General features: G+C 69.2%; 55 protein-coding genes and 3 pseudogenes (2 of these 58 cut by a window edge). 27 read left to right on the top strand and 31 right to left on the bottom strand.

All coding sequences use genetic code 11. The features are described from left to right. Positions 1 to 405: pseudogene (locus tag AC068D_RS18445) on the bottom strand (class II glutamine amidotransferase) (its annotated part extends 198 nt beyond the left edge of the window); the annotation flags it as partial. Between the two features lie 346 nt (positions 406 to 751). Between AC068D_RS18445 and AC068D_RS18440 the strand changes: the two are divergent. Continuing rightward, the gene (locus AC068D_RS18440) at positions 752 to 1855 is read left to right on the top strand and encodes a glutamate--cysteine ligase 2 (protein ID WP_478824069.1); all 1104 of its coding nucleotides are present in this window, start codon (positions 752 to 754) and stop codon (positions 1853 to 1855) included. A 276-nt stretch (positions 1856 to 2131) separates the two neighbouring features. Here the strand turns inward: AC068D_RS18440 and AC068D_RS18435 are convergent, their stop codons facing one another. The 4 genes from AC068D_RS18435 to AC068D_RS18420 form a co-directional block, all read right to left on the bottom strand. Beyond that, the gene (locus tag AC068D_RS18435; protein ID WP_478824068.1) at positions 2132 to 2404 is read right to left on the bottom strand and encodes a DUF4190 domain-containing protein; all 273 of its coding nucleotides are present in this window, start codon (positions 2402 to 2404) and stop codon (positions 2132 to 2134) included. Between the two features lie 3 nt (positions 2405 to 2407). Next, complete coding sequence (locus AC068D_RS18430) at positions 2408 to 2572, bottom strand: hypothetical protein (RefSeq protein ID WP_478824067.1); 165 nt, start codon at positions 2570 to 2572, stop codon at positions 2408 to 2410. Positions 2573 to 2793: 221 nt separating this feature from the next. Continuing rightward, positions 2794 to 3927, bottom strand: a complete 1134-nt coding sequence (locus AC068D_RS18425; protein ID WP_478824066.1) for an ABC transporter substrate-binding protein — start codon at positions 3925 to 3927, stop codon at positions 2794 to 2796. 283 nt (positions 3928 to 4210) lie between these two features. Continuing rightward, positions 4211 to 7036 (bottom strand): SpoIIE family protein phosphatase, encoded by a 2826-nt coding sequence (locus AC068D_RS18420; protein ID WP_478824065.1) that lies wholly within the window; start codon positions 7034 to 7036, stop codon positions 4211 to 4213. Positions 7037 to 7761: 725 nt separating this feature from the next. On the opposite strand from AC068D_RS18420, the gene AC068D_RS18415 reads away from it, so the two are divergent. Together AC068D_RS18415 and AC068D_RS18410 are read left to right on the top strand one after the other, a co-directional pair. Continuing rightward, positions 7762 to 8874: a PI-PLC domain-containing protein gene (locus tag AC068D_RS18415; protein WP_478824064.1), complete on the top strand. Its 1113-nt coding sequence runs from the start codon at positions 7762 to 7764 to the stop codon at positions 8872 to 8874. Between the two features lie 17 nt (positions 8875 to 8891). Continuing rightward, positions 8892 to 9074 (top strand): hypothetical protein, encoded by a 183-nt coding sequence (locus AC068D_RS18410; RefSeq protein ID WP_478824063.1) that lies wholly within the window; start codon positions 8892 to 8894, stop codon positions 9072 to 9074. A gap of 89 nt (positions 9075 to 9163) precedes the next feature. On the opposite strand, the gene AC068D_RS18405 is transcribed toward AC068D_RS18410, so the two are convergent. After that, positions 9164 to 10147 carry an SAM-dependent methyltransferase gene (locus AC068D_RS18405; RefSeq protein ID WP_478824062.1) on the bottom strand — a complete coding sequence of 328 codons (984 nt, stop codon included), beginning with the start codon at positions 10145 to 10147 and terminating at the stop codon, positions 9164 to 9166. 564 nt (positions 10148 to 10711) lie between these two features. On the opposite strand from AC068D_RS18405, the gene AC068D_RS18400 reads away from it, so the two are divergent. From AC068D_RS18400 to AC068D_RS18385, 4 genes are all read left to right on the top strand, one after another. Beyond that, entirely contained in the window at positions 10712 to 11554 is an 843-nt protein-coding gene (locus AC068D_RS18400; protein WP_478824061.1) for a hypothetical protein, read from the top strand. Then, positions 11554 to 13920, top strand: a complete 2367-nt coding sequence (locus AC068D_RS18395) for a bifunctional serine/threonine-protein kinase/ABC transporter substrate-binding protein (RefSeq protein ID WP_478824060.1) — start codon at positions 11554 to 11556, stop codon at positions 13918 to 13920. Before AC068D_RS18400 ends, AC068D_RS18395 begins: the two co-directional genes overlap by 1 nt. Positions 13921 to 13930: 10 nt before the next feature. Continuing rightward, a complete protein-coding gene (locus AC068D_RS18390) occupies positions 13931 to 16159 on the top strand; it encodes a bifunctional serine/threonine-protein kinase/ABC transporter substrate-binding protein (RefSeq protein ID WP_478824059.1) in 2229 nt (742 codons plus the stop codon). Between the two features lie 435 nt (positions 16160 to 16594). Then, entirely contained in the window at positions 16595 to 17302 is a 708-nt protein-coding gene (locus AC068D_RS18385) for a PepSY domain-containing protein (RefSeq protein ID WP_478824058.1), read from the top strand. 283 nt (positions 17303 to 17585) lie between these two features. Here the strand turns inward: AC068D_RS18385 and AC068D_RS18380 are convergent, their stop codons facing one another. Beyond that, positions 17586 to 18017: a ribosomal maturation YjgA family protein gene (locus AC068D_RS18380; RefSeq protein ID WP_478824223.1), complete on the bottom strand. Its 432-nt coding sequence runs from the start codon at positions 18015 to 18017 to the stop codon at positions 17586 to 17588. A 405-nt stretch (positions 18018 to 18422) separates the two neighbouring features. Continuing rightward, entirely contained in the window at positions 18423 to 18791 is a 369-nt protein-coding gene (locus AC068D_RS18375) for a PRC-barrel domain-containing protein (protein WP_478824057.1), read from the bottom strand. A 585-nt stretch (positions 18792 to 19376) separates the two neighbouring features. Between AC068D_RS18375 and AC068D_RS18370 the strand changes: the two genes are divergently transcribed. Together AC068D_RS18370 and AC068D_RS18365 are read left to right on the top strand one after the other, a co-directional pair. Continuing rightward, positions 19377 to 19739, top strand: coding sequence for a DUF427 domain-containing protein (locus AC068D_RS18370; protein ID WP_478824056.1), 363 nt, complete (start codon positions 19377 to 19379; stop codon positions 19737 to 19739). Continuing rightward, positions 19736 to 20380 (top strand): class I SAM-dependent methyltransferase, encoded by a 645-nt coding sequence (locus tag AC068D_RS18365; protein WP_478824055.1) that lies wholly within the window; start codon positions 19736 to 19738, stop codon positions 20378 to 20380. The genes AC068D_RS18370 and AC068D_RS18365 overlap by 4 nt, the downstream gene beginning before the upstream one ends. A 244-nt stretch (positions 20381 to 20624) precedes the next feature. On the opposite strand, the gene AC068D_RS18360 is transcribed toward AC068D_RS18365, so the two are convergent. Then, positions 20625 to 21080 (bottom strand): Lrp/AsnC family transcriptional regulator, encoded by a 456-nt coding sequence (locus AC068D_RS18360; protein ID WP_478824054.1) that lies wholly within the window; start codon positions 21078 to 21080, stop codon positions 20625 to 20627. 205 nt (positions 21081 to 21285) lie between these two features. On the opposite strand from AC068D_RS18360, the gene AC068D_RS18355 reads away from it, so the two are divergent. Continuing rightward, entirely contained in the window at positions 21286 to 22311 is a 1026-nt protein-coding gene (locus AC068D_RS18355; protein WP_478824222.1) for an asparaginase, read from the top strand. 109 nt (positions 22312 to 22420) lie between these two features. Next, complete coding sequence (aspA, locus tag AC068D_RS18350; protein WP_478824053.1) at positions 22421 to 23866, top strand: aspartate ammonia-lyase; 1446 nt, start codon at positions 22421 to 22423, stop codon at positions 23864 to 23866. Between the two features lie 184 nt (positions 23867 to 24050). Here aspA and rox read toward each other — a convergent pair whose 3' ends face one another. Both rox and AC068D_RS18340 read right to left on the bottom strand, forming a co-directional pair. Then, positions 24051 to 25475, bottom strand: coding sequence for a rifampin monooxygenase (gene rox, locus AC068D_RS18345; protein ID WP_478824052.1), 1425 nt, complete (start codon positions 25473 to 25475; stop codon positions 24051 to 24053). 445 nt (positions 25476 to 25920) lie between these two features. Continuing rightward, on the bottom strand, positions 25921 to 26925 hold the full coding sequence (locus tag AC068D_RS18340) for a glutathione S-transferase family protein (RefSeq protein WP_478824051.1): 1005 nt from the start codon (positions 26923 to 26925) through the stop codon (positions 25921 to 25923). A gap of 1033 nt (positions 26926 to 27958) precedes the next feature. On the opposite strand from AC068D_RS18340, the gene AC068D_RS18335 reads away from it, so the two are divergent. After that, complete coding sequence (locus tag AC068D_RS18335; RefSeq protein WP_478824050.1) at positions 27959 to 28138, top strand: hypothetical protein; 180 nt, start codon at positions 27959 to 27961, stop codon at positions 28136 to 28138. 36 nt (positions 28139 to 28174) lie between these two features. Then, positions 28175 to 28588: an SRPBCC family protein gene (locus AC068D_RS18330; protein ID WP_478824049.1), complete on the top strand. Its 414-nt coding sequence runs from the start codon at positions 28175 to 28177 to the stop codon at positions 28586 to 28588. A 358-nt stretch (positions 28589 to 28946) separates the two neighbouring features. On the opposite strand, the pseudogene AC068D_RS18325 reads toward AC068D_RS18330, so the two are convergent. After that, a pseudogene (locus AC068D_RS18325) lies at positions 28947 to 29350 on the bottom strand (CBS domain-containing protein). Positions 29351 to 29640: 290 nt separating this feature from the next. Here AC068D_RS18325 and AC068D_RS18320 point away from each other — a divergent pair. The 4 genes from AC068D_RS18320 to AC068D_RS18305 all read left to right on the top strand — a co-directional run bounded on the left by AC068D_RS18320 (position 29641) and on the right by AC068D_RS18305 (position 31700). Continuing rightward, entirely contained in the window at positions 29641 to 30063 is a 423-nt protein-coding gene (locus AC068D_RS18320; protein WP_478824048.1) for a phage holin family protein, read from the top strand. Beyond that, positions 30060 to 30407, top strand: coding sequence for a DUF3618 domain-containing protein (locus AC068D_RS18315; RefSeq protein WP_478824047.1), 348 nt, complete (start codon positions 30060 to 30062; stop codon positions 30405 to 30407). The genes AC068D_RS18320 and AC068D_RS18315 overlap by 4 nt, the downstream gene beginning before the upstream one ends. 5 nt (positions 30408 to 30412) lie before the next feature. Continuing rightward, positions 30413 to 30679: a DUF4235 domain-containing protein gene (locus AC068D_RS18310; protein WP_478824046.1), complete on the top strand. Its 267-nt coding sequence runs from the start codon at positions 30413 to 30415 to the stop codon at positions 30677 to 30679. Positions 30680 to 31082: 403 nt separating this feature from the next. Then, a complete protein-coding gene (locus AC068D_RS18305; RefSeq protein ID WP_478824045.1) occupies positions 31083 to 31700 on the top strand; it encodes a TOPRIM nucleotidyl transferase/hydrolase domain-containing protein in 618 nt (205 codons plus the stop codon). A 39-nt stretch (positions 31701 to 31739) separates the two neighbouring features. Here AC068D_RS18305 and mihF read toward each other — a convergent pair whose 3' ends face one another. Further along, positions 31740 to 32054, bottom strand: a complete 315-nt coding sequence (gene mihF, locus AC068D_RS18300) for an integration host factor, actinobacterial type (RefSeq protein ID WP_478824044.1) — start codon at positions 32052 to 32054, stop codon at positions 31740 to 31742. Between the two features lie 608 nt (positions 32055 to 32662). Between mihF and AC068D_RS18295 the strand changes: the two genes are divergently transcribed. The 3 genes from AC068D_RS18295 to AC068D_RS18285 all read left to right on the top strand — a co-directional run bounded on the left by AC068D_RS18295 (position 32663) and on the right by AC068D_RS18285 (position 36369). Further along, complete coding sequence (locus AC068D_RS18295; protein WP_478824043.1) at positions 32663 to 33844, top strand: FAD-dependent monooxygenase; 1182 nt, start codon at positions 32663 to 32665, stop codon at positions 33842 to 33844. Further along, the gene (locus AC068D_RS18290; RefSeq protein ID WP_478824042.1) at positions 33844 to 35382 is read left to right on the top strand and encodes a hypothetical protein; all 1539 of its coding nucleotides are present in this window, start codon (positions 33844 to 33846) and stop codon (positions 35380 to 35382) included. The genes AC068D_RS18295 and AC068D_RS18290 overlap by 1 nt, the downstream gene beginning before the upstream one ends. A 789-nt stretch (positions 35383 to 36171) precedes the next feature. Further along, complete coding sequence (locus AC068D_RS18285) at positions 36172 to 36369, top strand: hypothetical protein (RefSeq protein ID WP_478824041.1); 198 nt, start codon at positions 36172 to 36174, stop codon at positions 36367 to 36369. Between the two features lie 58 nt (positions 36370 to 36427). Here AC068D_RS18285 and AC068D_RS18280 read toward each other — a convergent pair whose 3' ends face one another. The 3 genes from AC068D_RS18280 to gvpJ form a co-directional block, all read right to left on the bottom strand. Then, positions 36428 to 36919, bottom strand: coding sequence for a hypothetical protein (locus AC068D_RS18280; protein ID WP_478824040.1), 492 nt, complete (start codon positions 36917 to 36919; stop codon positions 36428 to 36430). A gap of 64 nt (positions 36920 to 36983) precedes the next feature. Next, positions 36984 to 37367 (bottom strand): gas vesicle protein K, encoded by a 384-nt coding sequence (locus tag AC068D_RS18275; protein WP_478824039.1) that lies wholly within the window; start codon positions 37365 to 37367, stop codon positions 36984 to 36986. Positions 37368 to 37445: 78 nt separating this feature from the next. After that, positions 37446 to 37553 carry a gas vesicle protein GvpJ gene (gene gvpJ / locus AC068D_RS18270; protein ID WP_478824221.1) on the bottom strand — a complete coding sequence of 36 codons (108 nt, stop codon included), beginning with the start codon at positions 37551 to 37553 and terminating at the stop codon, positions 37446 to 37448. Between gvpJ and AC068D_RS18265 the strand changes: the two genes are divergently transcribed. Then, entirely contained in the window at positions 37503 to 37631 is a 129-nt protein-coding gene (locus tag AC068D_RS18265) for a hypothetical protein (RefSeq protein WP_478824236.1), read from the top strand. The two genes, gvpJ and AC068D_RS18265, sit on opposite strands and share 51 nt — an antisense overlap. A gap of 50 nt (positions 37632 to 37681) precedes the next feature. Here the strand turns inward: AC068D_RS18265 and AC068D_RS18260 are convergent, their stop codons facing one another. From AC068D_RS18260 to AC068D_RS18210, 11 genes and pseudogenes are all read right to left on the bottom strand, one after another. Continuing rightward, positions 37682 to 38503, bottom strand: a complete 822-nt coding sequence (locus AC068D_RS18260; protein ID WP_478824038.1) for a GvpL/GvpF family gas vesicle protein — start codon at positions 38501 to 38503, stop codon at positions 37682 to 37684. Continuing rightward, positions 38500 to 38925 carry a gas vesicle protein gene (locus AC068D_RS18255; protein WP_478824037.1) on the bottom strand — a complete coding sequence of 142 codons (426 nt, stop codon included), beginning with the start codon at positions 38923 to 38925 and terminating at the stop codon, positions 38500 to 38502. The genes AC068D_RS18260 and AC068D_RS18255 overlap by 4 nt, the downstream gene beginning before the upstream one ends. Before the next feature lie 35 nt (positions 38926 to 38960). After that, positions 38961 to 40067: an SRPBCC family protein gene (locus tag AC068D_RS18250; RefSeq protein ID WP_478824036.1), complete on the bottom strand. Its 1107-nt coding sequence runs from the start codon at positions 40065 to 40067 to the stop codon at positions 38961 to 38963. Continuing rightward, positions 40060 to 40638: a hypothetical protein gene (locus tag AC068D_RS18245; protein ID WP_478824035.1), complete on the bottom strand. Its 579-nt coding sequence runs from the start codon at positions 40636 to 40638 to the stop codon at positions 40060 to 40062. The genes AC068D_RS18250 and AC068D_RS18245 overlap by 8 nt, the downstream gene beginning before the upstream one ends. A gap of 47 nt (positions 40639 to 40685) precedes the next feature. Next, a complete protein-coding gene (locus AC068D_RS18240; protein ID WP_478824034.1) occupies positions 40686 to 40937 on the bottom strand; it encodes a gas vesicle protein GvpG in 252 nt (83 codons plus the stop codon). 30 nt (positions 40938 to 40967) lie between these two features. Continuing rightward, the gene (locus tag AC068D_RS18235) at positions 40968 to 41681 is read right to left on the bottom strand and encodes a GvpL/GvpF family gas vesicle protein (RefSeq protein ID WP_478824033.1); all 714 of its coding nucleotides are present in this window, start codon (positions 41679 to 41681) and stop codon (positions 40968 to 40970) included. Between the two features lie 3 nt (positions 41682 to 41684). Then, entirely contained in the window at positions 41685 to 42122 is a 438-nt protein-coding gene (locus tag AC068D_RS18230; RefSeq protein ID WP_478824032.1) for a gas vesicle structural protein GvpA, read from the bottom strand. A gap of 71 nt (positions 42123 to 42193) precedes the next feature. Next, the gene (locus AC068D_RS18225) at positions 42194 to 42493 is read right to left on the bottom strand and encodes a gas vesicle protein GvpO (protein WP_478824031.1); all 300 of its coding nucleotides are present in this window, start codon (positions 42491 to 42493) and stop codon (positions 42194 to 42196) included. Between the two features lie 686 nt (positions 42494 to 43179). Further along, positions 43180 to 43530, bottom strand: coding sequence for a CinA family protein (locus AC068D_RS18220; RefSeq protein ID WP_478824030.1), 351 nt, complete (start codon positions 43528 to 43530; stop codon positions 43180 to 43182). 49 nt (positions 43531 to 43579) lie between these two features. After that, positions 43580 to 43690, bottom strand: a pseudogene (locus AC068D_RS18215) (hypothetical protein); the annotation flags it as partial. A 184-nt stretch (positions 43691 to 43874) separates the two neighbouring features. Continuing rightward, on the bottom strand, positions 43875 to 45407 hold the full coding sequence (locus AC068D_RS18210; RefSeq protein WP_478824029.1) for an FAD-dependent oxidoreductase: 1533 nt from the start codon (positions 45405 to 45407) through the stop codon (positions 43875 to 43877). A gap of 261 nt (positions 45408 to 45668) precedes the next feature. Here AC068D_RS18210 and AC068D_RS18205 point away from each other — a divergent pair, with 261 nt between their 5' ends. Then, positions 45669 to 46451 carry an Fpg/Nei family DNA glycosylase gene (locus AC068D_RS18205; protein ID WP_478824028.1) on the top strand — a complete coding sequence of 261 codons (783 nt, stop codon included), beginning with the start codon at positions 45669 to 45671 and terminating at the stop codon, positions 46449 to 46451. A gap of 223 nt (positions 46452 to 46674) precedes the next feature. Next, entirely contained in the window at positions 46675 to 46905 is a 231-nt protein-coding gene (locus AC068D_RS18200) for a DUF6480 family protein (RefSeq protein ID WP_478824027.1), read from the top strand. Between the two features lie 44 nt (positions 46906 to 46949). Here AC068D_RS18200 and AC068D_RS18195 read toward each other — a convergent pair whose 3' ends face one another. Continuing rightward, positions 46950 to 48251, bottom strand: a complete 1302-nt coding sequence (locus tag AC068D_RS18195; RefSeq protein ID WP_478824026.1) for a preATP grasp domain-containing protein — start codon at positions 48249 to 48251, stop codon at positions 46950 to 46952. A 114-nt stretch (positions 48252 to 48365) separates the two neighbouring features. Then, the gene (locus AC068D_RS18190) at positions 48366 to 49079 is read right to left on the bottom strand and encodes a UdgX family uracil-DNA binding protein (protein WP_478824025.1); all 714 of its coding nucleotides are present in this window, start codon (positions 49077 to 49079) and stop codon (positions 48366 to 48368) included. Positions 49080 to 49889: 810 nt separating this feature from the next. Between AC068D_RS18190 and AC068D_RS18185 the strand changes: the two genes are divergently transcribed. Both AC068D_RS18185 and AC068D_RS18180 read left to right on the top strand, forming a co-directional pair. Further along, positions 49890 to 50078: a hypothetical protein gene (locus AC068D_RS18185; RefSeq protein ID WP_478824024.1), complete on the top strand. Its 189-nt coding sequence runs from the start codon at positions 49890 to 49892 to the stop codon at positions 50076 to 50078. Positions 50079 to 50332: 254 nt separating this feature from the next. Then, positions 50333 to 51436 carry an abortive infection protein gene (locus AC068D_RS18180; RefSeq protein WP_478824023.1) on the top strand — a complete coding sequence of 368 codons (1104 nt, stop codon included), beginning with the start codon at positions 50333 to 50335 and terminating at the stop codon, positions 51434 to 51436. A 347-nt stretch (positions 51437 to 51783) separates the two neighbouring features. On the opposite strand, the gene AC068D_RS18175 is transcribed toward AC068D_RS18180, so the two are convergent. Next, positions 51784 to 52110 (bottom strand): plasmid stabilization protein, encoded by a 327-nt coding sequence (locus AC068D_RS18175; RefSeq protein ID WP_478824022.1) that lies wholly within the window; start codon positions 52108 to 52110, stop codon positions 51784 to 51786. A 36-nt stretch (positions 52111 to 52146) separates the two neighbouring features. Next, positions 52147 to 53331: a zinc-dependent alcohol dehydrogenase gene (locus tag AC068D_RS18170; protein WP_478824021.1), complete on the bottom strand. Its 1185-nt coding sequence runs from the start codon at positions 53329 to 53331 to the stop codon at positions 52147 to 52149. Between the two features lie 348 nt (positions 53332 to 53679). Here AC068D_RS18170 and AC068D_RS18165 point away from each other — a divergent pair, with 348 nt between their 5' ends. After that, positions 53680 to 54699 carry an iron-containing redox enzyme family protein gene (locus AC068D_RS18165; protein ID WP_478824020.1) on the top strand — a complete coding sequence of 340 codons (1020 nt, stop codon included), beginning with the start codon at positions 53680 to 53682 and terminating at the stop codon, positions 54697 to 54699. A gap of 71 nt (positions 54700 to 54770) precedes the next feature. Then, on the top strand, positions 54771 to 55235 hold the 5' portion of the coding sequence (locus AC068D_RS18160) for a HemK2/MTQ2 family protein methyltransferase (protein WP_478824019.1). 219 nt of this gene lie beyond the right edge of the window; only the first 465 of its 684 coding nucleotides appear in the window; its start codon is at positions 54771 to 54773; the stop codon falls past the right edge of the window.

Genomic DNA, 55235 nt, shown 5'->3' with positions numbered 1-55235 from the left:
GAAGAGCACCGGGTCGACGGCCATGGCGAGATCCCGCCGCAATCGGTGGAAGTCGGTGATCGCACCGTTGTGCATCCACATCCAGCGGCCGTGACGGAACGGGTGACAGTTGGTCTGCTGTACCGCCGAACCGGTGGAGGCCCGGACGTGGGCGAAGAACAGGGGGGAGCGGACATGGGCGGCGATCTCCCGAAGATTGCGGTTGTTCCACGCAGGGCCCGTGTCGCGGACCACGGCCGGGGTGTCCGTGTCCTCGGTGTACCAGCCGACGCCGAAGCCGTCACCGTTCGTCGTCTCCACCCCGAGCCGGGAGTGCAGGCTCTGGTCGATCAGGGAGTGCTCCGGCCGGTACAGAACGGTCTCGAGCCGGATGGGCGTACCCGAGTAAGCGAGCCACCGGCACATGAGAGTCGCCCCTTTCCACTGTTGGAGCGTGCACCGTCTCTTACACCCGAAACCGTTCGGTACACGCTGTTCTCCGCGTCCCGCAGCGGCACCGCGTTCTCCCTGCGAGGTGCCCGTCGACGGTCCCCCTATCCCTCGCACCAGCAGGACAAACGGATGAGCACGCGCAATGATCATGTCTTTGGATGGCGTGACCCGGTCCTGGCGCCGGGCCCCGCTCTCCGTCCCGCAGACCGCCCAGAGGTGTCATGGCCCGTTCCGCGGGCATCCGATCGCCAGCCGGCTCACGTGGGACAGCGCTGGTGGCAACCAAGAACGGCGGCCCGGCCGCGGAGAGGCAGTTGTCGTGCGCAGTGTGGGTGTCGAGGAAGAGCTGCTGTTGGTGGACGCGGAGAGCGGCGAGCCTCGAGCCCTGTCGACGGCTGTCCTGGCCGCCGCTTCCCGGGACGCCGTCGGCAAGCACACGGACGAGGTCTTCGAAGCGGAGCTGCAGCGTGAGCAGCTGGAGTTCGCCACACGGCCGCAGTTCGCCATGGCCAGTCTCTCGGACGAGATCCGGCGGTGGCGGGCCGAGGCCGCCCGCCAGGCGGAGAAGTTGGGCGGAGCGGTCGCAGCGTTGGCCACGTCCCCGCTGCCCGTCAGCCCGTCGCTGGGCTTCGGCGAGCGACACAGGTGGATGGGCGAGAAGTTCGGGCTGACGGCACAGGAGCAGCTCACCGGTGGCTGCCATGTACATGTCTCGGTCGGCTCGGACGAGGAGGGCGTCGCGGTGCTCGACCGCATCCGGCCATGGCTGGCTGTACTGCTGGCGATGAGCGCGAACTCCCCCTTCTGGCAGGGCCAGGACAGCCGCTACGGCAGCTACCGCAGTCAGGTCTGGGGCCGCTGGCCCTCCGCCGGTCCCGTGGAGGTCTTCGGATCCGCGGACCGCTATCACGACCGGAAACGGGACCTGCTCGCCACCGGCGTGCTACGGGACGAGGGCATGATCTACTTCGACGCGCGACTGTCCCACCGCTACCCCACCGTCGAGATCCGGGTGGCGGACGTGTGCCTGGACCCGTCGACGCCGGTGCTGCTCGCCACATTGGCCCGTGGCCTCGTGGAAACGGCGTCCAGGCAGTGGCAGAGGGGTGAGCCGCCCGCCCGACAAGGGGTTGATCTGCTGCGGATGGCCGCCTGGCAGGCCGGCCGCTACGGCCTGGACCACGAGCTGATCCATCCCCTCACGATGCGGCCCGCACCCGCAGAACTGGTGGTGCACACACTGTTCGACCACGTCCGAAACGCCCTCGCCGACACGGGCGATCTTGCGGCCGCCCGGGAAGCGATCACCACCCTGCTGACCACGGGCAATGGAGCGCGGATACAGCGTGAAGTCCTTGCGAGGACCGGTAACCTCCGCGACGTCGTCACAGAGTGCGTGAGCCGCACCCAAGGAGGACCGTAGAGTTGTCACGCCCGAACGGGCCTGCCGGCTGTGACAGCGCTGGGCGGCAGCGCCCGAGGTCCCTGGGCCGGCCGACCAGGTGGTACGCGGCCGGCCGACACAAGAACCGGCAACCGCTCGGGATGTTCGAGCGTGGGTCAGGTCGTGGGCGGAGAGCCGCCGTTGACACGGCCCCCTTGACGATCGGGGCCGTGTCGGTGTCGCCCGCCGGCTCCGACCGCCCAGCGCGGCGCAGTCAGGCCGTTCCTCCCTGGCGGCGCGTCGGAGCCTGCGCAATCAACTGACGACGGTCCAGGGCGCCATGCCGTTCAGGGCCATCAGAACGCCGATGACCACCAGATCTGCGATACCGAGGCACAGGCCGAGCCATGCCCGGAAGCGGCGAGGCGTGCCCCGGCGCAGGGAGATCAGTGCGAGCACGATGGCGGCGGGGCCGAGGACAAGGTTGAGCACAACAAGCCCCACGAGGCCGAGCACGAAGGAGGCAACGGCCATGCCGTCGGTGTCCTGTCGGCCGGTGTTCTCCCGTGGCGGTGCGGTCAGTCGCATGGATCAGACCCTCCTTGCCCGGTTGCGGCGGCGTCGTTCCTTGACACCGAAGACGGCGAGCCACAGGGTGACCACCGCAGCGACCATCACCGTTGCGGGCCAGGGCGCGTAAGCGGCGGTGCCCAGGAGAATGGCCAGCACGAGGAGAGCCACGACCAGAAAGAGCACTTGCTGCCTCCGTTCGGTACGTATGGACGGCGGTGACACGCCCCGGACGGGGACGCGTCCATTCCCTGGTTACCGGCGAGGAACAACTCATCCCTTCCACCCCAGGCCCGAACGAGCATTGGCCGAGATGCACCCTTTCCGGGCCGAGGTGGTGCGCGCTGAGCACCTGCTGTGCGTCGGGTACTTCGACTGTTCCGGCGGGAACACCGGACGCGGCGTGCTCAGCCCCCCACGGCCTTCGCCCAGCCCCGGTCGACCGTCACCCTCGCCTTCTCCAGTTGCTCGTCCGTGGGGAACCGGGGCTCCCCCTCAACCGTCGGCAGCATCGCGGCGGCAGCCTCGTCGAGAGTGCCGTCCTTGCGCATCACCTCCATGAGCACGGGGCGGGCGTAGCCCTTGAGCCGGAGGTTCTGACCCGCCGCGCTGAAGAGATATTCCTGCCACAAGCGGGCCGCGGCGGGGTGCGGGGCGTTCTTGTTGACGGCCAGGGCGTAGTACTGGGCGAAGCTGCCGTCGAAGGGGATCGCGACCCGCCAGTCCACGCCCTTGCCGCGGAACCGGTCCGCGTAGTCGAGGTTGACGTAGTCCCAGTCGATGCTGATGGGGGTCCTGCCGGTCTCGACCGCGGTCGAGGTCGACTCGACAGGGTTGAAGTTGCCCCGGTCATGGAGCTCGGCGAAGAAGTCGAGGCCGGGGCGGATGTCGTCGAACGAACCCCCGTTCGCGAGGGCGGCCGCGTAGACGCCTGCGAAGGCGGTGTTGGAACGGGTGGGATCGCCGTCGAGCGACACCTTCCCCTTGTACTGGGGGTCCAGCAGATCGTCGAAGGTCCGGGGGCAGGGCTTGACGCGGTTGGCGTCGCAGCCGATGGAGATGTAGCCGCCGTAGTTGTTGGACCAGCGGGCCCCGCCGTCCTTCTGATTGTCCGGGATCGAGTCGTACGCGGCGACGCTGTACGGCGCGAGCAGGTTCTGCCGGGCCGCGGTCCGGGCGAACGTGTCCCCCACGTCGATGACGTCCGGGGCGTCGGCGCGCTTCCCGCTCTTCTTGATGGCGTCGATCTCGTCCTGGCTCGAGGCCTGGGGATCGTTGACGGTGACCTTGATCCCGTACCTCTTCTCGAAGCCGTCGATCAGACCGCCGTAGTTGGCCCAGTCGCGCGGAAGCGCAATCGCATGGAGAGCGCCCTCGTCCTTCGCCGCGGCGATCAGCTTGTCCATGCCCCCCGCCTGTTCTGCGGAGGTGGCCACCGACGGCTGCACGGGGGTGGACTTCGGCGTCTCGGTGCAGCCGCTCAGGGTCATGAGGGCGAGGCAGCCTACGGCCGCCGCTGTCCGGACATGAGGTGCAGTCACGATTGCTCCAGGACGCAGGGATCAGGAACGAGCGGGGTGGGGAACGAGCGGATGTCGTCGGCTGAGGTCCGGCCTACGCGGGATGCGACGCGTCCTCGGAGTCATGAGCGGTGGCACCGAGCGGTCCTGCGACGAGAGGCGAAGGGCATCCGCGGCGGGGCGCCACGTCGAGGCCCGCCCCAGAGCGGTCGGTTGAGGGATGCGCGGTAAGTCGGTCCGCTCCCCTGCGCTCCGGCCGGGGGCGTGGCGGGCGAGCGGTCGTACGGCGGCTTCGCGATACCCCTCACCGTGCCGCGCCGTTCTGCTCCCGGCCTTCGCCGGAAGGCGGTTCCTCCTCGTCGGGCAGGACCTCGGCGAGTCCTTCCACGGACGGGCCGGCGCCGCCGTGGAGCGACAGTTCGGCCCAGATGACCTTGCCCGTGGGCGTGTAGCGGGTGCCCCAGCGTTCGGCGAACCGGGCCACCAGGAAGAGTCCGCGGCCGCCCTCATCGGTGACTTTCGCTTTCCGCAGTCGCGGCGAGGTGCTGCTGCCGTCGGAGACCTCGCAGATCAGGGTTCGGTCGCGGAGGAGTCGGACGATGATGGGCTCGGTGCCGTAGTGGATGGCGTTGGTGATCAGTTCGCTGAGGACGAGTTCGGCGGCGAAGTCGATCTGCCCCAGGCCCCATTCCTGGAGCCGCCGGACGCAGGCAGCGCGGACCCGGGCGACCGCCGCGGGGTCGCGGGGCACCTGCCATTCGGCGATCCGGGTGGGGTCGAGCCGGTTCGCGCGGGCGACCAGCAGCGCGATGTCGTCCCGGGGCCGGTCGGGCATCATGGCGTCGACGACCGCGGCGCAGGTGTCCTCCGGGGAGCGGTCGGGCCCGGCCAATGCGTCGCGCAGGGCCGCCAGTCCGACGTCCAGGTCGCGGTCCCGGTCCTCGATCAGCCCGTCGGTGTAGAGCACGAGCCGGGACCCCTCGGGCACGGTCAGCTCGGTGCTCTCGCCTGGCAGTCCGGCCCCGAGGCCCAGGGGTGGGGAGATCGGCAGCGGGGGGAAGTCCACGGCTCCGTCGGGGTGGACCACCGCCGGTCCCGGATGGCCGGCGGTTGCGACACCCAACTGCCCGGATGCGGGATCGTATACGGCATACAGGCAGGTCGCGCCGGTGATCCCCTGGACTTCCCCGTCGCCGGTGGCCTCGTCGCTGTCGATCTGGGCCACCAGCTCGTCGACGCGGCCCAGCAGTTCCTCCGGCGGGACGTCCAGAACGGAGAAGTTGTGCACGGCGGTGCGCAGGCGGCCCATGGTCGCCGCCGCGTGCAGGCCGTGGCCCACGACATCGCCGACGACCAGTGCGACCCGCGCACCGGACAGCGGGATGATGTCGAACCAGTCCCCACCCACCCCGTCCCGGGCAGGCATGTAGCGGTAGGCCACCTCCAGGGCCGTCTGCTCCGGCACCCGGCTGGGCAGAAGGCTGCGCTGCAGCGTGACGGCCATGGTGTGCTCGCGGGTGTAGCGGCGGGCGTTGTCGATGCACACCGCTGCCCGGGCGGCAAGCTCCTCGGCGAAGGACACGTCCTCCTCCTCGAAGGGAGGGGAGGCATTCGCCCGCCAGTAGTGGGCTGTTCCGAGCACCACCCCCCGGGCACGCAACGGGACCACGATCAGGGAGTGGATACCGTGGTCCAGGACCCGGTGGGCGCGTTCGGGGTCCCGGGCCCGCCAGCCCTCGGAAGCGCTCAGGTCCTGCACCAGGACCGCTCGGCCGTCGCCCACGCCCGCGGCCACGGGGTGGGAGGCGACGAAGCGGATCAGCCGGCCGGCCGGGTAGAGCAGATGGTCCCCCTCCAGCCCGACGACAGCGGTGCGGCGCATCTCGGTGCCTGCGCCGGAGGGCTCCGCTCCGTGCAGGACCGGGTCCAGGAGCTCGACGGTGACAACGTCGGCGAAGCGGGGGACGGCGACCTCGGCGAGTTCCTCGGCGGTGCGCGTGACGTCAAGGGTGGTCCCGATCCGTACCCCGGCGTCGTAGAGCAGCTCCAGCCGTTGGCGCGCAGTCTCGGCCCTGCCGGCGAGAGCCTGCAGTTCGGTGGTGTCCCGCAGCGTCACCACCCTGCTCGCCGGACCCTGGGCAGCGGTGAAGCGCTTGTTCACCGCGAGGAGCCGGTCGGCAGCCAGGTGCACCTCGTCGGTGGCCGGTCGATCGGACGTGAGCAGCTCGGCGAGGTCGGCGTTCAGCCCCAGCGCGCTGACGTGGCGACGTTCCGCATCCTCCGGCAGGTCCAGCAGGCGGCGGGCCTCGTCGTTGGCCAGCAGCAACCGGTCGTTTCCCCCGACGATCAGCACTCCTTCCCGTACGGCGTGGAGGACCGCGTCGTGGTGCTCGTACATCCGGGTCATCTCGGCCGGGCCCAGGCCATGGGTCTGACGCTGGAGGCGACGGCTCACCAGTGCCGACCCGCCTGCGGCAAGGGCGAGTGACCCTGCCGCGACGCCGAACAGGACCGGCAGTTGCTGGTTCACCCGGTCCTGCACGTTCCCCACGGTGACGACGGAGGAGACGATGGCGACGACCGAGTTGCCGGTGTCCTTGACGGGGACGGCCGAGATCACGGAGAGCCCCAGGGCCCCCTGGAAGGTCCTGGTGAACGACGTTCCTGTCGCCGCTTCCGCGTAGGGGCCGATGACGTGCTTCCCGATCTGGTCCGGGTCGCTGTGGGTGAGGGTGATCCCGTCCGGCCGGTAGACGATGACGGCGTCGACACCGGCCGCCCTGCGAACCGCATCGGCGCTGGGCTGCAGCACCGCCGTGGGATCGGAACTCTCCAATGCCGTGAGGAGCCCTGGTGAGTTCGCGAAGGTCTCGGCCGCGGTGAGCGTCCGGTACCGGGCATCCGCCATGCTGTCGCGGCGCGCCTGCAGCACGAGGGCCACCAGCGCGGCAACGACGACGAGCGCCACTACCGCCAGTTGCAGGAGGAACACCTGGCCGGCGAGGCTGCGCACGTTCAGAAGGGAACGCACGCGCCGCAGCAGCCGCTGCGCGCTCCACCGGCCGGGCGCTTGATCACTCCCGGGCGACTTCGGCGATCCACGCCCGATACGTCGCAAAAATTCAGACATAGACCATTTCTATCGTTTTCGACTACCGGTCACGGGGCGATCCGGGGGAGGCCCGGTCGCGGTGGAGCCGCCGGGCGTTTCGGCCCGCCGCATCGGACGAGCGCCCGACCCCGGAGTCCGCCGCCGGAAGCCGGGCGCGCGGGCGATCCGGTTCACCGCAGAGTCGGGAGGCGTCGTCCGGCTGGGCCGCACCAAGACCGGCGACGCGGCCGCGATCGTCGTAGCCAGCGGCATGCCTGGGGCAAGGGCCTGACGTGGCGCCACCGGATCCGCCGGTCGCCGAGCTTCGCCAGGCGCTTGAGGACTTGATCAAGTGGGGCGAGGAGTTTCCCCGGTCGGGCTCGCGCCACGACGACAACGAACGACATACGACGGTGGGTTTCACGGGACGTGGAGACGCCGGGCCGCGCCGCTCTCTCGTGAGGCTTCACGGGCCGGGGGGATTCCCGGACGTCTGCCCGGCGCCCGCATGCCCCGTGAAACCCATCATCGTGACGGGCACCGCTCTATCGGGGGCCTCAAGGGCCCGGGGCCTTACAGACGTCCGTCACCAGTCAGCCCAGAAGCCCAGCTACCGTTTCCGGAACCACCTTCGCTACGGATCAGGGAGCAGGGGCAGGGTGCCGCGATCCGACTGCGGGCGGCGACCACCGCACGCCGTCGGATACCGGCCGAACACGTCCGCACAGGAGCGAATCGACGGCACCCGCGCTACCCTCCGCCGCATGATTGACATGAGCATGTTGCGACCGAAGTCGCGCGGGCACATGCACAGCCCGCCGCCCTACCAGCGGACCGCTCGCGCCGCGCTGCTGCGCAGAGTCGGCCGCCATTCCTTCGCATGCCTCCTTCTGCTGGTCCTCCTGGGCGCGGCTGCCCCCACGGCGGCCTCGGCCCCGGGCGGGACCACCTCCACGGTCACCGCGGCCACGCCCGCGTCCGACGCCGCAGCCGCCCGCTGGGGCGACCGCCGACTCGACGAGGTTGCCTTCCTGACCACCCACAATGCGTTCACCAACTACGAGGACTCCCGGTGGAGTTCGGTGAACCAGGCCGAGTCGGTGCGTGCCCAGCTGGACAACGGTGTACGCGGCCTGAGCCTGGACACGCACTGGTACGAGCGCAGCACCTGGCTTTGCGTCATCAGCTTCGGCAGCGACTGCTACCCCAGCGACGTGTACCTGTGCCACGGCGACTGCAAGGCCTTCGCCGGTGCCACGTACGCCCTGCCGCGGCAGTCCTTCCACGGCACCATGCAGACCGTGGCGGACTTCCTCACCAACCACCCCCAAGAGGTCGTGACCGTCTTTCTGGAGGACTACGTCAGCGCGGAGCAACTGCGTCAGTCCCTCGGCAGGGTCAGGGGGCTGTCCGAGCTGCTGTTCCGGCCCGACGAGTGGGGCGTACAGCAGCACGGATGGCCGAAGGTGGCCGACCTCGTCACCGCGAACAAACGCCTCTTGATCTTCTCCGACCGGTCCGACCGCGAGCACCTGGGTGTCATGTACGACAAGTCCTGGACTGTGAGCAACTACTGGAGCCTCGGGGACCTGGGCAACGACCTCTCGTGCGTCAGCCGCTGGTCCGACCTGCCCCTGGACCGCCAGGAGCCCGGATTCCGGCGGCTGTTCACCATGAGCCACCACCGCAACGTACCCACCGTCCTCACAGCGGCCCTGGACAACGGCACCAAGCTCAGGAACCGCATCTCCGACCAGTGCCGGCGCGCGGCCGGGGGCCGCAACCCGAACTTCGTCTCCGTCGACTTCCATCGTCTGTCCGACAGCAGCGGCCACACCCCGGCCTCGATCGTCGCAGAGCTCAACGCGAAGCCCTGAGGCGCACCCCGGGCACGGTGATCCGCCCGTCCGCCCGCCGAGCGGGCGGATCCTCCCCGCGCCAGGGCGTCCGCGGCGGTGGAAAGACCCGCACCCCTGTGCGCGTCGACGGCCACGAGCGGACCGCAGACCTGCTGCAGCGGGACTTCGCCGCCCGCCCCAACCAGCTCCGGGTCCTGCGGACTTCGCTCACCTCATGAGGACGGTGGTCCGGGCCAGTACGCCCCGGCAGGACTGCTGGGGCGTACTGGCCGGCGGACATACGTGGAGGACCTGAACGTTCTCGGGTTCAGATCTTCTCGAAGACCATGCGTACGACGCCGATGCGTCGTTCGCGCTGGAAGCGCAGGGCGGTTCGCTGCTCCCGGATGACGTCGGACACGGCATCGGCGCCGATCAGCTCCGCGCCGCGGGTCCGGTTGGCCTCCAGTCGCTCCAGCCAGGCCGCGATCGTGCGTGCGCCGTCGTCCGCGTCACGGCGGGTCTGGAGAAGGGTGAACAGGCCTTCGCCGGCCTCGGTGATCTCGGCACGGGTCGGCAGGAACATTTCCGGAAAGACCTTGCGCGACGCGTGCAGGCCCTCACGGAGGTTGCGCACACCGGTGCGGGACGTCTCGGACAGAAAGCGCACCCTGTTCCGGCTGTGCTCTGGTGCCGGGAAGGCGAGTTCCTCCCGCGGCAGGATCATGGCCGCGAGCCAGCCGCGGTCGTGCCAGGTGTTGGCCTGGAGGGACAGACGGCCCCCCGGCCGGAGCCATGTGTGGCAGCGTTCGAAGAACTCCCGGTAGCGGGCGACGCGCCGATTGCGCCACACCGTGTTGCCGGCGAAGTGCTCGATGGCCTCGATGGCGATGATCGCGTCATAGGGAGCGTCAGGCTGATGGTCGTACCAATTCTCCATCCTTACCTCACATCCGCGCCAGTGCCGGCTCTCGACCCACGCGGCCTGGCCTGGGCTCATGGTGATGCCAACGGCGTGCTCGACCCCATGGCTCTCCACGAGTCGGCGCATGAGGCTGCCCCATCCGCAGCCGATGTCCAGGACACGGCGTGCGTCGACGGCGGCCGCAGCCCGTGCGTGGTAGTCCAGTTTGCGCAGCTGCGCCGACTCAAGGGTGTCGCCGCCGCCCTCTTGCCATATGGCGTACGAAAAGACGAGTTCCGGACCAAGCGCAAGACGGTAGAAGCGTCCGAGGAAGTCGTACTGGTGCACGATCGCCTTGGTCGAGGTGCCTTTGTAGAAGCGACTCCTGGCCTTGCGCACGACGCACATCCGCCTCTCGGTAGGGGCCGGAACTCCGAAGCCCAGGTAACCGGCTCCGGGCCGCGTCAGCGCAATGCACACCCCGGGGCAGGCGGCCTCGCACCCGATCGGCGGGCCCAAGCCGACTGCCGCTGTATTCGCCGCTTCCCCTCGCAGGGCAGGTCGCCGTCACTGCCCCTCGACCGGCTCCGCTCCGGCGAGCTGGTACGTGGTCTCCTGTCCCTGCTCGATCGTGCAGGGGTGGCCGATCGGTGCTGAGCCTCTCAGCGCGAAGGAAGCGGCTGCTCGCGAGCGGATCGTGGTCGAAGCAGGAAGGCGCACGGGGTCTTGGCCGAGCGTGGAGGAGGCCGTGCCGGGTCGCCGGTGCAGCACTGGTGCGGAGGGATGACGGCAGGGGGTCCCGGCGCCGGACCCGGTGCGGTGAGGTCGGCCAGAGCTCCTGCATGGACCGAGGCGCAGTGTCCCCCGCCCGGTGAGGAATACGTGGCCGGTTACGTGTTTCCACTGACGCTGTACCCGTCGCGGCCGTCTACGTTCGGGGAGTCGGACGACCGAGCGGTTTCGGGGGACAGTGTGAGAAGCAACGCCCGGGGTGTGCTGCCGAGTTGGGTGGCCCTACTGGTGGCGGGCAGCCTGCTGGCCGGCTGTGCGGAGGGTTCCGGGGATTCGGGCAAGGGGGCGGACACGGCGGACGGCGCGGCCTCCCGACGGACCGGGTCGCCCTCACCCGGCGCCTCGCCGGGAATCGAGGCGACCCCGTCGAACGGCGCGACCGGTGCTGCCGGCTTCGCACCCGACGCCGCCCGTGTCCCCAGGACCTCGAAGGACGCCCGAAGGCTGGTCGACTCCACCGTGCTCGCACCGAGCGACTGGGGCCGGGGCTTTGTCGCCCAGAGTCCGGCCCACAGCGCTCCGGGTACCTGGGCCGTGCTGGACGGCAGCTGCCACTGGCAGCGGGAAAGTCTCCCTCATGGGGTCCTGGCCAGTGAGTCCCGGTACAGCCGACTGCCCGGTGCTGGAGGCAAGGGCACCGTCAAGGTGACGGCCACGGCCACCGTGCACACCTCCGTCCTCGGCGCCGACGAACAGCTGAGCACCACCCTCGAGGAAGTTCTGCGCTGCCCTGAACAGCAGCCCCGGAGCGACGAGCGGATCACGGGCCTGATGTCGCTCGGCACCCCCTTCGGCGAGCGCGAGCAGCAGTACGCCGACGACTCCGTACTCGAAGCAGGAGAGTACGTCGACAAAGGCGGCACCCGGTCGTACCGGTGGATGGTCGCCCGGCTCGGCACAGTCGTCGTGGCCGTCTCCGTGACGGGCGCCGAGGGGCGCCCCCAGCCGGAACTCGACCAACTGGGCACCTACGCCCTGGCGCAGATGCTGACGCGCATCCAGCAGCAGTTGAAGGGGAAGTGATGGAACCGCTCCGTACCTCCGACCCGGCCAAGCTGGCGGACTATCGGCTGCTCGGGAGGCTCGGCGCGGGCGGCATGGGTGTGGTGTACCTGGCCCGCTCGGCCGGCGGATCACTGGTCGCGCTGAAGGTGATCCAGGCCGAGTACGCCGAGGACGCCGACTTCCGGGAGCGGTTCCGGCGCGAGGCGGACACGGCACGCCGGATGACCAGCCGGTGGGTGGCATCGCTCGTGGACGCGGACCCCGAGGCAGCATCACCCTGGCTGGCCACCACTTTTGTGCCGGGGCCGTCGCTCGGTGAGGCCGTCGCCGCGCACGGACCGTTGCCCGCGCGGAGTCTCCGGGTGCTGGGCGCCCGGCTTGCTCAGGCGCTGCGGGACCTCCACGCCGTCGGCCTCGTGCACCGTGACGTCAAGCCGGGCAATGTGCTGCTGGCGCTCGACGGACCACGGCTGATCGACTTCGGTGTGACCCGCGATCCGGAGGACACCGCGCTCACGTCGACCGGCGTCGTGGTCGGCACCCCCGGCTTCCTGTCACCGGAACAGGCCCAGGGCGGGCAGGATCTGGGACCGGCCGCCGACATCTTCTCCTTGGGCTGCGTGCTGGCCTACGCGGCCACCGGCCGCCCTCCGTTCGGTGCCGGCACACTCGACGCCCTGCTGTTCCGCACGGTGCACGAGGCGCCGGACACGGAGGGCGTTCCGGAGGAGCTCGCCGAGGTGGTGGGCGGCTGCCTGGCGAAGGACCTGCGCCTACGGCCCACGGCCGAGAGCCTGTCGCAGACCCTCGCGGTCGCCGCCCCCGGGCTCGACTCGGCCACGACCCCCCTCCTTCCCGGAGCGGGCGCCACGCCTCCCGATCCGCGGGAGGCCCTGCGGGCGCGCCCTCGCTCCTCGGACGGGCCCGGTGCGATCCATCCGATGCCTGACGGCGAGGGCGGCGGGATGCCCGAGGGCCACGTCCCCGATGACGAAGCCGCGTGGTTGCCCGAGCCGTTGATCCGGCTGATCGCCGAACGGTCGGCTGCGGGGCTCGCGCTTCCTGGCATCGACGACACCGAGTCCGTCCCTGCGGCGAGCGGCTCCGGCGCGGGCGACGGTACGTCGGCGCCGGCTCCCGCCCCACCGCAGAGCCGCCCCGTCGCCAGACGCCGTTTCCTCCTTCTGGCCGGTGGCGCGGCGGCTGTCACGGTCGCAGGTGGTCTGGCCGCCTGGACGACGCCTTCCGATGACGACGGGTCCGGGGACAAGGGTTCCGGCTCGGCCTCGACGGCCGATCGGCCCGTACACACCATCGGCCTGCACGCCGACCTGACCGGTGATCAGAAGCTGGCCGGCCGGGCCCAGGAGAGGGGACTGCGGCTCGCGGTCGGCGAATTCAACTCCCGTCGGGACAGGCCCTTCACGCTCGCGGTGAAGACCGTTGACGACGGCGGGGATCCGGTCAAGGCGCCCGCTGCGGCTGCGCAGTTGGTCGCCGATCATTCCGTCCTGGCCGTGATCGGTCCCACCACGGATGCCACTGCCCAGGCCTCGCTCGCGACGTACGACGCTGCACTGCTGCCCCTCATTGCCGTGTCGCCCGGAGCCACCGTGCTGACGGTGATGGGCAGCCGGTCCTTCCTCCACGCCCGCCCGACGGACACGATCCTGCCCCTCTATCTCAGCGCATATCTGCGTGGCACCGCGAAATCACGCACGGTCGGGATCGTCGACGACCGGGCGGCGGACACGTACTCCTGGGAGATCAGCAGCACGCTCAGCCGGCTCCTGAGGGACGAGAGACAGCCGGCGGTGCCGAAGGTGGTCAGCGCGTTGCGGACCGACTTCGGGCCGGCCCTCGAAGCCCTTCTCGACGGCGGCGCGGACTCCCTGGTCTTCGCCGGCCATCACGACCGCGCTGCTCTGCTGGCCCGGGAACTGAAGAACCGTGACTTCCCGCGGGCCCGGACCGCCGCCCAGGGAGTGCTCGACCCACGGTTCCTCTCCGCTGCCGGGGACGCGGCCGAGGGATGGGTGATCATCGCCCCCGTGATGGACTCCTCCGTGGCTCCTCAGGCCACGGCGTTCGCGGCCGCCCATCGCAGGCGTTTCGGTACCGAGCCGGAGAGGTACGCGGTCGAGGCCTACGACGTGGCCCAACTGGCAGCGAGAACGCTGAGCACGCTGCCCGCCGGACGCGTCACCCGCCGGAATCTGACGACGGCGCTGCGCTCGGCCACGTACAAGGGGATCACCAAGAACTTCGCGTTCAACCAGAAGACCGGGGCTCTGGTCGTCGACGGCAGCGGGGTCTTCCTGTGGAAGGTCACCGGCGGCCGGTTCCAGTACCAGGGCGCGGCGCCCCACCAGGTGTCCACCTGATGGGGCGCTGATGGAGCCGCTGCGCGGCGCCGATCCGGCCAGGATCGCGGGGTACCGGCTGCTGCGCCGACTGGGCGCGGGCGGCATGGGTGTGGTGTACCTGGCCCGCTCGGCCGGCGGATCACTGGTCGCAGTGAAGGTCATCCGCGCCGCGCACGCGGACGACGCCGCCTTCCGCGCCAGATTCCGTCGAGAGGTGGAGACGGCGGGCCGGGTCTCGAGCCCCTGGGTGGTACCGCTGCTCGACGCGGACCCGGACGCGGAGTCGCCATGGCTGGCCACGGCGTTCGTGCCGGGCCCCTCGCTGGCGGAGGCGGTGGAGGAGTGCGGGCCCCTGCCGTACGACTCGGTCCGGATCCTGGGAGCCCGCCTCGCCGAGGCTCTGGACGCCGTGCACGGGGCGGGTCTGGTGCACCGGGACGTCAAGCCCGGCAATGTGCTGCTCGCGGTCGACGGACCGAGAATGATCGACTTCGGGATCGCCCGTATGCCGGAGGACACCGCCCTCACCGCCAGTGGGATGGTGGTCGGCTCGCCCGGGTTCCTCTCCCCCGAACAGGCCCAGGGAAGGGGCAGGGAGATCGGACCGGCCAGTGACGTCTTCTCGCTCGGCTGTCTGCTGACGTTCGCCGTGACGGGCGAACGTCCCTTCGGGCGAGGCTCGGCGGCCGAGGTTCTGGTGCGTACGGTTCACGACGAGCCGGACCTGGACGGCGTTCCGTCGACGTTGCTGCCACTGCTGCGGGACTGTCTGGCGAAGGACCCCGGCTCCCGCCCCACCGTGGCCGAGGTACGGCGGACCCTGGACACGGCTCGGCCCCACGCCAGGGTTCGCGAGGACGCCGGCTGGTTGCCGGAGTCGCTCACCCGTCTGATCGCCCGCCGTTCGACCGCCGTCCTCGCCCTGCCCGCCGTTGAGACGACCGAGATTTCCGGCCCGCCGGCGGCCGGTGCACCGTCCGGCGCCACGTCGGTACCCGGCCCGGAGGGGCCGCCGAAGGGCAGCTCCACGCGACGCCGCTTCCTGGTACTGGGCTCCGCGGCCGGGGTCCTGGCAGCGGGCGGATCGGCGGCCTGGTGGGCCGCGGATCGCTCCGGCCGCGCCTCGGCGCAGGGAAGGCGAACCCGCACACGGCTTCCGCGGCTGGTCGTCGCCCTGCACGCCGATCTGAGCGGTAAACACCGGACGGCGGGCCGCGCCCAGGAGAACGGTGTCCGGCTCGCCGTCGAACACCTCAACTCCCGTACCGGCCGCGGCTTCGAACTGGCGCTCCAGGTCCACGACGACGGGGGCAGCGCGATCCGGGCGGAACGGGTTGCACGGCAACTGGGCACAGACGACCGGGTCCGCGCGGTGATCGGGCCGACCACCGATGCCTGCGCGAAGGCCGCCCTCGACCAGTACCAGCAGGCGCTGCTCCCGGTGGTGTCCGTGTCGGTCGGACTCGACGCCGTGTCCGCCTCCGCTGCCCGGCTCTACGCGGCCACCCGGCCGTCCGACAGCACCCTGTCGGTACCGATCATCGCGTACCTCGTGCGCATCGCCCAGGCACACAGGACGGTGCTGATGGACGACGCGGCCGAAGGCGGCTTCAGCTGGGAGATCTGTACACGCATCAGTGAGGGCATGCGGTCCGGGCAGCACACCACGACCCGGCGCACCCTCGCCGCCAAGAACGAATCAGCCGACGACTTCCGTGCCCTCGCCGAGGAGCTGACCGATTCGGAAGCGGACGCCGTGGTGTTCGCGGGAGGGTATGCACGTGCCGCGAAGCTGGCTCGCGCGCTGCGGTCCGCCGGCTACTCCGGTACGCGGTTGGCCACTCAGCGCGCCCTCGATCCCCGCTTCCTCACCTCGGCGGGCGACGCGGCCGAGGGGTGGGTCTTCTCCACCACATTCCTCGATCCGACCCGTGTGACGGCCGCGAAACCGTTCGTCACCGCCTACCGCGACCGCTTCGACGGTGCTGCCCCGCCCTGGTACTCCGCCGAGGCCTATGACGCGGCGCTCTTCGTCACCCGCGTCATGACGACCCTGGGCGCGCCCCATGCGGAACGGGGCGCGATCATGGGGCAGCTGCGCGAAACCGACTATCGGGGGATCACCAAACGGCTGCGCTACACGGCGTCGAACACTCCCTACAACATGGACGGGCTGTACCTGTTCCGGGCGTCCGGTGGTCGCTTCCACTATGTCGGCCAGTACGAGAATGCCACGGCCCGAACTGCGCACGGTTGACGGACGGTCGTGGGCGCCGCGGCCGCGTGGGCCCCTTCCTCCGCCTTGCGCTCGCACGCACCGGACCCCGCGAGCCCCCCACGACCGGGCCGGCAGTCGGCAGTCACGGTCGGCGGGGCAGGCGTTCGGCCCCCGTCCCGGTCCTCCGCCTCTCGCGCCACGCGGAGGAGGAGGCCAGCCGTTGAGCCGATCGCACGTCGTCCTTCTGCCAGGCGATGAGGGGGCCATGCGCGGTCCACCACGGAACGACCTCATGTGGAGGCACCGGCCTGGCCTCCGTCCGGCCACGTACGGGACGGCGCCCATGATCCGTTCCCCGTGGGGGCGCGCCGATGGCCCGCCCAGTATCGCGGTGCGTCCAGGTCGACGGACGCGATCGGGTGATCTTCAGGACGGTGGGTCTTTTTCGCCGGGACAGGGGTTACGCGTGGCGACATGAACGTATCCACTCGTGCCGACCGTCTGCGTGTCGCTCTCCCCGCATGTCTCCTCGCCTGCACCACTCTGTTGGTCACTGCCTGCAGCGGCGACGACGGGACCGAAGTCTCCGCGGCGGTCGCGACCCCGACCGGTGAGCCCACCACAGGCTCTCCAAGCCCTACGGGCACCGAGACCGGCCTCACCGAAGACCAGGCCGAGCGCCAGGCCCTCGTCCAGGCGGCCAAGATCACCTGGGACAAGGCGGCCGCCACGGCGGTCGGCGAGGTCGCCGGGAGCAAGGTGGTCGACCTCGAGCTGACGCGCGACGAGAGCGACGACAGCACCGCCACCCCCGCACCGAGCCCGGGCAGTCCCGAGTGGACGGTGGCCGTCGCCGCCAAGGACGGCACTGTCCACCGGGTCCACGTGGACGCAGTCTCCGGCAAGGTACTCCAGTCCCAGCAGGAGACCGATCAGGACTCCAACGACAAGCGTGAGCTCGCCGACCGTCTCAGCCAGTCCCAGCTGACTGCGGAGCAAGCCGTGAAGGCAGCCACCGGAAAGAAGCAGGGGACTGTCACCGCCGTCCAGCTGGACAGCGACGACTCCGACAAGGCCATCTGGTCGGTCGACATCGTGAGCCCGGAGAACTGGAGCGTAACGACCTTGGACGTCAACGCCGCCAATGGCGACGTCGTGCGTGAGGAGGTCGACCAGGACTGAACCCCGGCGTATGACAGAGTCCGTTCCCTCCGGTTCATGGCCGGCGGGCGGGGCCCGCACCGGGGAACTGGTGGCGACCTCGGCGTGCCGGGGACGGGCAACGCCCACGAGGCTCGTGAGACCGCGTTGGCGCCGCCGGATGCACACCGGCAACTTGCGCCGAACCAGGAGCACACAACACCAACTGGTGTGCTCGTCAACCTCGTTCGCAGCGTCCGTTGCCGCCGGCAGGGACCTTGGCGCCGCACGGATCACCGCCACGCGCCCGCTAGGGACGGTGACGTCAGCCGTCCCCCGAAGGCCGGGGTGATGGGAGGCGAGTTGCCGCTGTGTGAACGAGCCAGCCCGCTGCCGCGCCGACCACGTACCAGAACAGGTCGGGTGGATTGAAGGTGGAACCCAGCACGAGGCGGGCGACGACGCTGTGCTGGGCGAGGTCCGCCGGCACCGGGCTGAGCTGGATGAACTCAACCACCCAACTGATGGCCAGCGCGCTTCCGGCAGCCCGCGCGGGAGTCACACGCGGCGCCACCAGAACGACCAGAGCGAGGAGCAGGACGGTGTACAGAGCGTCGCCACCGTACTTGGCCACGCTCCCGGGTGCCAGGGCCCTGAGCCCCAGCCCCGCACAGACCGTCACCACCGCGGCCGCGGCTGCCGCCAGGCGGGACCGTACGGGGTCGGCGCCGGCCCGGTCACGGGTTTCGGGGACGATGGTCGCGAGCTCCTTGTACCGGAGGTGCCTCAGTGGAACGCACCGCGGGCTGAACCATGGCCGGGCGGGACCTGTCGTGCGGAACCGTGATGCGACCATCGCTGCCACAACGTACCAGCACGCTGCGATGCCGCCCCCAGCGGAAGTGGTCGGCTTCGCGGCGGTGGCAAGGGCTGCTACGGCGCCACCCCATGCCCTGTGCATGACGGGTCGCAACGACGAAGGGCCGGCTCCGGCGATCGCGTTGCCCCAACCCTGCGGCGGTGACCCCCAACACGTGGTGTTGGGGGTCACCGCCGCAGACGCTACGAAGGTGCCGGCCCTCTCCCCCGGCCGACCTGACTCGGTCCGCCAGGGGCGACCTCTGACTGGAGTCGGCTCCGGCCAAGGTCGCCGGCGGGCAGGTCAGATGATGCGGCCGCCGAAGGGGCCGCCCACGCCGTAATAGGTGCCCAGTTCCTCGCGGTACCCGGCGTCGCCGAGGTGCTTGTCGCGGTGGAACTCCGGGGCGCCCTTGATCTGTTCCTTGGTCCTGTCGACATAGATCTTGCGTTCGTCCACGTCGACACGGCTCACGGTGCTCGCCGGGAGCAGAACTTCCTTCCCGAAGATCCACACTCCGGTGTCCACCACCAGGTAGGCATCGGTGACCTCGTCGGAGTGCTTGTCGACCTTGCCGATGCTGCCATCGACTGCCTCGACCTTGTAGCCGGTCAGATCGGTGCCGGCCAGGTGGCCGGCGGTCGACTTGTAGCTCCACGTATGTTCAGTCACGCGAAAACAACTCCTCCGGTAACAGCGAGCAGTGGCAGGCTTTCTGCCGAACTTCCCTTCTCGCACACTTCGCTGACGGATTTCTGTTCCGCCTAATCGCCGCTTTCCCGCTATCCGGCGCTTCATTCACCTCAATAAGCCGCGGGAAGTGGGGTACGGGCTGTCGAGCGTGGAAGTGGCGCACTCGCCGCACCACGGACCCATCCGACAGTGGCGCTCGCGCGCGTCATTGCCGGCCACGCCGAGTCTGCCACCAGGGGTATCAGCAGTCACTGCCCCTCTTGGGCCGGGCAACGAAACCGATTGGCCGGAGCACCAGCACGGTGATCGGGAGCCGCCGCAGAATCTCTACCGCGAATTCTGCGCAGAAGAGAATCAAGTGGCACAGGCTGCACGGGCTCATCGTCACGGATGTCCCACCACACGTGTCCAGTGGTCACGACGGCCTCGGGTCGTCGCTGCCGAGTCGCACACGTTTCCGTGAGTTGCCGCCCTGCGGATCTCGCCCTCCGTTCGCTCACCGCTTCGGGGGATCCGCTCGGGCCGTCCGGGAACATCCCGGACGGCCCGAGCGCTGATCCGGCTATGACCTCACACTCACCACGGACGGGGACCCAGGGCCGAGGCGGGGGCCACGTGATCACGGTCGAGCCCGGTACTGAGCATGTGCGCGTCGTGCGGGACGGACGGCTGCTCGCCGAGAGCAGGCGTCCCCTGGTCCTGCGCGAGACGGGTTGCCCGGTTCGCTACTACCTGCCGCCCGCCGACGTACGCACTGAGCTGTTGCTCCCCTCCCCCTCGACCTCCTACTGCCCGTTCAAGGGTGACGCCTCCTACTGGTCGGTTCCCGGCGCGGACGATCTGGTCTGGTCCTACCCCGAGCCCAAACCGGCAGTGGCCGCCATCGCGGGCCACTACTGCTTCTACGACACGGAGGTGGTGACGTGAGCCGGCCGCCTCAACCCCGGGGCCGATCCGCAGCAGAGGTCTTCGACGAGGTGGGCGCGCGCTACGAGGAGGTGTTCGCCGATGTGCCCGGCCAACTTGCCGCCCTGGACTGGCTCACCGGCCGTCTGGCCCCCGGCGCCCGCGTCCTGGACGTGGGGAGCGGCACCGGTCGCCCGACCGCGGAGTCACTGGCCCGAGCCGGCTTCACCGTCACCGGAATCGACGTGTCGGCCGAAATGGTCCGGCTCGCCGGGGAGCGGGTGCCCGGCGCCCGTTTCGAGCAGGCCGATGTCCGCACCTACCAGGCACCTGACGGCGGATACGACGCAGTGTGCGCGTTCTTCCCCCTGCTGGTGATGGACCAGCCCGAGGTGGCGGCCTCGCTGACCAGGATGGCGTCCTGGGTCGTCCCGGGCGGGTCGTTCGCGCTGGCCACCGTGCCCGGCGACATCAGAGGCCTGGACATCGTGTGGATGGGCCACCAGGTCACCGTCAGCAGCCTGACCACGGAGCACCATCTACGGCTTCTGGAGGACGACGGTCTGGAGGTGGTGCACCACCACACCGCCGAGTACCGCCCGCATGGGCAGGGCGCCCAACCCGAACCACACCTCTACATCCACGCCTGCCGCCCCTCCTGACCCGGCAGGTATCGCCGGCTGCCGCTCCCTCCGGACGGAGCGGCAGCCCCCGCTCGCGGTGAACCGGCAGTGGCGAGCAGGCAGGCCACTCGCGTCGTTCGTGGAGATGCCTCCGGCACTCTCGGCGGAGCGCGGTCTGCATGCACCATCCGGGCCGGGCACGGGGCGAGCGGCACCCGATCCAGGGCAGCTCACGGGTGCGCCGCGCAGGTCCGGCCGAGCCGCCCTCGCCACGGCGGGGGCGTCAGCCGTGAACGGGCAGACCGCGGGGCTCCTTGATCCGCTTCATGATGATCTGCGAGTTGACCTCGGTGACGCCGGACAGTGCGGTCAGCTTGTCGATCCACAGCCGCTCGTACGCGCGCAGATCCGCCACCGCGATGCGCAGCAGGCATCCCGGGCTGCCGAAGAGCCGGTACGCCTCGATGACGTCGGGGATGTCCTGGAGTGCGGCCTCGAATGCCTCGACCACCTCACGGTCGCGCTTGACCTCGATGGACACGAGCACCTCGAAGCTCCGGCCGACAGCCTCCGGATCGATGACCGCCCGATAGCCCTGGATCACCTTGTCCTGCTCCAGCTGCCGGACCCGGCGCATGCACGGCGAGGGCGTGAGGCCCACTCGCTGCGCCAGATCCTGATTGCTCAGCCGCCCATCGTTCTGAAGCTCACGCAAGATTGCCCTGTCAATGTCATCCATCACGCAATTATTCACCACGGCTGGGCGGCAGGGGAACAATAGTAGCGATCACATTGCGCGCCCTGGCTTCTATCATTGCGCTCGACTGCTCCGGGCACCCCCGGAGGAGACATGGGGCGCAGCCCGGCCGCAGCCAAGAGCGAGGCCGGACTGCGCGTCCGAAGGATTCGCCGCTTCCATGCGGCACGAACGAGGAGCGGGCACGGTGGGACGAGTCGTCGTCATCAGTACCGGGGGGACCATAGCCAGCCGCCGGCAGGGTTCGGGCCTCGCCGCTGACGCACATGGGCGAGAGGTCATGGCGACAGCCGCAGTCCCCGAAGGCGTCACCGTTGAGGTCGTCGACCTGTTCAGCGTGAACAGCGCCCGCCTGACCACCGTCCACCAGCTCACCCTGCTGCATGCGGTGCACGAGGTGCTCGCCGATCCAGGCGTGGACGGCATCGTGGTCACCCATGGCACCGACACCATGGAGGAGTCGGCGTTCCTGGTGGACCTTCACCACGACGACCCCCGCCCGGTCGTCTTCACCGGCGCACAGCTTCCGCTCGACTCGGCCGACGGCGACGGGCCGGGCAACCTGCACGACGCCCTGCTGGTCGCCTCGACCACGCGGGAACTCGGCGTACTGATCGCCTTCAACGGCAAGGTGCATCCGGCCCGTGGCACCGTCAAGACACAAACGCTCGCACCGGACGCCTTCTGCGACCCGTCCGGTGCCGCTGTTGGAAGCATCGGCTTCGGGCGCGTCCACGTACTGCGCCGTCCGCGGCGCCCGGCTGCGCTCGCGCTGCCGGGCGTGCCCGACACCCCGCCCCGTGTCGACATGGTGATGCACCACTGCGACGCCGACCCTCTGCTGCTGAACGCGGCCGTCGACGCCGGGGCCCAGGGAATCGTTCTCGTGGCCACCGGCGCCGGCAACGCGACCCCGGAGCTCGCCGAGGCCATCGCCTCCGCCACCGCCCGCGGCGTGCTCATCGCCCTGACCACCCGAGTCCAGGCCGGACCGGTCGCCGAGATCTACACCCACGGCGGCGCGGTCGACCTGGTGGCCGCAGGCGCCGTGCCGACCGGCACGCTGCGCGCCGGCCAGACCCGGATCGCCGTGCTCACCGCGCTGCTCGCGACCGGCGACCTGCAGGAGCGGGTCCGGGTGCTGCGGCACACGCTCTCGGATGATGCGACCGCCGCCGCACCTGCCGTCGATGCCGTCACGGCAGGGGTCTGATCCGCAGCAGGACCCCGGAGGTCCGCCGGTCCTTCACGGCGCTCCGCAGTCGCTCCCGGCGGCTCCCCCATCCCTCGCGCACGCACCCGACAGGAGAGTTCGTACTCACATGGCCACCCAGGTCCCTCCCCACTCCGGGTTCCGGGCCGAGCACGATCTGCTCGGCAACCGGGACGTCCACGCCGACGCCTACTACGGCATCCACACGCTCCGGGCCGTGGAGAACTTCCCCATCACCGGTACCCCGATCTCGTCCTACCCGGACCTCGTCACCGCCCTCGCCTGCGTCAAGCAGGCCGCGGCCCTCGCCAACCGTGAGCTCGGCCTGCTGGACGGCCCCAAGGCGGACGCCATCGTGACCGCCTGCGAGGAAATCCGGGCCGGGAAACTGCACGAAGAGTTCGTGGTCGACGTCATCCAGGGCGGTGCAGGCACCTCCACGAACATGAACGCCAACGAAGTCATCGCCAACCGTGCTCTGGAGCTCCTTGGCCACCACAAGGGCGAGTACACCCATCTCCACCCGCTGGAGGACGTCAACGCGGGACAGAGCACCAACGACGTCTATCCGACCGCCGTCAAGATCGCTCTCGATTTCGCCGCCCGACGGCTGCTGGATGCCATGGAAGTGCTGCGCGTCGCGTTCGCAGCGAAGGCGGACGAGTTCGCGGATGTTCTGAAGATGGGCCGTACGCAGTTGCAGGACGCGGTGCCCATGACCCTGGGCCAGGAGTTCGCGACGTACGCCGTCATGCTCGGCGAGGACCGCAAGCGCCTCTCGGAGGCACGCGAGCTGATCCACGAGATCAACCTCGGCGGCACGGCGATCGGCACCGGGCTCAATGCCCATCCCCGGTACGCGGCGCTGGCCACCCGGCACCTGCGGACGATCACCGGCCTGTCGCTGACGGTTGCCGACGACCTCGTCGAGGCCACCCAGGATGCCGGAGCGTTCGTCCAACTGTCCGGCGTGCTGAAGCGGATCGCGGTCAAGCTCTCCAAGACGTGCAACGACCTGCGACTGCTGTCCTGCGGACCACGCGCCGGCTTCGCCGAGATCAACCTGCCTCCGGTGCAAGCCGGTTCGAGCATCATGCCCGGCAAGGTGAACCCCGTCGTCCCCGAGGTGGTCAACCAGATCGCGTTCGAAGTCATCGGCAACGACATGGTGGTGACCATGGCCGCCGAGGCGGGCCAGCTCCAGCTGAACGCCTTCGAACCGATCATCGCCCACAGCCTGCTCCAGAGCCTGGCGCACCTACGAGCCGGCTGTCTGACCCTCGCCGAACGCTGCATCAGCGGCATCACCGCCAACCACGAGCACCTCGCCCACCTCGTCTCCCACTCCATCGGCCTGGCGACCGCCTTGAACCCCCACATCGGCTACGAGCAGGCCACCGCCGTCGCCCGAGAAGCCCTCAGCACGGGCCGCGGTGTCCATGAACTCGTCCTCGACAAGGGCCTGCTGACCACGGACGAACTCCAGCGCATCCTGCGGCCGGACAATCTCGCCCGCCCGCACACCCACGCAGCTGAAGCAGCAACACCCGACTGACCGTTTCGCGAACGTCCCGGGTCGCGGCCCGGCGGCGGACCGTGAAAGGCCGACACGGTCGCCGCCCTGCCATCGGGAACGGGCCGCGCTACGGGTCGGCGGCGCGGTGACAGTTCCCGGTGCCCACCGCGTTCCGTATCCGATCCTGATCTCAGTGCAGCGAGGGGGCCGACGACGAGGTCGCTCAGCCGGCAGCGCCGAACCACTTGGGCAGCCGGCTGAGCAGATCCTGCTGATCCTCACCGGCCCATGCCACGTGGCCGTCCGGCCGCAGCAGTACCGCGGGGACGTCCAGTTCCTCGCTGACGTCGACGACGTGGTCGACCCGGTCTGCCCAGCCCGCCACCGAAAGCCGGCCGGTCTGGTCGAGCAGCAGTCCGCGGCCACCGCGCATCAGCTCGTAGAGGCGACCCCGTTTCAGCGCCACGTCCCGCATCCGCCGGCCGAGCAGTTCATGACCCGCGCCGAAGTCGTAGCGGACCCCGATCGCAATGATCTTCTCGGTCAGGTACCGGTTCACGTCCTCGAAGTCCATCAGTTCCGACACCAGTCGGCGCACTGACCGGGGACCCGGCTCGGGCGACAGCAGCTCCATCTGCGCGCGGGTGTTCTCCAGCACGTCGGCGGCCACCGGGTGCCGTTCGGTGTGGTAGCTGTCCAGCAGCCCTTCCGGTGCCCAGCCGCCAACCTCGGCGGCCAGTTTCCAGCCGAGGTTGAACGCGTCCTGGATGCCGAGGTTGAGCCCCTGCCCACCGGTCGGCGGGTGGATGTGCGCCGCGTCGCCGGCCAGCAGGACCCGGCCGGTCCGGTAGCGCTCGGCCAGCCGGGTGGCGTCGCCGAAGCGGGACAGCCAGCGCGGGGAGTGCACGCCGAAATCGGTGCCGGCGAACACCCGCAGCTGTTGCTTGAAATCCTCGAGAGTCGGCGGGACCGAGCGGTCCTCGGCCACCCCCTCGGCGGGCACGACGACGCGGTACACCCCGTCGCCGAGGGGTCCGGCGCCGAACCGCAACTGGGTCTTTCGGACTTCGGCCACGACCGTGGCCACCGTCTCCGGCGGCACGGCCACCTCCATTTCGCCCAGCAGCGTCTCGACCCTGGTGGGCTCGCCGGGGAAGCCGACGCCGAGCAGCTTGCGCACCGTGCTGCGGCCGCCGTCGCAGCCGACGAGGTAGCGCGAGCGCAGCTGCGCGCCGTCGGCCAGCTCGACGGTCACCCCGTGGTCGTCCTGGCTCAGCCCCACCAGCTCGCAGCCACGTCGGATCTCGACGCCGAGCTCGGTGGCGTGCTCGGCGAGCAGGCGGTCGGTGGTGGTCTGCGGGATACCGAGGACGTAGGGATGCGTGGTGTCCAGCCGGTCGGGCGCGGGCTTGCTGATGGCGGCGAAGAAGCCGCCGACCGGGTACTGCCGGCCGTGCGCGAGGAACCGCTCGAGCAGACCGCGCTGGTCCATCACCTCGATGCTGCGCACGTGCAGGCCGAGCGCGCGGACGTAGCCAGTCGGCTCCGCCTCCTTCTCCAGCACGAGCGCTTGCACGCCGTGCAACCGCAACTCGCCGGCCAGCATCAACCCGGTCGGTCCGCCGCCGGCGATGATCACGTCAATCACAAAAGCCCCATTTCCCCAGGTCCTGGCTTCGGCCGACGATTCTGCGGTACGACGGGGGCCTTGCCGCAAGCCCCCCGCTGCGCTATACGTTGAGAGTGGCAAGGAGTGGGTGACCTCCTTGCCTTTGCTTTTTGCCGTCCGCCACGGATCCCACCAACGGACAACCTCCTCGCGAGCCGACGATGGCTGCGTACGGCGGCACGTCGGCCCAGGAGGGTCTACCTGGGCACACAGCTGAGGAACGATGAACTCACGACAGCACGGCTGTGGTGAGGTCCCGCAATCGGGGCGCTTGCTGGTGCGCCCGGGATGCACGGAGGGAGCCAGGGCGTCCTTCCACGCACCCCCGCAAGCCCCATGGGCGGCGACCGGTCCTGGTCGACAGCACACCCGATGTGGAATCGAGCGCGTTCGTCACCCTCCTGGGAACATCGGGCCGAGAGAATCAGCTCGGTGTGTGTCCGGCCGGCACTGCTTCCCCGGGCGCCGTCGGCCGGGGCGGCATGCCGTCGCCGAACGGCCGCCCACCCAGCGCCGCACGGTCGTGGGGCTCGAGCCAGCTCGACAGGTCCGGACCGACCGGCACGATCCCCGACGGATTGATGTCGCGGTGCACCCGGTAGTAGTGCTGTTTGATGTGTTCGAAGTCGACGGTGTCGCCGAAGCCGGGCGTCTGGAACAAGTCTCGCGCGTAAGCCCACAGCACCGGCATCTCCGACAACTTCTGCCGGTTGCACTTGAAGTGACCGTGATAGACCACATCGAAGCGCACCAGGGTCGTGAAGAGCCGCACATCCGCCTCGGTGATGGTGTCGCCCACAAGGTAGCGGCACCCTTCGAGCCGCTCCGCGAGCCAGTCCAGCCGGGCGAACAAGCGCTCGTACGCGTTGGCGTAGGACTCCTGCGACCCGGCGAACCCGGCCCGATACACCCCGTTGTTCACCTCCCTGTAGACGACCTCGTTCACTGCATCGATCTCCGACCGCAACGCGGGCGGGTAGAGCGCCGGAGCACCGTCGCGGTGATACGGCACCCACTGCAACGACATGTCGATCGTGATCTGCGGAACGTCGTTGGTCACGACCATGCCCGTCGGCACGTCGACGATCGCCGGCACAGTGATGCCACGGTCGTAGTCGGGGTCGCGGGCGAGGTACGCCTCCTGAAGCCGTTCGATACCGAGCACCGGGTCGCGATGGTCCGGATCAAGGTCGAACGTCCAGCTCCGCTCGTCATGCGTCGGTCCGGCGATGGCCATCGACAGGGCACTCTCCAGTCCCAGGAGGCGCCGCACGATCACCGCCCGGCTCGCCCATGGACAGGCACGACTGACCACCAAGCGGTAGCGTCCGGGCTCCACGGGAAAGCCATCGCGGCCGTCAGCGGTCACCCGGGAGGTGATGTAGCGACTGTCGCGCGTGTACTCCCCGCCAGGATTCACATAGCTCATCTCCGCACTCCCGCCGATCTCGATTCGAGAAGTCCGCAGGCCACGAACACGTACGTGCCGCGCCACATACGCCCGGAGGCAGCCGATGCCTCTTCGTCAACGCCTCGTGAGCGCGGCGGAGTCGGCAAGGACCCGACGGGCCGATCCCCGGGTCCGGATTGCGCCGCCGCGTGGTGCGACGCCGGGCACTGGCCGGAAGCGACGCCGGTGGGCACTGCGCGCGAACGGTCCGATACCGAAGGGCGCCGCCCTGTCCATCCCGCTCGCGCCGTCGCCCGGATCCCGGCCGACCGCTGTCGGGCGCGAGATCGCGCAGGCTTGCCCAGACGCTGCCCGTCATAGTCAGGACCACGGCACGAGGCCCCCGATCCGTGTGCCGCTCGATGCCATGCGGATCATGTCGGCCGCCTTCCCCCGCGAGTTTTCTGTCATGCGGATACCCGCGCGGCCACCCTATATGTACCGGTTTGCGGCTGCCTGTCGGCAGCCGAGCCGACTCCGCAGCATGGTCGAACACTCGGCATGTCGCCCTCCGTGTACGGAGCCTTTCGCCGGGTGCACGGTCACCGCCATTGCCGCGACAGCAGGGGTGGGACCTCCTCCGACCTGCATTTCCACTCCCGACTGCCCGGTTCTGCTCTACTCCCGAGCGCCTGCTCCACTCCCGAGCGCCGTGTTGATTCCCGACCGGAGCCCTGCAAGGAGCGCACCACCTCGACCGATGAGCTGAATCACCACAGGGTCGCCATCCTGGAAGGTGTGAAGTGCACAGGACCCTCGCTGAGCGAATGTCGTGCGCGGGCGACGTCCCTCTCTGGCCCGGCAACCGCGCGGGTCTGCGCAACGCAGGAGGCGACACCAATGAGGAGATGGCCGCGTCGACCGGGACTCGTCTCCACCCGCGGCCGACGACCTGCCCGCGTCCCGCCGGCCATTGTCAAGGAATCCGCCGTGACACGGCAGGCCGCTCGATCGGTCCCAGCCGGGACGAGACCCCGGCATCCTTCGCGAAACCCCTTGGGGAAGAACGATCATGAAGGCGGCCGCATACGAAGCACCGCGGTCCGTCACCGCCGTGAAGATCACCACCACCGACATCCGGGCCGCCGCCCTGCACTTGCCCTACCTCGACGAAGCCCCCTGTGCCTATGAGCACTTCGACATCCGACGCAGGCAGGTCCAAGTCACCCTTCACCCAAATCGCGCCGATTGAGCGCCAGCAGAGCCCAACAGAGGGAACGGTACAGCGATGACCGAGTACGAACGTGCGCGCACGATGCCCGCCCAACCCGAGCAAGTCTTCGACCAGGCCGCCAACGTCGGCCAGTTGGACGCGTGGCTGCCAACAGCACTGCACGTGCATGCAGCCGATCTGCCTGCCGTCACGGTGCACGAGGACCGCACAGGCGAGGACATCGCCGCGGTGCTGCGCAGTCGGCGCGAGGAGATGCGGCTTGAATGGGGCAACCAAGACCAGAGCGCCTACACCGGCTGGCTGCAGGTCGCCGACCTGGGCAGCGGAGCCAGCGAGGTAACGGTGCACCTGTCATTCCTCGACGACAGCCACGATCCAGGCGAGTCGGCCGTGAACAACGCCCTCGATGCGAGCCTCCAGCGTCTGGAGGAGCAGGTACGAATCCGTACGGACAACACGGCCGGCTGACAACCGTCCCGCTACGCCGGAAACGCAGTGCGGCCGTGGCGGTCAGGCAGTCCTCTCAGCTTCGGCACCCGGCCGGGCGGCGGTGCCTGCCTTCCGGCTGAACTGCGAGCAGGCGTCGGCCCGGGCTGCACGATGGAGGCAAGCATGGACACGCCAGTGGTTCGTCGAGTGTGGCCGGGACACCGCGATGGCCCGCATCGTGACGCACTCACAGACCTTGCACGGGCGGTTCTGGCTCGTGCCGGTACCGGCACGAGCCACCTGGACGGCAACACCCGTCCCGTGCACCGCGACCGCGCAGCCGCAGTACATCTCGCCCCGCGGGTCGGCACGAACGTCGCGCTGATGAATGCGCTGCTCAGGTAGACAGGGTCTCCAGTAGGTCGCCTGCCTTTGCGTCCGGCAGAGCTTGGGCAACATCCGCCAATGCCACCATTCCGACCAGGGTGTGGCCGTCGATCACCGGCAGCCGTCGCACCTTGTGTGAGGCCATGGTGCGCAAAATTTCCTGAGCATCGTCGTCGGCACCGATCGTGACCGCCTCTCCCTGCGCCAGGTCGCCCGCCTTGCAGCCGGCGGGGTCCTTGTCCGCGCCGAGGACCTTCACGACGATGTCGCGGTCGGTGATCATGCCCTTGAGCCTTTCGTCGGTGCCGCAGATGGGCAGTGCCCCGACTCCCAGCTCGGTCATCTTCTTCGAACGCTCTCCTGTGCACCGATGCATTCGGCGTCCGGGGTCATGATGTCGCGAGCAATCGTCATGGCCGCTCTCCTTCCCAGCAGCACGCGGTGGGCGCGGCTGCCCACCGGGCTCGGTGGTGCGTCTGCCCAGTGCGGCCACGCACATGCGACAAAGGGCACGATATTGCCTGCCGCCTATCGACCAGGCAGTGAGTTCCCCTTGATCACGGTCAACGCCCCGCGGCGGCCCGGCAGGAACGCGCTCCGCCTTCTCCGAAACAGTGCCGCGACGTGTCGGATGCGCGGGTGGGCACGGCGATCGCGGGTACCCGCCGCATAGGCAAACGCAGAAGGGAGAGGAGGCGATAACCATGCCCGGTAGCACCGACCAGGCCCCGCAGCGGCGCGATCAGGAATCCGTGAGCGAGCTGGTGGAGCAGGCATCGGAACAGTTCTCCCGGCTGATCCGGCAGGAGCTGCGACTGGCGCAGGCAGAGATGCGGCAGAAGGGCAAGCGGTTCGGGATCGGCTCCGGCCTGTTCGGCGGCGCGGGTGTCGCCGGGTTCCTCGCCCTGCAGGCTCTGGTCGCGACAGCGATCGCGGCCCTCGCCCTGGTCCTGCCCGTCTGGGCGTCCGCTCTCATCGTCACGGCAATCCTGCTGGCCATCACCGCGGCCCTCACCGCCACCGGCAAGAAGCAGATCAGCCACGGCACACCTCCCACACCCGAACAGGCCATCGACAACGTCAGAACCGATGCCGCCGAAATCACGGAAAGGATCACCACGCGATGACCGGCACTCCCCACGAAGACGCCACTCCCGAGACCCCGGAGGCTCTGAGCGAGCAGGCCCAGGCCACCCGGGAGAAGCTCGGTCAGACCCTGGAGGCCCTTGCCGAGAAGACGGACGTCAAGGCCCGAGTCCAGCACAAGGCCGACGACATCAAGAGCCAGGTGGAGCACGCCGCGGCCGAAGCCAAGGACAAGGCCGCTGAAGCAGCCCGCCTCCTGCACGACACCGCGCCCGAGCCGGTGCTCGCGGCGGCCGCCGCGGCACGTCGTAACCGAACCGTTCTACTCGCCGCCGGTACGGCTGCCCTGGCAGGGATAGTCCTCCTTCGGCGTGCCAGGAGGTGACGTCGATGAAAGCGTCAAAACTCGCCTACAAGCCGGTCGGCCTGCTGGCAGGGGCCATCAGCGGTGCGACGGCCGGCGCAGTGTTCAAGCAGGTCTGGAAGGCCGTCGGCCATGAGCAGGACGCGCCGGACGCCACCGACGAGGACCGCACCTGGAGGGAAGTGCTGCTCGCAGCGGCCCTGCAGGGCGCGATCTTCGCGGCGGTCAAGGCCGCCACCGACCGCGGCGGCGCCGTCGCCGTGCGCCGGCTCACCGGCACATGGCCCGGGTGAGTTCGCAAGCGTTGCGCGCGGGCCACCACACCTGAAACCACGCGCGGAGATGAAGCCTTCCACGCGAGTCACCCATCCGCCCGGCTCGCCTGTGCAGCGACACCGGGCGGCTTGCTGCCTCCACGCAAGGCCACAGCATGCCGACCAGCACCGCGCGCCCGCACACGCCGATGCGACCTCCGCTTGCCGATCAATGTGAGCGTGTGGAGCGAGGTCGAATGGAGCCGGTACGTCCCCGGTCCTGGGCATCAGTGGCGGACCGCCCCAGGCAAATTTCGGACGCCCCCGCGGCGAGCGAATCGCGGTCCTTCGTTCGGACCGTCGGGCGAGGTTGCTCACCGGCGATCAACGCGCCGGCGAAAAATCACTACCAGGGTGGCCGTGAAGGGCGGACACTCATCGCATGGCTGACATGGGGGCTTTCGGCGAGGCGGTCACCGCGTGGGCGGCCGGTGGCCCCGGCGACCCCGCGCGCGCACTGGCAGGACGACTGCCCGTCCGGGCAGCCGTCCTGCTCGAAGGTCCGAGCGACGTCGCAGCGGTCAGCGCGCTGGCCGCGAGGCGCGGCCGCGACCTGGCGGCCGAAGGAGTCTGCGTCCTGGCGATGGGCGGTGCCATGAGCGTGGGGCGCTTCGCGCATCTCCTAGGGCCACCCGGCCTGGGCCTCAGCCTCACGGGACTGTGCGACGAGGCGGAACGTCGCTACTACGCCCGCGCCTTGGAGCGAGCCGGCGCAGCACCTCAAGGGTTCTTCGTCTGCGCGGCGGATCTGGAGGACGAACTCATCCGCGCGCTGGGCGTGACACGGGTGGAGGAGCTCGTCCGGGCGGAGGGAGACCTGCGCGCCCTCCAGACCTTCCTGCGCCAGCCCGCGCAGCGGGGCCGCAGCTCACAGCAGCAGTTGCGCCGCTTCCTCGGCACGAAGAAGGGGCGCAAGATCCGCTACGGCCGCGTCCTCGTCGAGGCCCTCGACCCCGACCGCACACCCGCACCACTCGAAGGCCTGCTCACCAGTCTCTGACCACTGGCAACGTCAATCTCGGTGAGGGGTCCCCGGGGCTCAACCGTGCGAGGGGAAGAGCTCGAGAAGGCGTTGCCGCTGCCGAGTGCCCAAGCCTCCGATCCTGCGCTGCTCTGAAATGCCCAAATCCCTGAGCACCTGACCGGCCCTCACCCTCCCTATGCCCGGCAGGGCCTGCAGAAGGCTACGCACCGGCGTCCGAACGACAACCGGATCCTCACGCTCCATCACCTCCTCCAGCGAGAGGGCGCCGCCCTTGAGTTCGGCAAGAAGCGCGCTGCGCTCCTTGCGACGGACCGCGGCCTTCTCCAGAGCCATTGCTCGCTGGGACGGAGTGAGCTGGGGCAGAGCCATGCGATTCAACCCTTCGTATCTGCTGGATGGCACCTTCAACCGGCGCCTACCCGCTCCGCCCAAGAGCATTTGCCCGCCGCCGGCTCGCACGGATCCTTGGCCGGGACTTGCCACTCGCGCGGCGAGATCTCGCGAACCGTGCCGGAGCAAGCAGCGCCACCCAGAAGTCCTTGCCAGGGCGCACGGCCCTGGGCCGGCCCAACACCCGGTTCCGCCTGTGGGCCACAGGCGGCATCCCCGTGGTGGCCGTCGGCCCATGTCCGGATCAGCGATGCAGGCCGTTCTCGTTCGCCTGGCCGCAAGAGGAAGCCGGGACAGAATGGTCCTGGCCGGGAGAGTTCCCGATGGGACCGGAGGCGGCACGCACGCCGTGCCTTCGTCGACGGGCCTGGCCCCCTGAGTCACCGCGGCCTACCTCACGGCGACACCAACCCGGCCAAGTGCTGCCAGGGCCGGCCGTCCGCCCCTCGGTACATTGACAGGCGTCTGTCGACATGTTGCTATGAGGCGCTGCTCAGCTGGGCCTGCGCCGCGTCGTGTGCCACTTGCGCACCGGATCGACGGCCACTTGCCCGGGGGCGGCGCCCCCCAACCCGGAGCGAGGACCCATGCCGCAGCGCGTCGCGACCATCGTCGGCGGCGGGATCGGCGGCCTCGCGGCGGCCGTTGCCCTGCACCGCCGGGGCTGGCGCGTCGAGGTGTTGGAACGGGCCCCGGAGTTCACCGAGATCGGCGCCGGCATCTCCCTGTGGCCGAACGCGCTCCACGCACTCGAGGTGCTCGGCCTTGCCGACGCCGTCCGGGCGCGCGGTGCCGTCGAGGCCACAGGCGGCGTACGCAACCGCAGTGGCCGCTGGCTGTCCCGCACGGACAACGCGGAGCTGGCGCGCCGCTTCGGCCATCCCCTGGTGGTCCTCCACCGCGCGGACCTGCTGCGGACGCTCATCGAGGCGCTGCCGGGTGACAGTCTGCGGTCGGGCAGCGAGGTGTTCGCGGTCCGCGACGACGGCAACCGTCTGGTCGTCGACCACTGCAGGGGCGAGTCCCGGCCCGATCTCGTGGTCGGCGCCGACGGGCTGCGCAGTGCGGTCCGTCGCGCCCTGTGGCCCGACGCGACCGGTCCCCGCTACGCCGGTTACACCGCCTGGCGCACGGTCACCGAACCCCTCGCCGAACCGCCCGCCGAGGGGGCGGTGACCTGGGGCCGCGGAGCGCGGCTCGGCTACACGGCACTGCCGGGCGGGCGGATGTACTGCTTCGCGACCGCGTCGCTGCCGGCGGGAGCGGCCTCCGGCTCGTCCGAGTACGCCGAACTACTGCGCCGGTTCGGGTCCTGGCCGGATCCCATCCCCGCCCTGCTGGCCGCCGTCCCCGCGGACGCGGTGCTCCGGCACGACCTGTACGACCTGCCGCCGCTGCCCTCCTTCGTCCGCGGCCGGGTCGCACTGCTGGGCGACGCGGCCCATGCCATGACCCCCAATCTGGGCCAGGGCGCATGCCAGGCGCTGGAGGATGCGGTGACCCTCGCCCACTGCCTGGACGACACCCCGGACGTCGCCGCCGCGCTCCGCTCGTACGACCTGCTGCGCCGCCCGAGGACCCAGGCCATCACGCGCCGCTCCGCCCGGCTCGGCGCAGTCGGCCAGTTGTCGTGGCCGCCCGCGGTGCTGCTGCGCGACACGGCCGCCCGGCTGACGCCGACGCAGGCGACGCTGCGTTCCATGGCGCCTGTGCTCGGCTGGACCGCGCCCGGTGACCGGATGACCGCGACGGAGAGCGAGAGCCACTGATGCCGGACTGGACGTATCACCCGCTGCGCGGCTCGGCCGCTGCCGTCCTCGGCCGACGCCGTTCACAGCGAACAGCACTGCGGCTGCTGGCCTCGATCGGCTCCCGCCCCGCCGGTGCGCGGTTGATCGCCCGGGGGTTCGGCCACCGCCATCCGCCGCAGCGGCTCGCCGGCGAGATCGCCGGCATACCCGTGAACGCCCGCCTCGGGATATCCGTCCCACCCTCGCTCGCCCGCGAAGCGGTACGCGCCATGCCCCCACTCGGGGCTGGTGTCGTCGAGGTGGCGCCCGTCTCGGCGGCCGACGCGGAGACGGTACGCGAGGCCGCTGCCGGCCGCTCGATCCCGCTGGTGGTCCGCGCCGGCGACCCGGAGGCCGAGGCCGCCCTCAAGCCTCATGTCGACGGGTTCACCAGCAGCGACGACCCGCATCTCAGCCATGTGTCCGATCCGTCGGTCACCGCTGCGGCCGCTGTGCTCGAGGATCCGGACGCCGTTGTGCTCGCCCGGCCGGCGGTGCTCGTCGCGGCCGGACCCGGCTGGTTCTCACGGGTCATCGAGGCGGCCACGCCCACCGCGCCCGCTCCGGTGCTACGGGACGTCGGCCGCCGTCCCCACCACTGGCCCGCCTGGTGGTGGGCGCTGCTCGTCGGGCTGGGTATGACGGGTGCCGGACTCGGCGCCGCGGCGATCACCCTCGGACCTGTGCTGCTCTGGTACGACCGCGACTACCTCGGGATGACGCTGAACGAACTGCATGCCGCCAACCATCACCTCGTGCACTTCCTCCAGCACGACCGGATCACCATGGCCGGCACGATGGTATCGATCGGTGCCCTCTACACCGGCCTCGCCGTGGGCGGGATCAGACGGGGCTGGCCCTGGGCCCGCGAGGTGTATCTGCTCTCGGGGGCGATCGGCTTCCCCACCTTGTTCTACTTCCTGGCCACCGGCTTCGTGGAACCTCTGCACACGGCCACCGCCATCGTGCTGTTCCCGATGTTCGTGGCCGGGGTCCGTCGGACCCCGCACGCACCGCGGTGGCGCCTGGCGCCCGAGGGGCCGGAACCGGAGCGCCGACGGGCGCTGGTCGGCCAGCTACTGCTGATCGTCACGGGAGCGGGTCTGTTCGTCGGCGGGGCGGTGATCTCGGTGGTCGGTCTGACCGGAGTCTTCGTGCCGACCGACCTGGCCTTTCTGGGCACCAGCACGCAGACGCTGGAAACCGTGAATCCCCGGCTCGTGCCGTTCGTCGCCCACGACCGCGCGGGGTTCGGCGGCGCCCTGATGGCCGCCGCGGTGGCGATCGTTCTGCTCAGCGCGTGGGGCTGGCGGCGGGGTGAAGCCTGGGTGTTCTGGACCCTGGCCGCGGCGGCGGCCGCCGGCTTCCTGCCGGCTGTCGTGGTGCACGGCGCAATCCACTACACGGACTTCTTCCACCTCGCGCCGGTCTACTTGGGCATCGTCATGGCCGGCACCGGCCTGCTGCTCGCGCGTCCGTACCTCTGCGCCAGGCCGTCGGCGAGACCGAAGGACTGACGGGCGGGCCGGTGTACGCGGTTGGCCTGCAACCGGGCCATCAGCGCACTGGATGTCTCGTGTCCGCGCGGCGAGTACGGGGATCCGCCGGACGGCAACATCGTGGGATGCCTCGCGGTGACCGCTGTGAAGTACGGAGTACCCGTGCTCCCCGTACAGTCGCGCACAGCGGCCGAGTACCGCCCTGGGCACGGAAATCGACACGCTCGTCATGCGCAAGGACGGCTCGGACGACTGATCTGCGTTCCCGTACCCGCCCTCGAGGGCCAGGACAGGGACGGAAGGCCGATCTTCGAGGTCGCTGACAACGGCGACTTCCAGCGTGTGGGCATTACCGTGGGCGACAACGGCCTTGGGAACGGAGCAAACCACGGACAGGTGCAGGGCGGCGGTGGGATCTTCGGGGACGAAGTCCCCGAAGCCGTCGGAGCGCAGTGGACCGACCATGTACTCGCCTTCGACGGTGATGTGGACCGGGTGCGGTGGTGTGCCGTGGTCGTCGCGTTCCCAGTAAAGGTGGTCGCAGCCCCAGCACACCCACTTCGTTGTCCCGTGACGCTCGTCCCGGTAGTGCACCGCCCATGACGGCCCGAGCTGCCTGGCCAGTCGCTGGGCAGTCGACAGGCCCTGTTCGACGTGCTTGCGCAGGTCCGGGCGGGAGACGAACCCTCCTGGCGGGCGGGACAGTGACCACGAGCGCAGCACGCCAGCCAGATCTTCAGGCAGGCCGAGACCGGAAACGGGCTCGTCACCGGCATGCACGCATGGGCAGACAGGATCGACACCACAATGAACCTGGACGTCCGGGACCGGGAGGACGGCAAGTACGACGCCGAGTGGCAGCGGCTCTTCTGCGAGGGATTGGACCTGTCCAGACAGGTTGCACACGAACTCGGCCCCGCCCGCACAGTGACCTACAAGGGCCTGGCACATGGTGGTCCGGCCGCGATGACGTCAGTCACCTGGCGAGGCGACCACAAGGTGTAGACCCGAGTTGAACGTGGCCGGTGGAGCGGGCAGGACCGCCGCCACCCATCGGCCCTGCTCAGATCCGACCACGGGCCAACTTGGTCAGGGGGCCGGTCTGCGGCTTGGCGGTGACCCTGCCCAGGGCGAAGGCCGCGCCCACCACGCCGACGGTGCCCGCCGCAGCGCCCGCGACGATGCCCTTCCGGTGCTTCATGACCGTCCACGCGGCTGTGGCTGCTGTGGCTGTCCTGGCCGCAGTGGCCACAACGGCCTGCTGCCCGCTCTGCAGACCACTGGCGGCTGCTCGCCCGACGAGCTTTGTCGCATCGCCCGCTGCTCGCGCGCCCGTCGCCACCGTCTTCTCGGCGTCCTCGGCAGCGGACTTCGCCTTCGTCGCTTCGGTGTGCGCGCTCTTTTCGGCCCGCTTTCCAGCTGCCGCCGTCTTTTTCGCGGCAGCGCTCCCGGCCCGCTTCACTGTCCCTTGCCGCTTCGCGGGCGCTGCCCCCGAATCGGCCTTCGACATCTCAGCAGAGCTGGTGGTCTTCTTGTCAGCGCTTTCAGTAGTCATGTCATTCGCCTTGCCCCTCAACCCATTTCGAAACTCCGGAGTTTGCTTCATGTCCCGGGGTGCTTCATGTCCCGCTACGGGGCAGCAACGAACCGAGAGGCCCAAGGTCCAGATTCAGATCGTCCGGTGTCAGGTCGTAACGCTCACACAGCTCAGCCATGCGCTCCTGGAGAATCATCAGCGTCATTCCGATGCGCTCCTCCTGGTCCTCGCTGAGGTCCCCCTGGTCGACCCGGTGAAGGGCGGTGCGCTCCATCAGCTGCCGCAACAGCTCCACAATGGTGAGAACGAGTTTCATGAGGTCTCGCTCCACCGATTCGGGGTCCGTCTCCAGCCGCTGGGCAATGGCACTCCCGGCATCAGCGGGATCGGCGGGCAGCACGCCGAAAGCACGTGCCGCGGTCTGCGCCACGTCTGCTGCGGATCCTGAACCCTGTCGGTCGTGCATGAGGGGTGCGGATTTACCCGGCACGTGGAACCTCCTTGGATATGGCCTGGGCACCCCGTGTTGCACAGCCTTCGTACGTCACCAGGGGGCCGGTTCATCGGATGTGACAGACCGGATGACGGCTCGGAGATTTATGTGCACCAGATCGACGTCGGCGATGGACAGCACAAGGTCCCCGGTGAGCACCGCTCCCCCGTTGAGCAGGCGATCCAGCAGGTCGATGAGCGCTACCGGCGGGCCCGCAGGGGCTCCGTCCCCCCATGATTGTGTCTGCGCGACGGCGGACCCCGTTCCGCAGGGTTCTGCTTTCCTCGTCATCGCGGCGCGCCGTCCCCTTCCGTCGTCAAGGTCGCGAACGAATACGGGGCCCATGGGCCGGTGATGTCGATCCGCACACCTGTTTCGTCCCGGGCGAGTTCACCGAGCACCTCCCGAAATCGATCCGCCCTGGAAGCGTGGACGAGGTAGGCCTCGTTGGCGATGTTCTCGCCGGGGCCCGACGCCAGTTCTCCCTGCTGCGGGCGATGAACGATCCGCGCCGAGGCAAGGTCGGCCGCCTTGTGGACGGCTTCCGCCGCAACGGCCGCGGCCCTTCGGTAGATGTCCTGGCCACTGCGCCGCTGCGCGCGGCGTTGCTGGAGATAGGCACGCCCCGTGCCGGCGACGGCGGTCGGCCGCTCCGGCTGTGCCGGCGGGACACGGCCGGGCTCTGCGTACACCTTCATCCCGAGCTCGACGTGCTGGTCGAGCTGGTCCAGCAGTCCTCCGAACTCCTGACTGCGTTCCCGCAGCAGAGCGGATACCCGGCCGTCGTTCAGGTACACGGTCGCCAGACGCATGGGCAGGATCGTCGCTGCCGCAAAAGCGGCATCCACCACAGCATGATGGGCCCGGGCGATGCTCTCGAGCCGGGACAGGTCCTCCATCTGCGCCTTCAGTCCCTGCTCACTGAACCTGTCCGCCGGCACCGACGACACCAGGGCGACAAGCCCGCCATCGTTCACCCATCGCACAGCCCGGCCCTCGATGCCGTCGAGAGCGCAGGCGATGTGCTTCAGCCCCGAGTCCTCCAGGCCGAGCGCGTACACGTACGTCAGGTCCTCGCCGGTGAGTGCGTCAGTGGGTTCGGCGGTCACTGCTCGTCCTGCCCTTCGGTGGTGGCCTGCCGCTCAGGGCCCGTCTCGTCGGGTGCCATAGGGAGGCCGGCGGCCTTTCGCAGCTCGGCGATCTGGGCCCGCAGAAGCGCGTTCTCCTCGGCCAGTGCATCCGGTCCACCGCCGGAAAGCCCGTTGTGGCGGGGGTGCCGCGGGGCACGAGAGGACAGCGAAGGATCGTGCTCCCACCAGTCGATCCCCATTTCCTTGGCCTTGTCCACGGACGCGACCAGGAGGCGGAGCTTGATGGTCAGGAGTTCGATGTCCAGCAGGTTGATCTGGATATCACCCGCGATGACGATGCCCTTGTCCAGCACCCGTTCCAGGATGTCGGCGAGATTGGCCGACGAACCCTGCTGGCTGTGAAGAGGAACGCTCGCGCGACCGGCAAGTGGTTGGGTCATGGGTTCAGCCCTGTCTGTGCGGTCGGCATGCGCGGTCAACGCCGGGCCGACGCGACACGCCGGCGCCGGGCAGGTGGCTCTTCCTCCGCCGCGTCCTCGAAGTCGGGTTCGTCATCCTCCATCTCGTCCTCGGGCAGCTCCTCGTCAGGCATCTCGTCGCTTTCGTGGCCTTCGGAGTACCCGTCCTCGTCGGGATCGTCCTCGTCCCGGTACTCGTCGTCCTCCAGCGAGTCGGCTTCCCCCGCAGCCGATCCGTCGTCGGCGTTGTGTGGGACGTCGTCCTCGTTGCGGGTCTGCGTGTCCTCTTGCTCGACGGCGTCCTCGTGTTCGACGACGACTTCACCGTCCCGGATCTCACCGCGCCAGCCGTCGGTCGCCTCGCCCCGCATCATGATGAATTTGCGGTAGAGCTTGAGATCGAGGCGCGCACGCCTGCCCTGGGCACGCCATATGTTGCCGGTCTTCTCGAAGAGGCCTTTGGGGAAATACTCGAGCACGAGGAGTACCCGGGTGAGGTCTTCAGTGATGCGGTGAAAGGTCACCACACCCTTGACCGTGCCCTTGCCACCTTCCGTGGTCCAGGTGATGCGTTCGTCAGGCACCTGCTCGGTGACGCTCGCCTTCCAGCTCCGTGTGGACTTGGCGACCTTCACCTTCCAATTGCTGGTCGTGTCGTCCGCCATCTCGACGCTCACCACCCCCTTGGCGAAGGTGCTGAACTCCTGGAACTGGGTCCACTGGTCGTAGGCCTCGCGCACCGGAACACCGACATCGATGTCCTCGACAATGGTCACGCTCTTCGACTTGCCGCCGCCGCTCCTGCGCCCCTTGCCGAACAACCCCTTGACCTTCTCCTTGATGGTGTCCTTGAGGTGGGACGCACCTGCGATCGCCATGGCCTCACCAGGTGTCTTGCCATCGCTCAGGGCCTTGCCCCCCTTGGCCAGGCTCTTGCCCAGCCCGCCGGGACCGTGGCCCGGTTCGGCCAACCTGGAGACACCCTGCCCGAGGCGGTGGCCCAGATTGGTCACAGCGAGCTCGGCTCGGGCGCGCAGGTAGTTCTGCAGCTCTTCCTTGAGCCGATCGGCGGCCGGGCTGCGGCCGATGTCGTCCTTGATCCTGCTCAGTGCGGAGTCAGCCATTGCCTTCACCCCTCTTGCGGGTCGCCGACGCCGTGGACCGGCGAGAGGCGCTGGTGCGCTTCCGGGCGGCGGCTGACGTCTTTCGAGCGCCCTCGCCTGCCGAACGGGTGCGGGTGGAGGCCGCTCGCCCAGCGGAGGCTGCCTTCTTCCTGGTTTCGGAGGTCTCCCCGGAGGTCTTGCGGCGGGCCGGCTGCCGCTCCCCCTCGGGCTCCTCCTCGGAGTCGGGAGGGCCGTCCTCGTCGTGTACGGCCGCGTCCTGCGCCTCGGAGTCGCCCTTCTGGCCGAGCCCCAGCGTGCGCTGGTGAAGGGAGTCCGCCAGGCTCGTCGCTCGTTCGGTGAGCGCGGCGGTTGCCGCAGACCGGGTGGCGTCGACCAGCTCCCGGCGGACCTGGTCGTTGAGAGAGCCCAGAACGGGCGAGTTGGCCAACAGTTTGCCGACCTGCCTCGGATCGAGGTTCATTTTCCTGCCGGCGAGGAACAGGCCCAGGCCGATGGCCATCCTGGCCTTCCTCGTCCGTCCCAAGACGTAGCCGCCAACCAGCGCGACGCCTATCTTGACGTTGCTCGACATGTGCTCGTGCACCTCATACTCTCGCGCTCGGAAATCGTGCCCGGCGGTCATGGCCCCAACTGCCGTCGATGGGCCTCGATCTCGTCCAGCCGGTCGAGAAGTTCGTCCTCCCGCCGGTCGAACTCTTCTTCTGTGATGCGTCCGGTGATCAGGTCCTGCTCCAGTTCGGCCAGTGCACTGAGCACGGGCGCCGGGTCGTAGTACTCGCGCTCGGCGGCCAGGACCACCTGGTCGAGAACCCACGCCGTTCCCCGGACGGGAGCAAGCGGGAAAGTCAGAATGCCGGTGATGAGACCCATGGCAGGCGCCTTCGGTCGGTCCGCGGAAGGTCAGACGAAGCTGTACGGCGGCAGCGGTCCAGTCAGTGTGAAGGTGTAGGCGTCCCCTCGCCGTCCTGCCTCCTCCTGAACGGCGTGCGAGAACGCTTCCGCCGTCTCCGCGTTGATGAGGAACGACACATTGAGGAAGTGATTCCTGGTGGGCTCGCCCAGGGCGGTGCGTGACGCTGACGGGCCGAACCTGGCCACCAGCTCCTCGGCCTCGTGCTCCTGACGTGCCGCAACTTCATGCGAAACCATCTCGCCGAGTGCCACCCGCTCGTCGTGAGCCTCGGGAACGGCCCGGCTGCGCTCGTTGAGTTGTCGGATCTCCTCGGACTCGGTGATGATCTCTCGCAGCAAGTCGTCCTCGTCCCGGGCGACCTTGAGGTTGAACTCGACATGCCCCACGAGCTCGGCGAGGCGTTCGCTGTAGTTGTCCCGCTGCTGCTCGAGAGCCGCTGCCACTTGCTCGTCGTCGGGGCCGAGCAGTCCGAAGCGCATCGGCAGGGTCGCGCCGTCGCGCATCAGCCGTTCGATCACGGTCTGGTGAGCCATCACGTCACGGCGCTTGGCCCTCAGGCCGGGCGGCGCGTCACTGACGACCGCCGACAGATCCCGTGCCACGACGGTCCGCAGCTGCAGCGGCGGATCCCCGATGCCCTCGAGTCCGTCCAGGCTCAGAGGATGATCGGCGTGCGTGATGGCATACACGTACGTGGGCATGAGTCACTCCCCCCTGCTCTGGGTCGACTGACGGCTTGACGAGGACTTGCGCGCGGGACGCTTCCGCGGCTCCTCCTCTGATTCACCGCTCTTGCCCTGGAGCGATTCAGTGAACGCTTCCACGGCTCCGCTCAATGCTCCTTTCGACTTTCCCTTCGCACCGCTCTCCGTCATGTCTCCGACCAGGTCAGTGAGCTGGCTGGGCGCCTTGCGACCGGATTCCAGGTCAAGCCGGTTGCAGGCCTCGGCGAATCGCAGATAGGTGTCGACACTCGCGACGACGACCCTCACGTCAATCTTGAGTATTTCGATGCCGACCAGGGAGACGCGGACGAACGCGTCGATGACGAGCCCTCGGTCAAGTATGAGCTCCAGGACGTCGTAGAGATTTCCGGAGCCACTACCGCTGTTGGACGCATTGCTCTGCTGAACGAGCGTCATGATGAAACTCCTTTCGACGATGATTCGGTCCGGGCCGACCGGTCCGGAAACCGGGTGCCCTTCCCGGGGATTCAGCGACGGTCGATCTGGCCTCTCGCATAACGGCGCATGCGTTCATAGCCGACAAGGTGGCCCTCGGCATCGAGAGAGACGCGATAGGAAGCCATCACGCTCATGGTGTCCGGCACCCGTTCGAGTTCGACGACCTCCACGTCGGCGCACCAACCGTCATCCGTGGCCTTCACCGCTGAAACAGTTCCGGGCTCGCACTGGAGCAGCTCCGCGAGCTGTCCTGAGGCGCACTGCAAGGCCTTGGAAATATCGATTCGCTTCTCGGCGGCCTTACTGCCCTTGCCCTCTTGGGAGTTCATGATCCCACCCTCACGCCTGGGATGATCTTTCTGACGAGCCCTCAAACATGTGCCATGGCTTTAATGCGCCTGCCCCTGACAACCGAACGTATGCTTCTTCGTGCGCCAGTTCGTGGAGGGCACATCAGGACTTGCCTGTTCGTGCTGGGAAAGGCCGGCTGCGATGGACGCCCTGGCGGCATCACGCAATTGACGAGCGCGGTGGGCGGGCCAATGCCGCGATCGCAGCTCACTGGATGGCTGCGGCTCCTCCGCGCGCCCAGACCGAACCGACCGGCACAACGCAGGCCGGACCGCCGACGACAGGACTGGTCGGGGCGCCTGCGAGGCTGAAACGAGACCGGAATCACTGCCGTTGACGTCCGGGGGGCGGGGAAGCCGGCGAGTACCTCGGCGGACCTGGAGGGCCGCAGACGGGTGGCAGTGTCGGGCAGCACAGGTGCGATCAGAGCGCGTCGGTCCAGTCGGACGGCTTGTCGAACGGGGTGACTCCGACGTCCTCGGCGATCTTCAGCCCGTCTGGGTGGTGGTCGGCAACCGGCAGCCCTCACCGCATCCGCGCCCGCGTCGATCTCACCATTGATGCCGACGGTGTCCGTGGCGTCCTCCCGGAGCACCCCCACGGCTCAGGCCCAGGCAGTTCGGCACACCGGGCACGGGCACTGTCCAGCAAACGCACCGCGTCGCTACTGCCGTTCGTGCGGTGGGCGAAGGTGATCGCGAAGCAATTCCAGTGCCGCGACGACTGCCGCCTGCTGGATCGCCTCTCGGTCCATGGTCTCGCCCGCCTGTGTCGGCTCGGCAACGACCGTTCCGCCTGACCCGCAGAGGGCGACGAACAGGGTTCCGATCCGTTCGCCGTCCTGCATGCCGGGACCGGCGACTCCAGTGGTGGCCAGGCCGTAAGTGGCGTCCATGAGCCGCCGTACGCCCTGAGCCATCTGTGCCGCCACATCGGGGTGAACAGCCCCTTCGGCCGTCAGCAAGCAGTGGTCGACACCGAGGACGGATGCCTTGACCTCGGTTGTAGTAGGCAATCACCCCACCGCGGAACGTGCGCCAAGCCCCCGGGGCGTCCGCGAGTGCAGCCGCCATCCGGCCAGCGATGAGCGACTCGGCGGCCGCAACCGTGTGCTCCGCAGCGACCAAGGCTCCGTGCAACTGGCGGCCATGGTGTGCCTGGCAGGCTCCTTCCACGTGGGTGCGTCAGCAGTGGACATCACCAGGATCGGATTGGGCCGACGGCGTCAGAACGAACGCCTCTGCTCGAGCGCCGAAGCGTGGATGGACGACGGCCTCTCGACCGATGACTCCACCGGGGGTGCCGAGGGGCACGCCCCGGGAATGCGAGTTGCTCCGCTCTTCGTCATGGCCGGCCGTCCTAGTCGCGTGCCTCCAGGGGATGCACTGCCGGGCCTTGCAGGACGGACCCGTCCACGCCGAAGCGGGAACCGTGGCAGGGGCACTCCCAGGCCGTTTCGGCTTCGTCGAAATGGACGATGCAACCGAGGTGGGTACAGCGTGCTGATACGCGGTGCAGGGTGCCGGATGCATCCCTGTGCACCGCTTGGGGCCCTGCACCGTGGCCGCGGACCACCGCGCCCTGACCCGGTTCGATGTCGTCCACCGAGTCGGCGTGTCCGCCGGGGAGCCGGTCGACGACGAGATGCCGGGCTGTTTTTGCACCGAGCCGCAGTATCGACGGGCCCTCCGCCAGGGGATGGAGCCGGACCGGGTCGTACAGGTCCGCCCAGGGGGACGGGCTGTCGGCGATGAGGGAGGTGAGGAGCCGTGCCGCCATCATGCCTCCGCTCAGACCCCAGCCGCCGAAACCCGTCGCCACATAGGAGTGGTCGGTTCGTGGGTGGAGCCGGCCCACATACGGCACGTGGTCGGTGGAGAACGTGTCCTGGGTGGCCCAGCGGTGCGTGACGGCAAAGCCTTCGAAGTGGCGGCATGCCCACTCGGTGAGCACCTGGGCATGTCCGCCCGCACCGATGTCTTCCGGGTCACCAGGAGTGAACTTCTCCCCGGTGACGATCAGCATCCGTCCTTCATTCTCGTGCGGCGCGGTGCGTATCGACCTCGTGTTGCCCTCCTCGGTGAGGAACATCCCTTTCGGAGCGGGGCTCTCCAACGGCAGCGGGCCAGCAACCACAACTTCCCGTTTGGGTTCCAGCCTGGTGAACAGCAGCGCCCGGTCGAAGATCGGGTAGTGCGTGGCCACGACCACGTCATTCGCCTCGATCGTGTACCCCGCACTGGTGGTCAGTCGGCACGGGGTTCCCTCATGAAGCTCGGTGACCCGCGAGCGTTCGAGGATCTTGCCTCCACGACGCACGAGGTCGACCGCGACGCCGACGAGGAACTTGCGCGGGTGGAACTGGAGTTGACCGTCCAGACGTACGGCTGCTGCGACCGGGAAGGGCAGCGGCACTTCGTCCACGCAGCTGACGGGCAGGCCTGCGGCCTCCGCCGCCTCTGCCTCGCAGCGCACATCTGCCGCAGAGGCCGGATCGGTGACATAGGTATACGCTGCGGTCCGTTCGAGATCGCAGTCAATGCCGAGTTCCCTGCTCAGGTTCGCCACGGCGGACACCGCGTCCTGCTGCGAGTCGGCGTACTGCCGTGCGGCCTCGTCACCACGGGCTTTCCGGATACGGCTGTAGGCACGGCCCTGCAGGGCCGAGACCTTGGCGGTGGTGTGGCCGGTCACCCCGTGAGCGATGCGGTCTGCCTCCAGCAGTGCAACCGTGCGGCCTGTGCGCGCCAGTTCCCGCGCGGTGCAGATGCCGGCCATCCCGCCGCCGATCACGGCGGCGTCCACCTGGATGTGGCCTCTCAGGGCCGGATATTCGGGCCCCGGATCGTACTCTGCCCAGAGTGAGCCGGCTGGTTGTCCGAGCACGGTCATGATTGCCTCCAGGTTCCGTCAGGCGGCCTGGCTCGTGTGCGCGGCTACCCGCCCCCGCCTCGTTTACGCGTCGCGAGTGAATAGCCCATAGCAGGGCAGACCAGCATGTGGTTGCCGATGGCCGCGGGACGGAGATGACTCCCCGGGTCATTGCTTGAACAGTCCACCACCCGGCAGCCGCGTCGGCCGTGGGGTTCGCCGCCGGGCACGGCGGGTGCAGCTCTGCGGTACGCGGCACCGTCCAGTACTCCGGAGGAGGTCATGCCCGAGCTGCCGGACGTCGAAGGATTCCGCCAGGTGCTGAACGCGTGCGGCCGCGGTCGGCGCATTACGAGTGTCGAGGTGCACGATGCCGGGGTGCTGCGCGGAGTCACAGCACAGCGGCTGCGGAAGGCGTTGCAGGGGAAGCGACTGGGCACCGCTTGGCGTCACGGCAAGTGGCTCATCGCACCGACGGAACACGGCCCGGTGCTCGTCTGGCATTTCGGCATGACGGGGTCGCTGCTGTGCGTGGGCGGGGACGACTCTCCCGGGAAGTACGATCGCATCGTTCTGACGCTCGACGACGCGCGGCAGCTGCACTACCGCGACCAACGCAAGTTGCAGGGCGTCCGGCTGGCCGACGATGACGAAGCCGTCGATCACGTTCTGGAGCGCTTGGGTCCTGACGCCCTGGCCGTGGGTCGCGGGGAGTTCGGTGAACTCCTTTCCGGTCGGCGGGGCACCGTCAAGAGCGTGATGATGGACCAGGCCGTACTCGCGGGCCTCGGAAACCTGTTGTGCGACGAGATCCTCTGGCGGGCACACGTGGACCCGCGCAGGCCGGCGGGGGAACTGAGCGAGGCAGAGTACCGGCACGTCCATGCGGCGATGCGTCGCGTCCTCGCCACGTCCGTACGGGCCGCGTGCGTCCCCCCACGGCGCACGTGGCTCACCGGCCGGAGGGATGACGACGTGCCGGTGTGTCCACGCTGTGGCGGTTCTCTGGACTCGCGCCGCGTTTCCGGCCGTCGCACGGTCTGGTGCCCGCATTGTCAGACCTGAAAGGCAGCCCGCTTCCTTTGTCGAAAGGGGCAGGCGCGCAGGGGGCCAGTAACCGCACGGGCACACACGGCCCGGTCCCGTCCGGGGACGGCAGGTTTCCGCCTGGTGCCTGCGAGCCCGGGCGACACCGGCCGAGAGCCACCTGACCTGCAGGTACAGGCGCCGCCGAAGACCCGCCCTCGGCTCGATGCCTATAGCGGGACAAATGGGGCAGTGGCGTCGTATGAAAGTGAACAATCCCGATCCCGATCCCCGCATCACACCAGGGCTCGACCAAGGCGGCTCCGTGCCACCGGGCGAGACGCCTCCGGCCGAATCAAGCACCTCCTCGGGCACAGGCCCCTACGAGCGTCGGACACGGGGGTGGGCCAAGGGCCCGTTGGTTGCACTCGCGGCACTGGTGCTGCTGGTGGCAGCCTTCTTCCTGGTTTACGCGCTCGTCCTGCTGTTCTGACACATCGCAGATCACATGGATGAAGGGCTCACCTTCTTCGAACGTCACAACTGTTCAGGCCTACCGCGGTCCTCGAACTCCATGACGTCGGCCAGGGCATCCTCCCATCCGGACACCGCATCCCTGGTAGGACCGAGCACCGCGTAGCGCCATGACCGGCAATCGGCGGGCGCATCCGCGTAAAGCACCACTCCCCCGGCCGCGTCCGCCGCCCAGGCCAGGCCCGACTGCTCCAGCAGTCGGGCGGCATCGTCGAAATCATGGGGCGTTCGTGTGCGCCGTCTGCCGAGGGACCAGGCCGGAGCGTCCAGGCCCGCAGAACGAGCCAGACGGCATGCCATGAACTGCGCTGTCGTGGTGGCGGTGCGGCGGACGTTGCTCTCCGTCGCGTAGAGCCTCCCGTCGGAGGCGAGGATCGCGTCGACCCCGTACGTCCCGGCGTAGCCGCATTGCGCCAGATGGTGCCCCAGTGCCGTTCCCCACTGCTCCAGCTCCGCCGCGACGGCCCCACCGGACCCCTCCAGCGGCGAGACGTAGCCGGTGCAGGAGCCGCCCTCCACACGCATCTCCCCGGAGAACACCGATCGCGGCCCTGATACGCCCAGGTCCATCTGGATGCTGACCGACAGGACCGTATCCAGGCACTCCTCGACCACCCACGTCCCGGCCGGCTCGTTCCGAAGCGGCGCCGAGCCGGCATCCGCGCGCGAGAGGAACCTCAGTCCATGGCCGCCCGCTGAGCGATCCGGTTTGACCACGATGCGCGCATACTCCCGAAGCAATGCGTTCGCGGTCGCTTCGAGGAGGCGGCCCCCGCACGTCCGACCCGCCGGAAGCCGTATGCCAAGGTCATCGGCAACGGCCCGGAAACCGCTCTTGGTGTTGAGCCGGTAGACCGCGTCCACGGCGTTCCTGCTCGGACCTTCCGGACCATAGGGAGCCACCGTCGTACCCAGCCGCTGCGCAAGAGCGGCTGTGGACGCATCCAGGGCGAGAGGCAGCAGCGCCGCCCCGGGCCGTTGGTCCACCAGATCGCCGAGTCTGTCCAGCAGCCCCGCCCGGTCCAGGGCCTCCGCCATGGGCAGGCCCACGGACGACGGCACCGTGATCACCGTCAGCGACTCATGGGGCACTCCCAGCAGACCGCTCGCGTAGCGTCGGAATGCCTCGCTCGGCGCGACTGGAGTCACCAGCACATCTCCGGGCTGCAGGAGCCAGATCTTGCGCGGCGCCTGTTCGGCCCACTGGGTCATGGTCCCGTGAGCGGTGAGGCTTGCTGCCGTGTCGGAGAAGAAGTTCGCATAGACGATCAACGGGCTGCGCAACGGGCTGCGATCCTGGTCCACGTGGCCATCCCTACCCGCGGGGTTCCCGGGGCTCTCCGGCACCCATGGCCAACGCGGTCACCCCCGGACCATCGCCACGGGTTCGCGTCCCTGAGCCCGCGGGACGCTTCCGGATCATCCCGGACACCCACGGTCCGATTCGTGGGTCCCCTCCAGAAACTCCACGACGACGCGCAGGTCCGATACAAGGCCTTGGTAGGCGGAGTCGCGGTCGTCGGCACGGAGAACGGCTGATGGGTGAATCGTTGCCACCAGGCCGGCTGCGCACCCTCCGGAAGCATCGTCCTCATCGTGCGGGGGCCAGGGCAGAAGGCCGCCACGCTGTTCGGTCACACGGAACGACGGGCCCAGGAGCGCTTTGCCGGCCGTGGACCCGAGCACCACCACGACCTCCGGGGAGACCGATCGCAACTCGGCCAGAAGCCAAGGCCTGCACGCCGCGATCTCTCGTAGGTTCGGTGCCTTGTGGATGCGGCGCTTGCGGCCCTCGGCGACCGTGAACTTGAAGTGCTTGACCGCGTTGGTCAGGTAGATCTGTCCCGGGTCGAGCCCCGCATCGTCCAGGGCACGCGCCAGGACCTTCCCGGCCGGACCGACGAACGGGTGGCCCTTGAGGTCCTCCTGGTCGCCGGGCTGCTCCCCGACGAGCAGGATGCGCGCGGTGCTGGCCCCCTCGCCGAACACGGTCTGGGTGGCATTCTCGTGGAGGGGGCAGCCGCGGCATTCAGCCGCGGCCCTGCGCAGGCCCGGAAGTCCCGCTCGTCGCCCGGGCAGGAACGGTGTGGCGTCGTACGCCCTCTCCGCACCGTCATCGGCCGTTCGCACCATGGCACGTCCCTTTCCCTGGCGACGAGTGTGAGCTCAGACCCATGAGTGGCGTTCGGCCACCTGCGCGGCCGCGGGCCGTGCGGACCGGCCCCGGGGACCGGTGTGCTGTGCTGCCACCAGCCCATGTCTGCGCGTCAAAGGCTGCCAACACTCGCTGGCACCAGCATCGGCCACGAATCCGCCTAGAGCGCGTCGGGGCGGCGAGCAGACTCGTCCTTGCTCGCCTCACACGCCTGCTGTGCCGCGGCTGCACACGGACCGATCCAGCTCCGGGCCGCCGGCACTGCTCTGCCCTGCGCACGCATGCCCTACCGTCAGCCTCACACCGCACTGAGCTGCGCGGCCGGAGTGTGGGGCCATGGCCGCTTCGCGGCAGACCTGTCGTGGGCCTGCGTACCGGCCATGCCTGCGAGGCAGGCGGCGCATGACCTGCTCGGCAGAGCTTGTCCGCCCAGTACGTCCGCCTGCTCGAATCTCTTGGGCACCCACTTCACTCCGGACGGGAAAGCCACTGGGGAGGGAGAGGTGGCGGAGGCTGGGCCCGATCCCGGCCAGGAAGGCGCGACAGGCAGCACAACCTGCACCGACTGCACGAGGCCTCGGTCACCGAGCTCCGGCCGACTACAAGACGTGCGACTCGGCCGTCAAGGGATGGTGTCAGCCGAACCGGAGTCAGCCCAGCCTGATCACCTCCGATCACACGCACATGCCGGCCCTCCCATGCGTCCCGCCCCCGCCTGTGTGGATCCTTGACGGTCTCTTGACAACACCGCGGCACATGAAAGGAGACTGCCGGGCAACCAGCGAGGGGTGACACGCATCGGACCGGTCGCCCTCACCCTGGCCGCGGCAGTCGCGGCGGCTATCGCCGCGGGCCGGGGTTCGCCCCTGTGGTGGTTCGCCGCCGTCCCGCTCGCCCTGCTGGGCACGTGGGACCTGCTGCAGCGTCGGCACTCGGTGCTGCGCATGCGCAGCCATGGGGATACCGGCGGGCGCTGACGAACTCACCCTGCTCGGCAGGCGATCGCCGGGAAGCGGCGCTCAGGACGAGCGGTGGGGCCTGACCGCAACGGACCACACGCCTGCCCGGCCCGCATGAGCCATGGGGCCGGAGGGCGCGGCTCCGCGCGCAGCCGTAGGGGCTCGAGGCTCTGTGCTCCCTGTGTGGGTCGGGAGCCGGCAGCGACTTTGGTCAACAGGTGCGAAACCTTCGGCCGACTCGCCCGCGGCACACGCCGTGCAGGCTTGGAGGCATGACACCAGCACCGATCGCCCGCCGAACTCTGCTCGCGAGCACCGCGGCCCTGGCCCTCGTCGGCGTGGCCGACAACGCGCGTGCCCGTACGACGTCCGCCGGCGCGCTCGCGTCGCCGCTGACAGCCGGATCGCTCACGTTCAAGGGCGTCAACTTCGACACGGACCGCGAGGTCTGGCGGACGGAGTACGTCCGTCGGGAGATCACGGCAATCAGGGAGCAGTTGCACTGCAACGCGATCCTGCTGCTCGGCCATGACCTCGACCGGCTGACGGAAGCCGCGTCGTTCGCGGCCGCGAACGGACTGTTCGTCTGGTTCGAACCTCGGCAGTTCGACCGGGACGCGGAGCAGACGCTCGCCTTCCTCGGCTCGGTTGCACTCGCCGCCGAGCGGCTGCGTACCCGTCACCCCGGCGTGGGCATCGCGATCGGCACCGAGCTGACCCTCTTCATGTCCGGCCTGGTGCCGGGCAAGGACTGGAACGAGCGCGGTCGGGCGCTGAGGCGCCCCGAGTCGACCGGCTACCAGGAGCGGCTGAACGCATTCCTCGGCCGGGCCCTGAAGACCGTACGGCCGCTGTTCAAGGGGCTGGTCACCTACAGCTCCGGGGAGTGGGAGGAGGTCGACTGGCGCGGTTTCGACATGGTGGGTGCCAATCTGTACCGGACCGCGGACAACAAGGCCACGTACACCTCGAAGGTGCGCGCCCTGCACCGGCACCGCAAGCCCGTCGTCATCACCGAGTTCGGCTGCTGCACCTTCACCGGGGCCAAGGAACAGGGCGGGATGGGCTTCACGGCGGTGGACTGGGAGGCGGAGCCACCGGTGGTCAAGGACGGTTATGTACGCAATGAGCGGGAACAAGCCGACGCGATAGGCGAGTTGCTGGACCTCTATACGACCGAAGGGGTGCACGGCGCGTTCGTCTACAACTTCATCGCCCCCGACTCGCCCTACTCCCCTCAGCGCCGCCACGACCTGGACATCGCCAGCTTCGCCCTGGCCAAGACCTTCCCCACCGGCACACGGCGCGGTTACGCGGAGACCGGGCAGTGGGAGCCCAAGCGGTCCTTCCACACGGTGGCCTGCCGGTTCCGGTGACATACCGCTACCGGTTCCAGGGATGGCACATTCGGTGCGCGGCGGCACGGTGAGCTGGGCGATGTCGCGGGCGGGGAGCGGAGCGCGAGGGACGGCGCGTCCCCCTTGTTCTCCCACCGGCCGGCGGCTTCCCTACCCGGCCCGGGCCGGCACGGGGCCGGGCCACCAGTCCTCTGCCGCAGCGCCGGAAACCGGCGCGCCCCGACCGTGTGGGCCCTGGCTGGTGTGAACGGGAGCGCGATGGGTTCTGACACGCCGGCACGGCCCCGATGTGCGCCGGCCCCGAACGAGGGTCTCGACGCTCCCGAGCGCATGCTGTCGGTGCGGTGATCGACTCAGCGGAAGCGTCAGCGGCCGAGTGCGCGGCGCAGTTCGTCCTTGTTCATCGACGAGCGCCCCTCGACGTTCTTCTTCTTCGCCTCTGCGTAGAGCTGATCCTTCGTGGGACCTTGGGAGCCTCGGTGGGAACGCTCTCCACCACGCTGGGAGGCGGACTTGGGATCCTGGGTCGACGTCTTGCTGGCCGTCTTGGACTCGCCGGAGCGGGCACGCTCCTTGTTGACCGTGCGGGCGGCGATCTCCTTGGCGCGGGAGGCGGAAGCCCCGCGCTCTTGCGCGCTTTCCTTGATGTGCTCGTACTGGCGTTCCCGCTTGGGGCTGGAGCCTGCAGGCATGACGTACTCCTTCGCGCAGGGACCGTGACGTCGGAGTCACGGCTTCAGTAGTGTTTTGATCATGCCGCCCTCCTTGGCCTGGAAGGTCTGGTAGGCCTGAGGCCCGTCCTCCAGGGGCAGTGTGTGGGTGGCGAAGTTCTCCACGCCAAGGGGGTCTTGGTCGTTGAGGAGCGGAAGGATGTCGTCGACCCAGTTCCTGACGTTGGCCTGGCCCATCCTCAGCTGGATCTGCTTGTCGAACAGGGTCAGCATTGGGAGCGGGTCGGCGGAGCCGCCGTACACGCCGACCACCGAGATCGTGCCACCGCGCCGGACCAGTTCAATTGCGGTGTACAGGGCGCTGAGACGGTCAACTCCGGCATGCTCCATCAAACGTCGGGCCACCGCGTCGGGCAACAGGCCGAGGGCCCAGTGTGCGGCTTTGGCGACCGGAGCGCCGTGGGCCTCCATGCCGACCGCATCGATGACCGCGTCCGTGCCGCGCCCGTCCGTCAGCTCTCGGACCGTCTCCGTCAGGTCCTTCCCGTGGCTGCGCAGGTCGAGCGTCCTGACCCCTCGAGCGCTGGCGCGTTCGAGCCGTTCCCGTACGAGGTCGACCCCGATGACCAGTCGCGCACCGCGGTGAAGTGCGATGCGGGCAGCCATCTCGCCTATCGGACCGAGTCCGAGGACGGTGAGGGTGCCATTGGGTGGAACGTCGGCGTATTCGACGGCCTGCCAGGCGGTGGGAAGCATGTCCGAGAGAAAGATGTAACGCTCGTCGGGCGGACCGTGGGGAACCTTGATGGGCAGGGTGTCCGCGAACGGCACCCGTAGGAGTTCGGCCTGTCCGCCGGGCACTTGACCGTAGAGCTTGGTGTAGCCGAAGAGTGAGGCGCCCATTCCGCGTTCCTTGACCTGGGTCGTCTCGCACTGGGACTGGAGCCCCTGGTCGCACATGTAGCAGTGACCGCAGGAGATGTTGAAAGGAACAACCACCCGGTCGCCCACGGCGAGCGAGGTGACCTCCGCTCCGGCCTCCTCGACGATGCCCATCGGCTCGTGGCCGAGGATGTCCCCGGGATCGAGGTAGGGGCCCATCACCTCATAGAGATGCAGGTCGGAACCGCAGATGCCGGTGGACGTGATCCGGACGACCACATCGGACGGTTCCTCAAGGATCGGGTCGGGCACAGTGTCGACCCGGACATCACGCCTTCCGTGCCATGTCAGTGCACGCATGGTGCCTCCGATGACGAGTCGCCGTTCATTGGTCCGACTGCCCGCACTGCCACCTGTCACACATGACGCAGACTGCGGTCCATCCGACTCGTTGCATTGCGTTCCGTTCCGCATGCACCGGGCCGCCTCCGGGCGACTGACCGGCCCGTCAGCACGGATGGCCGCCGGACGTCGGCCCTGCGCGTTGCTGACATCCCGGGAACGCCTTGTCGAAGGCGACGGAAATCCGAAGCGGGAACCGCTCGTACGCATCTCACCACGGACAGCACACGTGGCGGGCAGACCGGGGAGAGACATACCGGGTGCACATGCGGGAGAGAAACGTGGAGCAGGGGGTACACGAGTGACATGAGGGACATAACACATGGAGCTCCGCAGGGTCGGGAGCCATCGCTGCCGCGATCTCGGGGCCCGCTCTCGAGGGCGGTGGTCGGCAGACTTGCCGACGGGGCACCGCTCCCTGAACCCCTGCCGGCAGTGGCAGGAGCCGATCCCCTCGGAGAGGATCTGCACCTCGCGCTCTACGTCTGCTACGAGCTGCACTATCGCGGATTCGCCCAGGTGGACCCCGCGCTGGAGTGGGACCCGGAGCTGCTCCGGCTGCGGCACGCAATGGAGCACCGCTTCCTCGTGCACTTGCGCGCAGAAGCCACCCGCCACGAGAACGTGGAGCAGGCCTTGGCCGGACTGCTGGTGGAGCCGGTCCACGGTACCGGTGTGTCCCACTTCCTGCAGGACGAGGGAGAGCTGTGGCAGCTCAGGGAGTACGCGGCACAGCGATCGCTCTATCACCTCAAGGAGGCGGACCCTCACGCCTGGGTGCTGCCCCGACTCCGGGGCCGGGCCAAGGCAGGTATGGCGGCCGTGGAATTCGACGAGTTCGGCGGGGGCCGTGCCGAGCGGATCCATGCGCGACTCTTCGCCGACCTCATGAAGGATCTCGGCCTCGACACCACCTACGGCCACTATCTCGACATGGCGTCCGGACCGGCGCTGGCCACCGTGAACCTCATGTCCCTCCTCGGCCTTCACCGGGCTCTGCGCGGTTGCACGGTCGGCCACTTCGCTGCTGTCGAGATCACCTCATCACCGGGATCACGGCGCCTGGCCGCAGCAATGCGGCGCACTGGTGCGGGGCCGGCCGCGGAGTTCTTCTACGACGAGCACGTCGAGGCGGACGCCGTGCACGAGCAGGTGGTACGCCACGAGGTCATCGCGGGGCTCCTCGAGGAGGAACCTCACCTGGAAGCCGACGTCGCCTTCGGGATCGATGCGACTGTGTACCTGGAGGACCGTCTGGCGGATCATCTGCTCGACGCCTGGCGCGCGGGCCGGAGCTCGCTGGACCAGCGTGTCCAGCTCCTCTGATCCGGGCTCGATGCCCGACCGGGGACGGAGCCAGTAATGTTTTCTTCCGAAATTTCGGGTACGCCTCACCCATGAAGCTCATCGCTCTGCCAGGTGTCTACGTCCCACAGGACGACACCGCGTTGCTGGCCGGTGCGCTTCGCCGGGAGGAACTGGCGCCGTGCGCGCGGGTACTCGATGTCGGCACAGGGACAGGCGCCCTGGCCCTGACAGCGGCCATGCGCGGTGCTCAGGTCACCGCCGTGGACATCTCGCGCCTGGCGGTCTGGACCACCCGGCTGAACGCGATACTGGCAAGAGCCCCGGTACGTGTTTTGCACGGAGATCTGACAGGGCCGGTTGCGGACCGCACCTTCGACCTCGTCGTCAGCAACCCGCCATATGTCCCGAGTCCGGCCCGGACCGCGCCGCGCCACGGGGCCGCCCGGTCCTGGGACGCCGGTCCGGACGGCCGCCTGCTGCTCGACCGGATCTGCAGCGAGGCACCGCCACTGCTGAGGCCGGGTGGCGTGCTGCTCCTGGTGCACTCCGCCATG

This window comes from Streptomyces sp. NPDC043861 (genome assembly GCF_056435905.1).
The sequence above is the reverse complement of the archived record's forward strand: the minus strand, read 5'-3'. Positions and strand labels throughout refer to the sequence as shown.

What these genes read in the sequence shown, in the direction of transcription:
- AC068D_RS18390 (WP_478824059.1), top strand. Translation starts at nt 13,931, where the DNA reads ATGGAGCCGCTGCGCGGCGCCGATCCGGCCAGGATCGCGGGGTACCGG.
- AC068D_RS18290 (WP_478824042.1), top strand. Translation starts at nt 33,844, where the DNA reads ATGCCGGACTGGACGTATCACCCGCTGCGCGGCTCGGCCGCTGCCGTC.
- AC068D_RS18250 (WP_478824036.1), bottom strand. Translation starts at nt 40,067, where the DNA reads ATGGCTGACTCCGCACTGAGCAGGATCAAGGACGACATCGGCCGCAGC.
- AC068D_RS18335 (WP_478824050.1), top strand. Translation starts at nt 27,959, where the DNA reads ATGAAGGCGGCCGCATACGAAGCACCGCGGTCCGTCACCGCCGTGAAG.
- AC068D_RS18275 (WP_478824039.1), bottom strand. Translation starts at nt 37,367, where the DNA reads ATGCACGACCGACAGGGTTCAGGATCCGCAGCAGACGTGGCGCAGACC.
- AC068D_RS18255 (WP_478824037.1), bottom strand. Translation starts at nt 38,925, where the DNA reads ATGACCCAACCACTTGCCGGTCGCGCGAGCGTTCCTCTTCACAGCCAG.
- AC068D_RS18245 (WP_478824035.1), bottom strand. Translation starts at nt 40,638, where the DNA reads ATGTCGAGCAACGTCAAGATAGGCGTCGCGCTGGTTGGCGGCTACGTC.
- AC068D_RS18175 (WP_478824022.1), bottom strand. Translation starts at nt 52,110, where the DNA reads ATGCCTGCAGGCTCCAGCCCCAAGCGGGAACGCCAGTACGAGCACATC.
- AC068D_RS18280 (WP_478824040.1), bottom strand. Translation starts at nt 36,919, where the DNA reads ATGACTACTGAAAGCGCTGACAAGAAGACCACCAGCTCTGCTGAGATG.
- AC068D_RS18225 (WP_478824031.1), bottom strand. Translation starts at nt 42,493, where the DNA reads ATGAACTCCCAAGAGGGCAAGGGCAGTAAGGCCGCCGAGAAGCGAATC.
- AC068D_RS18330 (WP_478824049.1), top strand. Translation starts at nt 28,175, where the DNA reads ATGACCGAGTACGAACGTGCGCGCACGATGCCCGCCCAACCCGAGCAA.
- AC068D_RS18385 (WP_478824058.1), top strand. Translation starts at nt 16,595, where the DNA reads ATGAACGTATCCACTCGTGCCGACCGTCTGCGTGTCGCTCTCCCCGCA.
- AC068D_RS18205 (WP_478824028.1), top strand. Translation starts at nt 45,669, where the DNA reads ATGCCCGAGCTGCCGGACGTCGAAGGATTCCGCCAGGTGCTGAACGCG.
- AC068D_RS18240 (WP_478824034.1), bottom strand. Translation starts at nt 40,937, where the DNA reads ATGGGTCTCATCACCGGCATTCTGACTTTCCCGCTTGCTCCCGTCCGG.
- AC068D_RS18340 (WP_478824051.1), bottom strand. Translation starts at nt 26,925, where the DNA reads ATGAGCTATGTGAATCCTGGCGGGGAGTACACGCGCGACAGTCGCTAC.
- AC068D_RS18315 (WP_478824047.1), top strand. Translation starts at nt 30,060, where the DNA reads ATGACCGGCACTCCCCACGAAGACGCCACTCCCGAGACCCCGGAGGCT.
- AC068D_RS18190 (WP_478824025.1), bottom strand. Translation starts at nt 49,079, where the DNA reads ATGGTGCGAACGGCCGATGACGGTGCGGAGAGGGCGTACGACGCCACA.
- AC068D_RS18415 (WP_478824064.1), top strand. Translation starts at nt 7,762, where the DNA reads ATGATTGACATGAGCATGTTGCGACCGAAGTCGCGCGGGCACATGCAC.
- AC068D_RS18305 (WP_478824045.1), top strand. Translation starts at nt 31,083, where the DNA reads ATGGCTGACATGGGGGCTTTCGGCGAGGCGGTCACCGCGTGGGCGGCC.
- AC068D_RS18320 (WP_478824048.1), top strand. Translation starts at nt 29,641, where the DNA reads ATGCCCGGTAGCACCGACCAGGCCCCGCAGCGGCGCGATCAGGAATCC.
- AC068D_RS18180 (WP_478824023.1), top strand. Translation starts at nt 50,333, where the DNA reads ATGACACCAGCACCGATCGCCCGCCGAACTCTGCTCGCGAGCACCGCG.
- AC068D_RS18435 (WP_478824068.1), bottom strand. Translation starts at nt 2,404, where the DNA reads ATGCGACTGACCGCACCGCCACGGGAGAACACCGGCCGACAGGACACC.
- AC068D_RS18170 (WP_478824021.1), bottom strand. Translation starts at nt 53,331, where the DNA reads ATGCGTGCACTGACATGGCACGGAAGGCGTGATGTCCGGGTCGACACT.
- AC068D_RS18235 (WP_478824033.1), bottom strand. Translation starts at nt 41,681, where the DNA reads ATGCCCACGTACGTGTATGCCATCACGCACGCCGATCATCCTCTGAGC.
- mihF (WP_478824044.1), bottom strand. Translation starts at nt 32,054, where the DNA reads ATGGCTCTGCCCCAGCTCACTCCGTCCCAGCGAGCAATGGCTCTGGAG.
- AC068D_RS18405 (WP_478824062.1), bottom strand. Translation starts at nt 10,147, where the DNA reads ATGTGCGTCGTGCGCAAGGCCAGGAGTCGCTTCTACAAAGGCACCTCG.
- AC068D_RS18310 (WP_478824046.1), top strand. Translation starts at nt 30,413, where the DNA reads ATGAAAGCGTCAAAACTCGCCTACAAGCCGGTCGGCCTGCTGGCAGGG.
- AC068D_RS18165 (WP_478824020.1), top strand. Translation starts at nt 53,680, where the DNA reads ATGAGGGACATAACACATGGAGCTCCGCAGGGTCGGGAGCCATCGCTG.
- AC068D_RS18420 (WP_478824065.1), bottom strand. Translation starts at nt 7,036, where the DNA reads ATGTCTGAATTTTTGCGACGTATCGGGCGTGGATCGCCGAAGTCGCCC.
- AC068D_RS18360 (WP_478824054.1), bottom strand. Translation starts at nt 21,080, where the DNA reads ATGGATGACATTGACAGGGCAATCTTGCGTGAGCTTCAGAACGATGGG.
- AC068D_RS18200 (WP_478824027.1), top strand. Translation starts at nt 46,675, where the DNA reads ATGAAAGTGAACAATCCCGATCCCGATCCCCGCATCACACCAGGGCTC.
- AC068D_RS18210 (WP_478824029.1), bottom strand. Translation starts at nt 45,407, where the DNA reads ATGACCGTGCTCGGACAACCAGCCGGCTCACTCTGGGCAGAGTACGAT.
- AC068D_RS18285 (WP_478824041.1), top strand. Translation starts at nt 36,172, where the DNA reads ATGAACCTGGACGTCCGGGACCGGGAGGACGGCAAGTACGACGCCGAG.
- AC068D_RS18370 (WP_478824056.1), top strand. Translation starts at nt 19,377, where the DNA reads ATGACCTCACACTCACCACGGACGGGGACCCAGGGCCGAGGCGGGGGC.
- AC068D_RS18295 (WP_478824043.1), top strand. Translation starts at nt 32,663, where the DNA reads ATGCCGCAGCGCGTCGCGACCATCGTCGGCGGCGGGATCGGCGGCCTC.
- AC068D_RS18395 (WP_478824060.1), top strand. Translation starts at nt 11,554, where the DNA reads ATGGAACCGCTCCGTACCTCCGACCCGGCCAAGCTGGCGGACTATCGG.
- aspA (WP_478824053.1), top strand. Translation starts at nt 22,421, where the DNA reads ATGGCCACCCAGGTCCCTCCCCACTCCGGGTTCCGGGCCGAGCACGAT.
- AC068D_RS18230 (WP_478824032.1), bottom strand. Translation starts at nt 42,122, where the DNA reads ATGACGCTCGTTCAGCAGAGCAATGCGTCCAACAGCGGTAGTGGCTCC.